At 60.2% G+C, this 56,877-nt stretch carries 53 protein-coding genes and 1 pseudogene (2 of these 54 only partly in view); 29 read left to right on the top strand and 25 right to left on the bottom strand.

All coding sequences use genetic code 11. The features are described from left to right. Positions 1-1,274, bottom strand: partial view of a glutamine synthetase family protein gene (locus tag ACA051_RS12800; RefSeq protein ID WP_497310130.1) — the 5' portion only. It extends 103 nt beyond the left edge of the window; the window shows 1,274 of its 1,377 coding nt (coding positions 1-1,274); it begins with the start codon at positions 1,272-1,274; its stop codon lies off the left edge, out of view. Positions 1,275-1,554: 280 nt separating this feature from the next. Between ACA051_RS12800 and ACA051_RS12795 the strand changes: the two genes are divergently transcribed. From ACA051_RS12795 to ACA051_RS12775, 5 genes are all read left to right on the top strand, one after another. Next, positions 1,555-2,316 (top strand): gamma-glutamyl-gamma-aminobutyrate hydrolase family protein, encoded by a 762-nt coding sequence (locus ACA051_RS12795; RefSeq protein WP_497375060.1) that lies wholly within the window; start codon positions 1,555-1,557, stop codon positions 2,314-2,316. A 346-nt stretch (positions 2,317-2,662) separates the two neighbouring features. Continuing rightward, complete coding sequence (potA, locus tag ACA051_RS12790; protein WP_497375058.1) at positions 2,663-3,805, top strand: polyamine ABC transporter ATP-binding protein; 1,143 nt, start codon at positions 2,663-2,665, stop codon at positions 3,803-3,805. A gap of 29 nt (positions 3,806-3,834) precedes the next feature. After that, positions 3,835-4,716 (top strand): ABC transporter permease subunit, encoded by an 882-nt coding sequence (locus ACA051_RS12785; protein WP_497310579.1) that lies wholly within the window; start codon positions 3,835-3,837, stop codon positions 4,714-4,716. Then, positions 4,713-5,597, top strand: coding sequence for an ABC transporter permease subunit (locus ACA051_RS12780; protein ID WP_497310127.1), 885 nt, complete (start codon positions 4,713-4,715; stop codon positions 5,595-5,597). Before ACA051_RS12785 ends, ACA051_RS12780 begins: the two co-directional genes overlap by 4 nt. Positions 5,598-5,845: 248 nt before the next feature. After that, positions 5,846-6,943 (top strand): polyamine ABC transporter substrate-binding protein, encoded by a 1,098-nt coding sequence (locus tag ACA051_RS12775; RefSeq protein WP_497310126.1) that lies wholly within the window; start codon positions 5,846-5,848, stop codon positions 6,941-6,943. Positions 6,944-7,197: 254 nt separating this feature from the next. Here ACA051_RS12775 and thpR read toward each other — a convergent pair whose 3' ends face one another. Then, positions 7,198-7,737 (bottom strand): RNA 2',3'-cyclic phosphodiesterase, encoded by a 540-nt coding sequence (gene thpR, locus ACA051_RS12770; protein ID WP_497375056.1) that lies wholly within the window; start codon positions 7,735-7,737, stop codon positions 7,198-7,200. A 60-nt stretch (positions 7,738-7,797) separates the two neighbouring features. Between thpR and ACA051_RS12765 the strand changes: the two genes are divergently transcribed. Continuing rightward, entirely contained in the window at positions 7,798-7,992 is a 195-nt protein-coding gene (locus tag ACA051_RS12765; protein ID WP_497310124.1) for a hypothetical protein, read from the top strand. Between the two features lie 14 nt (positions 7,993-8,006). Here the strand turns inward: ACA051_RS12765 and ACA051_RS12760 are convergent, their stop codons facing one another. Beyond that, the gene (locus ACA051_RS12760) at positions 8,007-8,360 is read right to left on the bottom strand and encodes a DUF1428 domain-containing protein (RefSeq protein ID WP_497310123.1); all 354 of its coding nucleotides are present in this window, start codon (positions 8,358-8,360) and stop codon (positions 8,007-8,009) included. Between the two features lie 16 nt (positions 8,361-8,376). Beyond that, the gene (locus ACA051_RS12755; protein WP_497310122.1) at positions 8,377-9,444 is read right to left on the bottom strand and encodes a hypothetical protein; all 1,068 of its coding nucleotides are present in this window, start codon (positions 9,442-9,444) and stop codon (positions 8,377-8,379) included. Between the two features lie 402 nt (positions 9,445-9,846). On the opposite strand from ACA051_RS12755, the gene ACA051_RS12750 reads away from it, so the two are divergent. Continuing rightward, positions 9,847-10,116, top strand: a complete 270-nt coding sequence (locus tag ACA051_RS12750) for a hypothetical protein (protein WP_497310121.1) — start codon at positions 9,847-9,849, stop codon at positions 10,114-10,116. Here ACA051_RS12750 and ACA051_RS12745 read toward each other — a convergent pair. The 3 genes from ACA051_RS12745 to ACA051_RS12735 form a co-directional block, all read right to left on the bottom strand. After that, on the bottom strand, positions 10,113-10,751 hold the full coding sequence (locus ACA051_RS12745) for a Vgb family protein (RefSeq protein ID WP_497310120.1): 639 nt from the start codon (positions 10,749-10,751) through the stop codon (positions 10,113-10,115). The genes ACA051_RS12750 and ACA051_RS12745 overlap by 4 nt on opposite strands. 35 nt (positions 10,752-10,786) lie before the next feature. Then, the gene (locus ACA051_RS12740; protein WP_497310119.1) at positions 10,787-12,007 is read right to left on the bottom strand and encodes a helix-turn-helix domain-containing protein; all 1,221 of its coding nucleotides are present in this window, start codon (positions 12,005-12,007) and stop codon (positions 10,787-10,789) included. 188 nt (positions 12,008-12,195) lie between these two features. Beyond that, the gene (locus ACA051_RS12735; RefSeq protein WP_497310118.1) at positions 12,196-13,026 is read right to left on the bottom strand and encodes an AraC family transcriptional regulator; all 831 of its coding nucleotides are present in this window, start codon (positions 13,024-13,026) and stop codon (positions 12,196-12,198) included. A 136-nt stretch (positions 13,027-13,162) separates the two neighbouring features. On the opposite strand from ACA051_RS12735, the gene ACA051_RS12730 reads away from it, so the two are divergent. From ACA051_RS12730 to ACA051_RS12720, 3 genes and pseudogenes are all read left to right on the top strand, one after another. Beyond that, positions 13,163-13,681, top strand: a complete 519-nt coding sequence (locus ACA051_RS12730; protein WP_497310117.1) for a carboxymuconolactone decarboxylase family protein — start codon at positions 13,163-13,165, stop codon at positions 13,679-13,681. 30 nt (positions 13,682-13,711) lie between these two features. After that, positions 13,712-13,963, top strand: coding sequence for a glutaredoxin 3 (grxC, locus tag ACA051_RS12725; protein WP_497310116.1), 252 nt, complete (start codon positions 13,712-13,714; stop codon positions 13,961-13,963). Between the two features lie 18 nt (positions 13,964-13,981). Beyond that, positions 13,982-14,113 (top strand): annotated as a pseudogene (locus ACA051_RS12720) (nuclear transport factor 2 family protein); the annotation flags it as partial. A gap of 83 nt (positions 14,114-14,196) precedes the next feature. Here ACA051_RS12720 and ACA051_RS12715 read toward each other — a convergent pair. Beyond that, the gene (locus ACA051_RS12715; RefSeq protein ID WP_497375054.1) at positions 14,197-15,402 is read right to left on the bottom strand and encodes an NAD(P)/FAD-dependent oxidoreductase; all 1,206 of its coding nucleotides are present in this window, start codon (positions 15,400-15,402) and stop codon (positions 14,197-14,199) included. Between the two features lie 257 nt (positions 15,403-15,659). Here ACA051_RS12715 and ACA051_RS12710 point away from each other — a divergent pair, with 257 nt between their 5' ends. The 4 genes from ACA051_RS12710 (at position 15,660) to ACA051_RS12695 (ending at position 17,712) form a co-directional block, all read left to right on the top strand. Next, positions 15,660-16,229: an RrF2 family transcriptional regulator gene (locus ACA051_RS12710; RefSeq protein WP_010455470.1), complete on the top strand. Its 570-nt coding sequence runs from the start codon at positions 15,660-15,662 to the stop codon at positions 16,227-16,229. Between the two features lie 33 nt (positions 16,230-16,262). Next, positions 16,263-16,664 (top strand): hypothetical protein, encoded by a 402-nt coding sequence (locus ACA051_RS12705; RefSeq protein WP_077749108.1) that lies wholly within the window; start codon positions 16,263-16,265, stop codon positions 16,662-16,664. A gap of 11 nt (positions 16,665-16,675) precedes the next feature. Continuing rightward, entirely contained in the window at positions 16,676-17,215 is a 540-nt protein-coding gene (locus ACA051_RS12700) for an HD domain-containing protein (RefSeq protein WP_497375052.1), read from the top strand. 218 nt (positions 17,216-17,433) lie between these two features. Continuing rightward, the gene (locus ACA051_RS12695) at positions 17,434-17,712 is read left to right on the top strand and encodes a DUF3303 domain-containing protein (protein ID WP_497310113.1); all 279 of its coding nucleotides are present in this window, start codon (positions 17,434-17,436) and stop codon (positions 17,710-17,712) included. Between the two features lie 104 nt (positions 17,713-17,816). On the opposite strand, the gene ACA051_RS12690 is transcribed toward ACA051_RS12695, so the two are convergent. From ACA051_RS12690 to ACA051_RS12670, 5 genes are all read right to left on the bottom strand, one after another. Continuing rightward, positions 17,817-20,246 (bottom strand): efflux RND transporter permease subunit, encoded by a 2,430-nt coding sequence (locus ACA051_RS12690; protein WP_497375544.1) that lies wholly within the window; start codon positions 20,244-20,246, stop codon positions 17,817-17,819. 27 nt (positions 20,247-20,273) lie between these two features. Then, entirely contained in the window at positions 20,274-21,350 is a 1,077-nt protein-coding gene (locus ACA051_RS12685) for a WD40/YVTN/BNR-like repeat-containing protein (RefSeq protein WP_497375050.1), read from the bottom strand. A gap of 138 nt (positions 21,351-21,488) precedes the next feature. After that, the gene (locus tag ACA051_RS12680) at positions 21,489-22,853 is read right to left on the bottom strand and encodes a DUF1329 domain-containing protein (RefSeq protein ID WP_497375048.1); all 1,365 of its coding nucleotides are present in this window, start codon (positions 22,851-22,853) and stop codon (positions 21,489-21,491) included. 31 nt (positions 22,854-22,884) lie between these two features. Continuing rightward, positions 22,885-24,714, bottom strand: coding sequence for a DUF1302 domain-containing protein (locus ACA051_RS12675; RefSeq protein WP_497375046.1), 1,830 nt, complete (start codon positions 24,712-24,714; stop codon positions 22,885-22,887). Between the two features lie 294 nt (positions 24,715-25,008). Next, positions 25,009-26,043, bottom strand: coding sequence for an AraC family transcriptional regulator (locus ACA051_RS12670; protein ID WP_497375044.1), 1,035 nt, complete (start codon positions 26,041-26,043; stop codon positions 25,009-25,011). A gap of 223 nt (positions 26,044-26,266) precedes the next feature. Here ACA051_RS12670 and ACA051_RS12665 point away from each other — a divergent pair, with 223 nt between their 5' ends. The 3 genes from ACA051_RS12665 to ACA051_RS12655 are packed head-to-tail and all read left to right on the top strand — an operon-like array spanning position 26,267 to position 29,416. Beyond that, entirely contained in the window at positions 26,267-27,928 is a 1,662-nt protein-coding gene (locus ACA051_RS12665) for a GMC family oxidoreductase (protein ID WP_497310108.1), read from the top strand. Next, entirely contained in the window at positions 27,897-28,256 is a 360-nt protein-coding gene (locus ACA051_RS12660) for a hypothetical protein (RefSeq protein WP_497310107.1), read from the top strand. Before ACA051_RS12665 ends, ACA051_RS12660 begins: the two co-directional genes overlap by 32 nt. 38 nt (positions 28,257-28,294) lie before the next feature. Next, the gene (locus tag ACA051_RS12655) at positions 28,295-29,416 is read left to right on the top strand and encodes a CaiB/BaiF CoA transferase family protein (protein WP_497375042.1); all 1,122 of its coding nucleotides are present in this window, start codon (positions 28,295-28,297) and stop codon (positions 29,414-29,416) included. A 254-nt stretch (positions 29,417-29,670) separates the two neighbouring features. Here the strand turns inward: ACA051_RS12655 and ACA051_RS12650 are convergent, their stop codons facing one another. The 5 genes from ACA051_RS12650 to ACA051_RS12630 form a co-directional block, all read right to left on the bottom strand. Next, positions 29,671-30,225 (bottom strand): DUF2889 domain-containing protein, encoded by a 555-nt coding sequence (locus ACA051_RS12650; RefSeq protein ID WP_497375040.1) that lies wholly within the window; start codon positions 30,223-30,225, stop codon positions 29,671-29,673. After that, positions 30,226-30,363, bottom strand: a complete 138-nt coding sequence (locus tag ACA051_RS12645; RefSeq protein ID WP_497375038.1) for a hypothetical protein — start codon at positions 30,361-30,363, stop codon at positions 30,226-30,228. It abuts the gene before it with no gap. Beyond that, the gene (locus ACA051_RS12640) at positions 30,336-31,997 is read right to left on the bottom strand and encodes an arylsulfatase (protein WP_497375036.1); all 1,662 of its coding nucleotides are present in this window, start codon (positions 31,995-31,997) and stop codon (positions 30,336-30,338) included. Before ACA051_RS12640 ends, ACA051_RS12645 begins: the two co-directional genes overlap by 28 nt. A gap of 133 nt (positions 31,998-32,130) precedes the next feature. Beyond that, positions 32,131-33,600: a coniferyl aldehyde dehydrogenase gene (locus tag ACA051_RS12635; RefSeq protein ID WP_497375034.1), complete on the bottom strand. Its 1,470-nt coding sequence runs from the start codon at positions 33,598-33,600 to the stop codon at positions 32,131-32,133. Between the two features lie 10 nt (positions 33,601-33,610). Beyond that, positions 33,611-35,662: an alkyl/aryl-sulfatase gene (locus ACA051_RS12630; protein ID WP_497375032.1), complete on the bottom strand. Its 2,052-nt coding sequence runs from the start codon at positions 35,660-35,662 to the stop codon at positions 33,611-33,613. A gap of 371 nt (positions 35,663-36,033) precedes the next feature. On the opposite strand from ACA051_RS12630, the gene ACA051_RS12625 reads away from it, so the two are divergent. The 5 genes from ACA051_RS12625 (at position 36,034) to ACA051_RS12605 (ending at position 41,749) form a co-directional block, all read left to right on the top strand. Beyond that, positions 36,034-36,819, top strand: coding sequence for an enoyl-CoA hydratase/isomerase family protein (locus tag ACA051_RS12625; RefSeq protein ID WP_497375030.1), 786 nt, complete (start codon positions 36,034-36,036; stop codon positions 36,817-36,819). A 35-nt stretch (positions 36,820-36,854) separates the two neighbouring features. Continuing rightward, positions 36,855-38,102, top strand: coding sequence for a thiolase family protein (locus ACA051_RS12620; RefSeq protein WP_497375028.1), 1,248 nt, complete (start codon positions 36,855-36,857; stop codon positions 38,100-38,102). Positions 38,103-38,112: 10 nt separating this feature from the next. Continuing rightward, complete coding sequence (locus ACA051_RS12615) at positions 38,113-39,270, top strand: acyl-CoA dehydrogenase family protein (protein ID WP_497375026.1); 1,158 nt, start codon at positions 38,113-38,115, stop codon at positions 39,268-39,270. Positions 39,271-39,343: 73 nt separating this feature from the next. Further along, positions 39,344-40,120 (top strand): SDR family NAD(P)-dependent oxidoreductase, encoded by a 777-nt coding sequence (locus ACA051_RS12610; protein ID WP_497310098.1) that lies wholly within the window; start codon positions 39,344-39,346, stop codon positions 40,118-40,120. Positions 40,121-40,162: 42 nt separating this feature from the next. Then, positions 40,163-41,749, top strand: a complete 1,587-nt coding sequence (locus ACA051_RS12605; protein ID WP_497310097.1) for a class I adenylate-forming enzyme family protein — start codon at positions 40,163-40,165, stop codon at positions 41,747-41,749. 52 nt (positions 41,750-41,801) lie between these two features. Here ACA051_RS12605 and ACA051_RS12600 read toward each other — a convergent pair whose 3' ends face one another. From ACA051_RS12600 to ACA051_RS12590, 3 genes are all read right to left on the bottom strand, one after another. Beyond that, positions 41,802-42,572: a transporter gene (locus ACA051_RS12600; RefSeq protein ID WP_497375542.1), complete on the bottom strand. Its 771-nt coding sequence runs from the start codon at positions 42,570-42,572 to the stop codon at positions 41,802-41,804. A gap of 62 nt (positions 42,573-42,634) precedes the next feature. Further along, on the bottom strand, positions 42,635-43,450 hold the full coding sequence (locus tag ACA051_RS12595) for a hypothetical protein (RefSeq protein ID WP_497375024.1): 816 nt from the start codon (positions 43,448-43,450) through the stop codon (positions 42,635-42,637). A gap of 16 nt (positions 43,451-43,466) precedes the next feature. Then, positions 43,467-44,285 carry a DUF2092 domain-containing protein gene (locus ACA051_RS12590; protein ID WP_497375022.1) on the bottom strand — a complete coding sequence of 273 codons (819 nt, stop codon included), beginning with the start codon at positions 44,283-44,285 and terminating at the stop codon, positions 43,467-43,469. A 314-nt stretch (positions 44,286-44,599) separates the two neighbouring features. Between ACA051_RS12590 and ACA051_RS12585 the strand changes: the two genes are divergently transcribed. The 3 genes from ACA051_RS12585 to ACA051_RS12575 all read left to right on the top strand — a co-directional run bounded on the left by ACA051_RS12585 (position 44,600) and on the right by ACA051_RS12575 (position 48,278). Further along, the gene (locus ACA051_RS12585; RefSeq protein ID WP_497310094.1) at positions 44,600-46,216 is read left to right on the top strand and encodes an arylsulfatase; all 1,617 of its coding nucleotides are present in this window, start codon (positions 44,600-44,602) and stop codon (positions 46,214-46,216) included. A 68-nt stretch (positions 46,217-46,284) separates the two neighbouring features. Next, on the top strand, positions 46,285-47,553 hold the full coding sequence (locus ACA051_RS12580; RefSeq protein ID WP_497375020.1) for an OmpP1/FadL family transporter: 1,269 nt from the start codon (positions 46,285-46,287) through the stop codon (positions 47,551-47,553). 50 nt (positions 47,554-47,603) lie between these two features. Continuing rightward, positions 47,604-48,278 carry a DUF3313 domain-containing protein gene (locus ACA051_RS12575; protein ID WP_497375018.1) on the top strand — a complete coding sequence of 225 codons (675 nt, stop codon included), beginning with the start codon at positions 47,604-47,606 and terminating at the stop codon, positions 48,276-48,278. Between the two features lie 52 nt (positions 48,279-48,330). Here the strand turns inward: ACA051_RS12575 and ligD are convergent, their stop codons facing one another. Genes ligD through ACA051_RS12560 form a run of 3 tightly spaced genes read right to left on the bottom strand, consistent with a single transcriptional unit; the run spans position 48,331 to position 53,327 of the window. Further along, the gene (gene ligD / locus ACA051_RS12570) at positions 48,331-50,943 is read right to left on the bottom strand and encodes a DNA ligase D (protein ID WP_497310091.1); all 2,613 of its coding nucleotides are present in this window, start codon (positions 50,941-50,943) and stop codon (positions 48,331-48,333) included. Next, complete coding sequence (locus tag ACA051_RS12565; RefSeq protein ID WP_497375016.1) at positions 50,940-51,932, bottom strand: methyltransferase; 993 nt, start codon at positions 51,930-51,932, stop codon at positions 50,940-50,942. Before ACA051_RS12565 ends, ligD begins: the two co-directional genes overlap by 4 nt. Positions 51,933-51,941: 9 nt before the next feature. Continuing rightward, a complete protein-coding gene (locus ACA051_RS12560) occupies positions 51,942-53,327 on the bottom strand; it encodes an iron-containing redox enzyme family protein (RefSeq protein WP_497375015.1) in 1,386 nt (461 codons plus the stop codon). A 192-nt stretch (positions 53,328-53,519) separates the two neighbouring features. Here ACA051_RS12560 and ACA051_RS12555 point away from each other — a divergent pair, with 192 nt between their 5' ends. Continuing rightward, on the top strand, positions 53,520-53,960 hold the full coding sequence (locus tag ACA051_RS12555; RefSeq protein ID WP_497310088.1) for a cupin domain-containing protein: 441 nt from the start codon (positions 53,520-53,522) through the stop codon (positions 53,958-53,960). A gap of 127 nt (positions 53,961-54,087) precedes the next feature. On the opposite strand, the gene ACA051_RS12550 is transcribed toward ACA051_RS12555, so the two are convergent. Then, positions 54,088-54,810 (bottom strand): tellurite resistance TerB family protein, encoded by a 723-nt coding sequence (locus ACA051_RS12550; protein ID WP_497310087.1) that lies wholly within the window; start codon positions 54,808-54,810, stop codon positions 54,088-54,090. 411 nt (positions 54,811-55,221) lie between these two features. Here ACA051_RS12550 and pcsA point away from each other — a divergent pair, with 411 nt between their 5' ends. From pcsA to ACA051_RS12535, 3 genes are all read left to right on the top strand, one after another. Then, complete coding sequence (gene pcsA / locus ACA051_RS12545) at positions 55,222-55,944, top strand: phosphatidylcholine synthase (RefSeq protein WP_497375013.1); 723 nt, start codon at positions 55,222-55,224, stop codon at positions 55,942-55,944. A gap of 6 nt (positions 55,945-55,950) precedes the next feature. Then, entirely contained in the window at positions 55,951-56,337 is a 387-nt protein-coding gene (locus ACA051_RS12540; protein WP_497310086.1) for a DUF488 domain-containing protein, read from the top strand. A gap of 133 nt (positions 56,338-56,470) precedes the next feature. Continuing rightward, positions 56,471-56,877, top strand: the 5' portion of a protein-coding gene (locus tag ACA051_RS12535) for a GNAT family N-acetyltransferase (RefSeq protein WP_497375011.1). 52 nt of this gene lie beyond the right edge of the window; the window shows 407 of its 459 coding nt (coding positions 1-407); its start codon is at positions 56,471-56,473; its stop codon lies beyond the right edge, outside the window.

Raw genomic sequence — 56,877 nt, 5'->3', positions numbered from 1 at the left:
GGGTCGATGTATTTGGCCATGACTTCGCTGTCGTCCAGCTCGCGCAGTGCATCGCGCAAGTTGTTCGGCAGGCTCTGCTCGTTCTGCTCGTAGCTGTTGCCTTCCACCGGTGCGCCCGGCTCGATCTGGTTGGTCAGGCCGTGGTGAATGCCAGCCAGTACAGAAGCCATCAACAGATACGGGTTGGCATCGGCGCCGGCGACGCGGTGTTCGATGCGTACCGAATCCGCGGAACCGGTCGGCACACGCACCGCCACGGTACGGTTGTCGATGCCCCAGCTCGGCGAGTTCGGTACGTAGAACTGCGCGCCGAAACGGCGATACGAGTTGACGTTCGGGCACAGGAAGGCCATCTGCGCCGGCAGGGTCTCGAGCACACCGCCGATTGCGTGTCGCAGCGCGGCGTTCTGCTCGGGATCCTCGCTGGCAAAGATGTTGTTGCCTTCTTTGTCGAGAATCGAAATGTGCACGTGCAAACCGTTACCCGCCTGGCCCGGATACGGCTTGGCCATAAACGTGGTGTCCATCTCGTGGTCGTAGGCGATGTTCTTCACCAGACGCTTGAGCAACACCGCGTAGTCGCAGGCCTTGATCGGGTCGTTGACGTGATGCAGGTTCACTTCGAACTGCGCCGGGGCGCTTTCCTTGACGATGGCGTCGGCAGGAATGCCCTGCTCTTTCGCGCCTTCGAGGATGTCTTGCAGGCAATCGACGTATTCGTCCAGGTCGTCGATCAAGTACACCTGGGTCGACACCGGACGCTTGCCCGAGACCGGCGAACGCGGCGACTGCGGACGACCGTTCACGTTGTCCTGGTCGATCAGATAAAACTCGAGTTCGAATGCCGCGCAAATGGTCAGGCCAAGTTCGTCGAACTTGCGCACCACATTGGCCAGCACTTCACGCGGGTCAGCGAAGAACGCCTCGCCTTCGAGTTCGTGCATGGTCATCAGCAACTGCGCGGTTGGACGCTTTTGCCACGGCTCAATGCTCAGAGTGCCAGGGATGGGAAAGCAGATCCGGTCAGAGTCGCCGATGTCCAGACCCAGGCCGGTGCTTTCCACCGTGGAGCCGTTGATGTCCAGAGCAAACAGAGACGCCGGCAGGTTGATGCCTTTTTCGTAAACCTTATGAAGACTGGTGCGTTCGATGCGCTTGCCGCGCACCACACCGTTCATATCCGCAATCAGAAGGTCGACGTACAAAACCTCAGGATATTTCTTAAGGAATGCGTTTGCTTCGTTGAGTTGAACGGTACGCAGAGGGACCGACATGATGCACCTATTAGCTGTTAATTATTATGTTCACTACCTTGTTGCGAGCCCAGTCAACCCGAACGGCAAAGTGAAGTCAATAGCGAACACCTGGCCTTTCCACCTATATTTTCTGGCCTTTTTGGGGGGCTTGAGTGCCAGAACGGTCTTGAGCGCCGTGTAAACCCTCAGGATCGGACGATCGGCGTTTAGAATTTTTTACATGAGAGTTGTTAATTAAAATCAACAAGGCTAAGCTCCGGAAAAGCTCGTTCAAGTGTGAAACTTCGAGGTGATAAAAATGGCATTCAAGCCATTGATCGGCGTTACAGCGTGCGTCAAACAGATTGGCCTGCACCCCTACCACATCAGCGGCGACAAGTATTTGCGTGCTGTCTGCGTTGCGGCTTTGGGGCTGCCTGTGATCATTCCATCCCTAGGCGAATTGACTGAAATCGAGGATGTGCTCGCGCATCTCGACGGTCTGCTGCTGACCGGCTCTCCCTCGAATGTGGAACCCTTCCACTATCAAGGCCCGGCCAGTGCCCCCGGCACGGATCACGATCCGGCGCGGGACGCCACCACCCTTCCTTTATTGCGTGCAGCCATTGCGGCGGGCGTGCCGGTGCTCGGCATCTGCCGCGGTTTTCAGGAAATGAACGTGGCGTTCGGCGGCAGCCTGCACCAGAAGGTGCACGAACTGCCGGGCATGCTCGATCACCGGGAAGCGGACAGCCCCGAGCTGGCGGTGCAATACGCCCCGGCGCATGCGGTGACGGTGCAACCGGGTAGCGTGTTCGAAGCGCTGGAGTTGCCGACCGAGTTCATGGTCAATTCGATTCACAGCCAGGGCATCGACCGCCTCGCGCCAGGCCTGCGCGCCGAAGCGATTGCGCCGGACGGTTTGATCGAGGCGATTTCGGTGAAGCACAGCCAGGCGTTTGCCGTCGGTGTGCAATGGCACCCGGAATGGCAGGTCCTGTCGAACCCGCCCTACTTGAGCATTTTCCAAGCGTTCGGTGATGCGTGCCGGCGACGGGCCGCGTTGCGTAAAACCCGCTGAGTCAAAACCCGTTTACTGCCCCCGCGAGTCAGGCGGGCGTGTCTTTGCGCGCCCGTGACTTGCGACAACAACACACTGCGATAACAACAAGTACCACCAGGCAGCCAGGACGGCGGCGCCGAATAAGCCCGAGCGGTATGGATCAGGCGAGCGCAATCCTTGTAGGAGCGAGGCTTGCCCGCGAAGGCGGTGTATCAGGTAACGATGATGTCGACTGACACTCCGTCTTCGCGGGCAAGCCTCGCTCTTACAGGGTTCGCGCTTCGACTGAAACTATCCGGGCTTGCAATCAACTATTAAGTCAGGCCGCGTTGGCCCGACGACTGAAACCTGTTGGGAGTTTCACATGGCAAACGCCTCCAGCATCTACAGGAAGGCTCTTGAAGGTCACCAGGCACCAAAAAAGGTGCTGGTGAAAGTCGACCGCGTCACCAAGAAGTTCGACGAAACCACCGCAGTGGATGATGTCTCGCTTGAGATCCATCAAGGTGAAATCTTCGCCCTGCTCGGTGGTTCCGGCTCCGGCAAATCGACCCTGCTGCGCATGCTCGCAGGTTTCGAGCGCCCGACCGATGGCCGGATTTTCCTCGACGGTGTCGACATCACCGACATGCCGCCGTATGAACGGCCGATCAACATGATGTTCCAGTCATACGCCTTGTTCCCGCACATGACAGTGGCGCAGAACATTGCCTTCGGCCTCAAGCAGGACCGTTTGCCCGCCAGCGAAATCGACGCCCGCGTTGAAGAGATGCTGCGCCTGGTGCACATGACCCAGTACGCCAAACGCAAACCCCATCAATTGTCCGGTGGCCAGCGTCAGCGCGTGGCCCTCGCCCGCTCCCTGGCCAAACGTCCGAAGCTGTTGTTGCTCGATGAACCGATGGGCGCACTGGATAAAAAGCTGCGTTCGCAGATGCAACTCGAGCTGGTGGAAATCATCGAGCGGGTCGGCGTGACCTGCGTGATGGTGACCCACGACCAGGAAGAGGCCATGACCATGGCCGAGCGCATCGCGATCATGCACCTGGGCTGGATCGCGCAGATCGGCAGCCCGGTCGACATTTATGAAGCACCGGTCAGCCGCATGGTCTGCGAGTTCATCGGCAACGTGAACGCCTTCGAAGGCACGGTGGTGGAAGATCTTGAAGGTCACGCGATCATTCACAGCCCAGACCTGGAACAGAAGATTTACGTCGGTCACGGCGTCAGCACCTCGGTGCAGGACAAGTCGATCACCTACGCGATCCGCCCGGAAAAAATGCTGGTCAGCACCCTCAAGCCGGACACTCGCTACAACTGGTCCCAAGGCAAGGTGCATGACATCGCCTACCTCGGCGGTCACTCGGTGTTCTACGTGGAGTTGCCTGGCGGCAAAGTCGTGCAATCGTTCATGGCCAACGCCGAACGCCGTGGCGCGCGACCGACCTGGGACGACCAAGTCTACGTGTGGTGGGAAGACGACAGCGGCGTGGTACTGCGCTCATGAAAACACTCAATCAGCAGTTCATGCGGCTGATGCCGAGTGGTCGAAAGCTCGTCATCGGGATTCCTTTCCTGTGGCTGTGCCTGTTTTTCCTGTTGCCGTTCTTCCTGGTGATGAAGATCAGCTTCTCGGAAGCGGCGCTGGCCATTCCTCCTTACTCCGAGATCTACACCTTCGCCGAGCAGAAATTCCAGCTGCTGCTGAACATCGGCAACTACTCGCTGCTGACTCAGGATGAGCTGTACATCTCGGCCTACTTCGGTTCGTTGAAGGTCGCGTTTTTAAGTACGTTGATGTGCCTGGTGATCGGTTTTCCGATGGCCTACGCCATCACCAAGGCCAGCAAGGAAACGCAAAACGTTTTGCTGTTGCTGATCATGATGCCGACCTGGACCGCGATCCTGATCCGCGTCTACGCGTGGATGGGCATCCTCAGCAACAACGGTTTGCTCAACGGTTTTTTGATGTGGACCGGGCTGACGGATCACCCGATCGAGATCCTCAACACCAACACGGCTGTTTATATCGGTGTGGTTTACGCCTACTTGCCGTTCATGGTGCTGCCGCTGTACGCCAACCTGGTCAAGCACGATCAAAGCCTGTTGGAAGCGGCGTCTGACCTGGGCTCAAGCAACTTCAACAACTTCTGGAAAATCACCGTGCCGCTGGCCAAGAACGGCATCATTGCCGGCTGCATGCTGGTGTTCATTCCGGTGGTCGGTGAGTTCGTGATTCCGGAGCTGTTGGGCGGCCCTGAGACACTGATGATCGGTCGCGTGCTGTGGCAAGAGTTCTTCAATAACCGCGACTGGCCAGTGGCATCTGCCCTGGCGGTAGTGATGCTGTTGATCCTGATTGTGCCGATTCTGCTGTTCAACCGCAGCCAGGCCAAAGAGATGGAGGCACGGGGATGAAACGTTTCGGATTTTCAAAGTTCATGCTGATTTTCGGCCTGTCGTTTATCTACCTGCCGATGTTGATTCTGGTGATCTACTCGTTCAACGCTTCCAAACTGGTCACTGTCTGGGGTGGCTGGTCGTTCAAGTGGTACGCCGGCCTGCTCGACAACACGCAACTGATGGGCTCGGTGGGGCGCTCGCTGGAAATCGCCTGCTACACGGCGATTGCGGCGGTGGCGTTGGGAACGTTGGCGGCATTCGTGCTGACTCGCGTGACGCGCTTCAAGGGTCGCACCTTGTTTGGCGGTCTGGTAACCGCGCCGTTGGTGATGCCGGAAGTCATCACCGGTCTGTCGCTGTTGCTGCTGTTCGTGGCGATGGCGCAGTTGATCGGCTGGCCGATGGAGCGCGGCATCGTCACCATCTGGATCGCCCACACCACGTTCTGTGCGGCGTATGTCGCGGTGGTGGTCTCGGCGCGTTTGCGTGAGCTGGATTTGTCCATCGAAGAAGCGGCGATGGACCTTGGGGCGAAGCCGTTCAAGGTGTTTTTCCTGATCACCATTCCGATGATCGCGCCGTCACTGGCGGCCGGCGGCATGATGTCGTTTGCCCTGTCGCTGGATGACCTGGTGCTGGCGAGCTTCGTGTCCGGACCGGGTTCGACGACGTTGCCGATGGAAGTGTTTTCGGCGGTGCGTCTGGGGGTGAAGCCTGAGATTAACGCCGTGGCCAGTCTGATTTTGTTGGCCGTATCGATCGTGACCTTCATGGTCTGGTACTTCAGCCGCCGCGCCGAAGCCTCCCGCAAACGTGCGATCCAGGAAGCGATGGACCAGACCGCGAGCGAATCGTGGCAGCAACCTGAAAAGCGAATGGTGGAAGCCACGGCGTAATGCCGTTGTTGATGAGGTAACTGAACTTCATCCTGTGGCGAGCGAGCTTGCTCGCGCTGGGCTGCGAAGCGGCCCCAAGATTTCTGGCAACCCTGCCAATTTGTGAGTGCTGCGCACTCAAGCGGGAGCAAGCTCCCTCGCCACAGGTTTTGCGTGTACTCCATAGGTTTTGTATTTGCTGCACTGGTTTTATGTTCACTGCATGTTTGCTGTGTGTTTTTGAATAAAAAGAGAATGGAGTTGTACCGATGAAAATGTTTGGCAGGACTCTGCTGACACTGTCCTTATTGGGCGCGATTGCCACCGTTGCCCAGGCCAATGACAAGGTTCTGCGCGTCTATAACTGGTCGGATTACATCGCCCCGGACACGGTCAAGAAGTTCGAAGACGAGACCGGCATCCGCGTGACCTACGATGTGTTCGACAGCAATGAAACCCTCGAAGCCCGCCTGCTCGCCGGAAAATCCGGCTACGACATCGTGGTGCCGTCCAACAGTTTCCTGGCCAAGCAGATCAAGGCCGGGGTCTATCAGGAACTGGACAAGTCGAAGCTTTCGAACTGGAAAAACCTCAATCCTGTGCTGCTGAAAAACGCTTCCGCCAGCGACCCGGACAACGGCCACGCGTTCCCGTACATGTGGGGCTCGATCGGCATTGGCTTCAACCCGGCCAAGGTCAAGGAAGTGCTCGGCGCCAATGCACCGACCAATTCCTGGGACTTGCTGTTCAAACCGGAAAATGCGGAAAAGCTGAAAGCTTGCGGCATCAGCTTCCTCGACTCGCCTACCGAGATGATCCCGGCGGCCCTGCACTACCTGGGTTACCCGGTGAACTCGCAGGACAAGGCTCAGATCGCCGAAGCCGAAGCACTGTTCATGAAGATTCGGCCGTCGGTGGCGTATTTCCATTCGTCGAAATACATCTCCGACCTGGCTAACGGCAACATCTGCGTCGCGGTCGGTTACTCCGGCGACGTGCTGCAAGCCAAGGCGCGTGCCCAGGAAGCGGGCGATAAAGTGAAGATCGATTACAGCATTCCGAAAGAAGGGGCCGGCAGCTTCTATGACATGGTCGCGATCCCGAAGGACGCGGCGAACGTGGAAAACGCCTACCTGTTCATGAACTTCCTGATGCGCCCGGACATCATCGCAGAGATCACCAACAACATCGGCTACAGCAACGCCAATGCGGCGGCCACGTCGTTGGTGGATGAGGCGATCCGGGATGATCCCGGGTCGTATCCGCCGCAAGCGGTGATGGCGACTCTGTATGCGATCCCGGATATGCCGATCGGCGTTCAGCGCGTCATGACCCGGGGCTGGACGCGGGTGAAACTCGGGAAATAATTGCGCGCGCGCCTGTAGGAGCGAGGCTTGCCCGCGAAAGCGGTGTTCCAGTCACCAACAATGTTGAATGTGACGGCCTCTTCGCGGGCAAGCCTCGCTCCTACAGGGACACAGCATTGACCCAAAATATGGGGTGATCTCTCGATTTCCGTTCACGCAGCGCCTTACCACCGCTGCACTCCTCTCTGACGAACGGCCTCACCTGGCTTCCTCGGTTAAGGTGAATTTAGGCGCCCTCCTCGGGCGCCTTTTTTTTATGCGGGGACGAGCGGCCATTCGGCCAGCGCTCGATACAGTCCTTTGTGGGACTCAAACAGGACAAAGCGATCAGCCCGCAGGAAAAATTCGGGCGGCGTCGCAGACTCAGGCACCGGCATTCGATAATCACGCATCAACGTCAGGTGCGGCCGAAACGCCTTCGGCGCCTCCTCAACGCCAAACGGCAACATCGCCTGCTCCAGCGCATACACCAGCCGCAACAACTGCGGCGGTGCCTGCTCCGGCGCCAGGACCAGCACCCCTGCCCTGCGCCAGACCTCCATTCGATCCAGCGCCAACCTCAGCGGAGTACCCGGTATGCGAACCTTTCCGGCCGCCGTGCAGATCTCGCCAATCTGCGCCACCGCCACAGCCCCCAAAAACAACAACGTCAGGTGAAAATTTTCCGCTGGCACCGGACGCCCGCTGCGCAGCTCAAGGGCGCTGCGCCACTGGGCAATGACCTTGCGTTGCGCCGGCGGGCAGTTGAGTGCGAAAAACAGCCGCTTGAACGGTTCACGGGATTCGTCAGTCATGCCTGGCAGCTCCTGACATGCACGTTATAGTTGAACCAACCGAATCAACGGGAGGGGGCCATGCGACAGATCATCAGCAAAGAGCCATGGTGGGCAATGCCACCGAAACCGGGGCAGGATGAGTCCGAGCTGGAATGGGGCTGGCTGGTTCACTATAGCGAGGGTGAGCCGCGCTTCGAATTCGTCAGGGAGCGGCCGACGGACAGCGAGATCCGCAACCGCAAAAGTTGCAGGATCACCCCGACGCCGGAGTGATCCTTTCGTCGGGATCAGGCCTTCACGATCATTTCAAAACCACCAAAGACCAGGCGCTGGCCATCGAAGGGCATCGGATTGACGTCCGGCTGCATCCGCGGATCGTTCATCATTTTGTCCATGCCCGCATTACGGGTGGCCTTGTCCGGCCAGATAATCCAGCTGAACACCACGGTTTCGTCTTCCTTGAGTTTCACCGCCATGGGAAACGACGTTACTTTGCCGTCCGGCACATCGTCACCCCAGCATTCGGTGACGCTGAGCGCGCCGCATTCCTTGAAAATAACCGCAGCGGTTTCGGCGTGTTTCTTGAATTTTTCGCGATTGACGGTGGGGACGGCAGCGAGGAAGCCATCAACGTAGGACATGGTGTTTCTCCTTCGGTTATGGAACGGTCTGCTGGGTAGTCGTTTCCATCGGGCTCCAATCGACAGCGCCGCCGCCCGAACTGACCGACGGCACGTCGGCGCTCCCCGCCAGGTTGCCCTCGATCTGCGCCGCCATGTACAGCGTCCCCGCCATAACACCGGTGGTCGGGTTCTGCACCAGTTTCATCCAGGCCTTGTCGAACGTGTTGCCCAGGCTGCTGCGAATCAACGCTTCGCTGTCCGGCCGGTCGTTGGCCTGAATGATCGCCCGAACGCCTGCTACCCCTACCGAAATCAGGGCGCCGGCCAGTTTACCGGCTACCGCGGCCACCGCACTGGCCGCCCCTCGCGGGGCCATCTCGGCCTCCATCCGCTGGCTGGCGCGCTTGGCCACCGGTGCCATCGCCGTATCGGTCGAATCAACGCCCTTGTCGCCGCCTGCCTTGTGGATTTTCTCGATCAACGCCGCGTACGCCGGCAACGTATTCAGCGGTTGGGTGTGCACGACCTGATACAACGAAGCATCGCGCGCAGGCGGCGGTCCCAGTGCAATCGCGGGGATTTTCTGGATGCGGCCATTGAGCTGGGCCATCGGCACGCCGTGGCGCTGGGAGATTCGCTGCAATTCTTCCTGAATAATGTCCACGTAGAAGGCTGTTGCCAGGCCGAGGATTGCGTCGGGATCGATCTCTACTGCGACCGGCGCCAGCACGCGCTCCTGATATTGCTCCAGCAGGTAGGCCGCCAGGCGCTTGGCCGAGGCATCCTGCTCGCCCTTGGCGCTGAGGCTGTACCAGCTGACCTTCACCGATAGCCATTCCTGGGTCCAGTAACTGCTGAACCAGGGAATGAAGTTCTCTTCGGTCAGTTGATAGACCCGCGTGCGCCAGTAATCCATGGCGCCGCGAGCGTAGATTTTGGTCTGTTCGGTGGCGGACTGCGACGCGGCGACAATCTCCTGGTCCACCTGGCGCCAGGTGCTCTCGGACACCACCACGATCGGCGCCACCACCGGGGCACGCACGGGCGTGGCGCAACCCGCCAACACCACCATCACGGCGACGATCAGCGAACGCAGGTTCAAGATCGCGGTTCCTACAGAGTTCCCCGGACGGTATGTCCGGTGTTCAAAAGCGTATTTATTTGAGTATAGGCGGCGGTAATTGTTCGCTTGGGATTGGGGGTGTTTTCAAGGGCCTCATCGCTAGCAGGCTCGCGCCTACAGTGGATCGCGGTGAACTCAACATTGTGGGAGCGAGCCTGCTCGCGATGGAGCCCTGAAGATCACCATCAACGGCGTCGATACTCACCATCGCGACGATTGCCTTCCGCTAAAAAACCGCCAAGCGCAGGATCACCCCATCCCAAGGCAAAACTTCACACAGGAGGGGAAAATCATGTTGATCCATCTACTGACCTGCCTGGCCCTGACGGGCGTAACGCTGACTGTTTTTTCCTACATCGTCCTCGCCGAGGAGCGCAGATCATGATCCACGCCATCAGCCTTTCCGTAAGCTTCCCGGTGTTCGGCAACAACTTCTATTCGCAGGCATTCGTCTCTCGCAAAGAGCTGTCACTGGTGTTCGACAAAAACTTCGAGGCGTTGCTGATACCGGCAGCCGCGAACCACTTCAATAACGAAGTGGTCGGGCTCAACGATCAGTTCCGGTTTCTCAATGACATATTGGTTGAACACCTGCTGGAGATCGAACTGGCCCAGAGCGCACCCCGGTCTTCGCGTCAGTTCACGTTTTAGGATGAGGCGGGCCGACGAACGGCCCTCACTTTCCCGCTATTGCCTCCGCCACAGAAAAACCGGTCCGCGCCATCGGATTCAAGCCCCGATACGCCGACACCGGCTGGCAGCGTGACACTTTCCAGCACCTCCCCGGTGTTCGGATCTACCCGCCGCAATTCACCTTCCTCACCTTCCCAAGTGCCGTGCCACAGCGCGCCGTCAACCCAGGTCACGCCGGTGACGAAGCGGTTGGATTCGATTGTGCGAAGAATCTTGCCGGTGTCAGGGTCGATTTGATGGATCTTGCGTTCGCGATACTGGCCCACCCAAAGCGTTCCTTCAGCCCAGGCGAGCCCTGAGTCGCCACCGCCGCCGGGCGCAGGAATGGTGCCGAGTACACGGCCATTCAAAGGATCGATCTTCTGAATGCGATCCTCGGCGATCTGGAACAGGTGCTGGCCGTCAAAGGCCGTTCCCGCATGCGCGGCGACATCGATGGAACGAGGTGTCTTACCGCTTGCCGGGTCGAGGGCGTTGAGTTTTTCTCCAGAGGCGAACCAGACGTGCTGACCGTCATAAGAAACGCCATGCACGGTGTCGACGCCCGGAAAGGGTCCGTATTCGCGGATGATCTCGGCAGATGATTGCTTCATGGTTGCATCCTCTTCATTGGGTGGTGGGATGGATCCTAGTCACCCGGCACCCAAGCTGTGAGTAACAAAGTCGTCGCGAATCCCGGCAGCGGCGGCGCCATCCAGCGCCGGGCGCGCCCACGGCCAAACGACTGCACTTTGCCCGCCGCCGCTAGCGAATCAAGGGCCCGTTGCACAGTGCGCTGACTGGCCTTCAGCGCCAGGGCGAGCGCCGAACTCGACCATGACTCGCCATCGGCCAGGAACGCGAGCAGCGCCGCCTGCGGCTCTTCGACGGGCCGCGCCAGCACCACAACGTCGTCAGCACCCTGTGGCTGCAGTGCAAACCCGCGCTTCGTCGCACTGATACCGGCCAGAGGCTTCAGCGCTGTGCGAAGCCGACCGATTTCGACGCGCAGCCTTGCTCGATGGGATTCATCGGTGAGCTTCAAGCGAAAGGCCTGGGTGATCAGTGTTTCCCTCGCCACGTCCGCGGGCCAGGCTTCGGCCAATGCCCGCACGAGGGTGAACAACACCGGGCGTTTGGACAGGGATATCGACATTCCCGCGCCGCGCACGCCGTATCGGCACGCGTCCACTACCAGTGACGGCGAACCAAGCAGCGCTTCCACCTCATCCAGCAACAGGGGTCGCTCCTTGCCACGGGCTATCAGCCGCGCAGCGGGCGTGTTGAGCACATGAACGGCGTGTGCAACCTCGGCAGTCAGCGCAGGAATGCCGGCGTCGCACGCAGCGCGTTGAGCCCTTTCGAGCGCAGACCGCGCCCTGTTTGTTTCGAGTCGCCGCACGGCGATCCCGGCCACCACCAATTCATGAACAACGCGTAATGCCGGTGGCAGCGGCGCAGGGTCGAGCTCTGCGAGCAAACTGTCGACCTCATCAAGACGCCCGATCAACAACAAACGGCGAATCTGCAAATACCGCGCATGGGCCGCATTCAGGCCGTCGCCATGCGCCTGCAAGGTCACTCGCGCCGCTTCGAGCGCCTTCACCGGCCAGCCGAGATCCCGTGAAGCCAGGGCGATTTCGGCCTCGGCCACCACGCACCGCGCCCGTGCCACCGGCGCTTTCGCACCGAAGGCGCGTGCGGCGCTGCGCACCAATGCCTTGGCCCGGACCAGATCGCCCAACTGCGCCATGGCGATGCCGCGAAGCGCCAGCGCAGGTGCATCGTCGCGCAAGGCAACCCGGTTCAACGCACCGAGGGGATCGCCCGCCGCGAGTGCGTGCGCTGCGGCGGTGATCAGTGAGTCCATTTGAATTGCGCCACAGGTGTCACTCCCACGGTCGGTGCCCGTAAATGAGTCTATCTCACCGCCACCAAACCTGTGGGAGCGAGCCTGCTCGCGAAAGCGGTGGGTCAGTCGCTATCGATGTTGGATGTACCGGCCTCTTCTCGAGCAGGCTCGCTCCCACAGGGAATGTGCTTGACCGACGGGGGTGGTCATCGCGGACGCTTGACGTCTTGCAACCACTCGCGCGGGCTGGCACCGGTTTTGCGCCGGAACGCCCGGGCCAGCGCCGAGGGGCTTTCGTAGCCGACTTCATCGGCGATCAGCGCGATGGACTTGCCTTCACGCAAGCGTTTTTGCGCCAGGCTGATCCGCCAGCTCACCAGATAGTCGACCGGCGTCTGCCCCACCACCGAGCGAAAGTAGTCGGCGAAACTGGCCCGGGACATGTTGGCCGCCGCCGACAGTTCGGCCACGGTCCAGGCCTTGCCGGGCGAATCGTGCATCAGGCTCAAGGGGCGCGCCAGGCGTGGGTCGGCGAGACCGGCCATCATCCCGGGGGTCTGGTCACGACTGGTCAGGATGTGCCGCAACAACTGAATCACCAGCAGTTCGAACAGCCGATCCATCATCGCTTCGCGACCACAAATGCCGCCGAAAGCCTCGCGGAACAGCCAGTCCAGCGTGCCGGCCAGGGTCGGGATGCTGTCGAGTTTGAGCACCATGTAATCAGGCAGTGCCGCCGCCAAGGCATTGCCCGCACCGCCGTCGAATTCCAGGGACGCGCACACCAGTTGCGTGCCCGAGGCTTCGCTGGCGAACAACCGATGACGATAAGGTCGCGGGAAAAAAATCAGCGTCGGCTCATTGAGCTGCAGGTCTTTCTCATCAGCCAGCTTGAGCGTCAGTTCGCCGGCCTGAAGCAAATGCAGGTGCCCGGTGGCCTGTTCGCCATCAAAGGACGTGACGCCGCAAAAATCCCCACTGTGAAAGGTGCCGGCACTGACACCGAAATGCGTGAGCAAGGTGGACAAGCGATCCATGGAACGACTCCCCCGGGGACAAATCTGGACGATCTGTCGCATATCCTCGACGATTTGCACCCTCAAGGCCAGCAATGATCCATAGCATGGACCCCGTACCCAGCGCACACCGCGCTTGAATCGACGGAGTCTCACCATGAGCCGCATCGCCCCCCTGAACCTTGAACATGCCACCGATACCACTCGCCCGTTGCTGGAAGGCGTGCAGAAAAAAATCGGCTTTTTGCCCAACGTCTTCAAGACGCTGGCCCATGCCCCCGCCGTACTGTCTGCTTACCTGCAACAGTCGGTGGCGCTGGGCAAAACGTCCCTGAGCGCCCCTGAAAAAGAAGCCATTTTTCTGGCCACCTCTCAGGTCAACGGCTGCGACTACTGCCTGGCGGCGCACACGCTGTTCGCCGGCAAGGCCGGGTTGTCGGCGCCAGACATTCTCAGCGCCCGGCAGGGGCAACTCAATGCATTCGCCACCCTGGCCCGACAAATCACCGAAAGTCGTGGCCACCTGAGCAACGAGCAGATTGAAGCGGCGCGTGCAGCCGGCATCACCGACGCCAAGATCATCGAGGTGGTCGCCCACATTGCGTCGCAGACGCTGACCAACTACCTCAACAATCTGGCCCTGACCGAGATCGACTTCCCTGCCATCGATGCTTGAGGCGGATGTCTGACCCGAGGAGTACACCCCATGAGTACCGTGACGCTTTACACCACTGACACCTGCCCTTATTGCCGCAATGCCAAGACGTTGCTGGCCAGCAAAGGCATCGCCACCCGGGAAATCAACGTTCAGTCGGACCCCGGAAAATTCCAGGAGATGCTCACCCGCAGCGGTCGTCGCAGCGTGCCGCAAATATTCATCGGTGACACCCATGTCGGAGGCTTCGACGACCTGGCCAAACTGGACCGCCAAGGTGCCTTACTGTCGATGCTGGCCTGAACCAGTCTCGGATGATGAGCGCGGGTTCGCCATCATTTTTCGGCACAGGCGATCAAGGGCACCGAGCGGGCCCCGACTGAAATCGACAACTTGCAGATCTGGCAAAAGAAGGCTGGCAAATGGTTGCTGGTCGGTCGGCAAGCCTTGCGCACGGGAATAAAAAATCCCGCTCAAGATGACTTGAGCGGGATTTTTTACGCAAGCAGTCTTATCGAGACAGCACTGCCAATCTCTTAGGCAACAACCGGAATCATCGGATCCGCAGCCGCCAGTGCGGTGGCACGGTCAGCGGCCGGCGGATAGATCCAGAGCGTGTTGATCTGGGTCTTGAGCGACTTGCCTTCCTGCTTGACCAGTTTGACCTGGCGATCCCAGCCCTCGGTGTAAACCGCGCCCCAGGCACCCAGATCCAGACAGGTGACGTACTTGGGCTGACTGTACGCCGTCGGGTCCACGCCCAGGATCTGCGCAGCGACGTTGTTGCCAGCGTGACGCCCCAACGAGATCGCGTGTTGGCAGGTCATCAGGGCGTAGTTGCCGATGTCATCCGTGGCGGCATAAGCCACATCGCCGGTGGCGAAAATATCGTCCTGGCCGATGACTTTCAGATGCGCATCGACGTGCAGGCGACCGAGGTGATCGCGTTCGGCCGGGATCTGCTCAGTCAGCGAGCTTGCCCGTACACCGGTGGTCCTAACCACGGTCTTGGCGTCGATGCGCTGGCCATCGGCCAGGGTCACACCGTTTTCATCGACGGCAACGACCGATGACTTCAAGCGCCATTTCACGCCCAGCTCAGTGCTGGCTTCGGCGATGGACTGGCTGATTTCGCTGCCCATGGACGCCCCGACTTTTTCACCGCGATCGACGATGATCACTTCGATGTCGGCCTCTTCACCGAGGATGGCCCGCAGACGCGCTGGCATTTCCGTCGCTGTTTCAATCCCGGTAAAGCCGCCACCGGCCACCACGACTGTGTTGCGCGCTTTGCTTTCTGGAAGGTTGACCAGGGATTTCAGATGGTTTTCCAGGCGCACGGCTTGTTCGATCTGGTCCACGTCGAACGCGTGTTTGGCCACGCCCGGGGTGTTGGGCAGCGCAAGACCACTGCCGGTGGCCAGAACGAGTTTGTCGTAGCTGCACACCTGTTCGGCACCCGATGCATCGGTGTAGCCGACTTGTTTTTGCTGCACGTCGATGGATTGCGCTGCGCCCTGAATGAACTTCACACCGACGGCCTCGAACAGATCGCCCAGGGGTGCGGCCAGTTGATGAGCATTCGGTTCGTAGAAACGCGGACGCACACGCAGCTCGGCCTGAGGTGCCAGTACCGTGACTTCCACGTCGTTTTGATTATGGATGTCCAACAGACGCGTGGCGCTCAACGCCGTCCACATGCCACCGAAACCTGCGCCGATAACCAAAATGTGCTGTTTCATTGTTTTAACTCCGAGGAAGACCAAAGATTGAACTCGCTGCCGAGCTGACAACGGCGACTATAGTGTTCCGAGTTACTAGAAGCAACGACCTTCTATCGATGGTTATCTTCACAAATACAGACACCTCGAAAATCTACACAAAAGCTTCTATATATAAGAAACACAGGACAGATAGACGATTAAGGCCATGCCGAAGGTTCGTTGCACCCCCGACCATCGGCTGGTAACATTGACGACTCATTCAGTCGGAGATAACCATGTCTCTTTACAGCGCGGGCGTTGAGTACGGCATTCACTGCCTGCTTTTTCTGGTGGGCGATTACGGCGATAGCCGTGAGGCGAGCGTGCGTGACCTCGCTGAGCTGCAAGGTGTGCCCCTGGACTACTTGGCGAAAATTTTCACCAAGCTGGCCAAGGCCAAACTGGTGGTCGCGACCGAGGGCGTGCGCGGCGGGTTCAAACTGGCGCGGCCGGCGGACGAAATCAGCGTGCTGGACATCGTCAACGCCATTGATGGCCAGAAGCTCATCTTCGATTGCCGTGATATCCGTGGGCGTTGTGCGCTGTTTGAGGGCTCCCCGCCGACGTGGGCAGTGGAAGGTCATTGCTCGGTTCACGCCGTCATGATGACCGCGCAGCAACGCATGGAAGACGCCCTCGCCCAGCAGACCATTCTCGACCTCGCCCGCAGGGTCGGACGTAAAGCCCCGGCCGAGTTCGGCGCCCAGGTGGACAACTGGATCAATGATCGTCGGGAAAGGAAAACCGTGACCGGCACTCAGCCCGATGGCGAACAGATCATCCCGGTGACCGATATTTCCGACTGACGATTCGCCTGGGGCGCTCTATGATTAAGGCCAATGACGACCTCTGCTCCGATTCGCTCACCCTGCCCGCCCGGCGCCTGCATTTGCGGGCGAGACCCGTTGCTGGAAACACCGGGCGCGGACGTGCGCATCCTGTTTCTGACCCGGCAGGAAGAAAAGCGTCTGCTCGATCGTCTGGAAAACCTGCAAAGCCTGGCTGACCTCGAACGCTTGCAAAACCGCATGTACGCACAACTGGGCATCCGCGTGGACATCGTCCCCAGCTTCAACGAAGTGCGTACCATGCGCGGCATCGGCATCACCCTCGGCGAGTTGCCGGGCTTGTGCCGCAAGACCCGCCAGTCGATCCCGGCCGCGATTCGCCGCAGTCTGGAGAAACGCCCGGAGATCGCCTTCGAGATCCTCAACGCCAATGACCTGTTGCGCGACGCCTGAGGTCCGAACCGATGAATCCCCTTCTCGAATTCCCCGTTACCGACGAAATACTGACGTCCTACGCACTGGCGATCGGTACCGATTTGTCGGGTTATCGCAATCACATTTACCGGGTGCTGAACTTCTACCGCGCGATCAGCGGCATTGAAGGCCTGCCCTCCGAAGCCGTGCAGATCGCCGGGGCGTTTCACGACCTGGGCATCTGGACCGATCAAACCATCGATTACCTGGAACCCTCGGTGCGCCTGGCCACCGACTACCTCGCCAATCGGCAACTGTCGCACTTGAGCGGCGAAGTGACGGCACTGATCCTGGAACACCACAAAGTGCGGCCCTACGGTGCCAACCATGCGCTCAGCGTCGAGCCCTTCCGGCGCGCCGATGTCATTGATGTGTCGCTCGGACTGCTGACGTTCGGCCTGCCACGGGCCTACATCAAAACGGTGAAGGCGGCGCTGCCCAATCATGGCTTTCACGGGATGCTGCTCCGGCAAACCGCACGGCAATTCCTGCGTTCGCCACTCAAGCCGCTGCCGATGTTTCGCTGGTGAAACAGGCGTTGACGGCGGCGTCGTTCAATCCTTGAAAAGGCCATTAAATAGGATCAGCGGTCATACGCGAACGACGGGGCGCTGCTATGCCTTCTCATGGGAGAAAGGGTTTTACACCAGCCAGAATAGAGCGATGGGAACAGAGGCGTAATCGTGGCCCCGGCACCAGCCAGGTGCGCGAAGACAAACAGGTGCCAATCCGTAGCAGGAGGTGGCAGATGTTATTCATAGTCAAATGGTCGATCAGTGCGGACAATCGCAACAAAGCCATCGAGCGTTTCCTCAAGACCGGGGGCGCCCCACCGGCCGGCGTCAAAATGCTCGGACGCTGGCATGCCATAGGCGGTTCGAGCGGTTTTGGCGTGGCGGAGGCGAACGATCCTATAGCGATTCAAAAGTGGGTGCTGGAGTGGAACGACCTCATGAAGATGGAAGTTCAGGCCGCACTGACCGATGAACAAATGGCGCCGCTGCTGGCAGCCGCTACCGGCAAGTAACCGTCAGGGGGCGACGAGCGCTGCTCGCCGCCCCTGGAGTGAATTCGATCAACGGCGATCATTGCCGAGGCTACTGAACTATCACTTTTAATCGATGATCCTGCCTATCGCACTTTGCGCAACAGGAAGTGCGATAGCGCCGGGATCAGCACCAATGCTCCGATCATGTTCCAGATGAACATGAACGTCAGCAGGATGCCCATGTCCGCCTGGAACTTGATTGGCGACCAGGCCCAGGTGATGACACCGGCGGCGAGGGTAATCCCGACCAACGCCACCACTTTCCCGGTGAACGCCACGGCGTTGCGGTAGGCCTCGGTCAGCGAAAAACCGGCACGTTGCTGCGCCAGTTGCACGCTCAACAGGTACAACGCGTAATCCACGCCAATCCCCACGCCGAGGGCGATCACCGGCAACGTGGCGACTTTGACGCCCATACCGAGCCAGACCATCAAGGCCTCGCAAAGTATTGAAGTCAGCATCAACGGCACCACCGCCACCACCACCGCGCGCCAGCTGCGGAAGGTGATGAAGCACAGCACAATGACAGCGCCGTACACGTACAACAGCATCGTGCGGTTGGCGTCGCGCACAACGATGTTGGTCGCCGCTTCAATCCCGGCGCTGCCGGCGGCGAGCATGAACTGACGCTCGCCGTTGCTGTGTTCACGAGCAAACGTTTCGGCCACTTGCACCACGCGGTCGAGGGTTTCAGCCTTGTGATCCGACAGATACGCCACGATCGGCATCATCGAGCAATCATTGTTGAACAGGTCCGGACTGCTGACCGACGCCTGCTGCGCGCCGTAGTTGAGCACGTCCTGGTTGCGCGCGATGGTCAACATCTTCGGGTTGCCTTCATAGGAACCCGCCGTGATCTGGCGCACCGCATTGACCAGCGACACCGTGGTTTGCACCCCCGGTTGCTGCTGCAACAGCCAGGCCAGACGATCGGCTTCCACCAGGGTTTCGTATTTCAGGCAGCCTTCACTGGGGGTCTTGAGCATGATCGCGAACTGGTCGCTGGACAGAGAATAGTTGGCCGTGATGTAAGCGTTGTCACGGTTGTAGCGCGAGTCAGAACGCAGTTCCGGGGCGCCAGGATCAAGGTCGCCGATCTTTAGATGTTGGCTGACAACAATCCCGCCCACTGCCAACAAACCCGAGATGACGACGGCAACGGTGGCCCAGCGGCGTTCGGTGAACTTGTCGAGGAAACTCCAGAGCGCCCCCATGCCTTTGCCGCGCAGTTCCTTGTTCTCTGCACGCAGACTGCGCTCGGCCGCCTTGCGGCTCACGCCCCAATACGACAGCAACACCGGCAGCAACACCAGGTTGGTGAAGATCAGCACCGCGACACCGATGCTGGCGGTAATCGCCAGGTCCTGAATCACCGGGATATCGATCAGCATCAACACGGCAAAGCCCACGGCGTCGGCCAGCAACGCGGTCAGCCCCGCCAGGAACAGACGGCGGAAGGTGTAACGTGCAGCAACCAATTGATGAGTGCCGCGACCGACGTCCTGCATGATCCCGTTCATCTTCTGCGCGCCGTGGGAGACGCCGATGGCGAACACCAGAAACGGCACCAGAATCGAGAACGGGTCCAGCGCAAAACCAAACAGTGCGACCAGGCCCAATTGCCAGACCACTGCAATCACGGAACAGAGGATCACCAGCGCCGTACTGCGCACACACCGGGTGAAGTAGAAAATGATGGCCGTGGCAATCAGCGCGGCGGCGCCAAAATACAGCATCACTTGCATCAAGCCATCGATCAGGTCGCCGACCAGTTTGGCGAAACCGATGACGCGGATCTTGATCGGGCCTTTGCCCTCCTCGCCCACAACGCGAACGCCACCTTCATACTCGTACTTGTTGCGCAGCTTTTCTTCGAGGGTTTTCGAGAACTGGTGGTAGTCGATGCCCTGCCCGGTGACCGGGTCTTTCTCCAGCAGCGGCACGAAGATCATGCTCGATTTGAAGTTGTTGCCGATCAAACTGCCGACGATGCCCGAACGGGCGATGTTCTGCCGTAACTGCTGAACGCTCTGCGCCGAACCGTCATAGGAGTCGGGCATCACCGGGCCGCCCTGAAAGCCTTGCTCGGTGACTTCGGTCCAGCGCACCGCCGGTGTCCACAGTGACTTCATCCACGCACGATCGACACCCGGGGTCACGAACAGTTCGTCGTTGATCTCTTTCAAGGCGTCCAGATAGTGCGGATCGAAAATGTCGCCATTGCTGCTTTCAACCACAACCCGCACGGCATTGCCCAGACCGCGCAAGGCCTGGCGGTTCTCCAGGTAGTTTTTAATGAAAGGCTGGCTCTGCGGGATCATCTTTTCGAAGCTGGCATTGAGCGTCAGCCGGGTCATGGCGAAAAAGCTCAGCGCCACCGTCACCATCAGGCAGGCCAGCACCACCCACAAGCGGTTGTTGAAAATCAGCCGTTCCAGGGCGTTACCAGAGCGTGCGTCGAAGCCCTTGAGCTCGCGGATGACCGGCATTGTTTCAAGTTCGTAGTGACCCATCATGGAGTTCTCTTTGTAATGCCGGGCTTATTCAAGGGGAAACTGCCGCAGGCCACGGGTGCCTGCGAGCACCAGCGAGCTGCCAGTGGCCACTTGCGCGGCGGCCACTGGGGCCAGCGAGGTGTTCGGTTTGATCTGGAAGCTTGCGCCGTCATCGACACTGACCAGCACGTGGCCGGCCTGGCTGACCAGCACAATCCGGCCATCGGCAGTGACGCTGCTGGCAGTAATGCTCAGAGGCAGACCGAGGTCGATTTTGCTCCAGCTCGCCCCACTGTCAGTGCTGCGGAAGACATTGCCACGCAGACCGAAGACCAGCGTGGCTCCCGGTTTGCCGGTAATGCCGAAAAAGCTGCCGTTGTACGGCGTAGGGGTAGCGTTGAAGCGGCCACTCGCGCGGTCCAGCTTCATCACCAGGCCTTGTTCGCCGACCACGAACAAATCGGCACCCACCGGGCGTAGGGCGTAGAGATTCAGGGCACTGGGGTTGTCGGTGTGTTCGAGCAACGGTGTCCAGCTGCGACCGCCATCGTCGGTGCGGAAAATCAGGTTGAAGGCGCCAATGATGTAACCGACCTGTTCGCTTTCGAACCAGACATCAAGGAAAGGTTTGTCGGCACCCTCCTCGACCATGCGTTGAGCGTCGCTGACCCGAGCTTGCAGGTCTGCGTTGTCGGGTTGGTTGGCCAGTTGATGCTGGTAGTAATCAAGCAGAATCGGCCCGACCTGACGCCCGTCCAGTTGTCGGCTCCAAGTCTGGCCGGCGTCGATGCTGTGCAGGACCACGCCATCGTGCCCGACTGCCCATCCTTGTCGAGGGCTTGGAAAGTGCACGGCAACCAAATCCGAACTGACCGGCACCTGTGCCTGCTGCCAGTGCTGGCCGGCATCATCGGAATATAAAATGTGCCCGCGTTGGCCCACGGCAACCAATCGCTCGCCGGCCAGGGTCAACCCGGTCAACGTCGACTGCGCGGCCAGATCGCTATGCAGTGCAGGCGTATCGAGCACACCGGCAAACTCGCCAGCGATCACCGGCCGGGTAAAAGGCACGGCCAGGGAAGCTGACAGCGCGGCAAGCAAAAACCACTTGATCATCGTCATTATTATTTTCTCAGTGCACACCACAGTTCCCTTGTGGGAGCGAGCCTGCTCGCGATGAGGCCAGTACATTCAACGCAGAGGTCGACTGTCAGACCGCTATCGCGAGCAGGCTCGCTCACACAGGGGGGATTGCAGGGTTTAACGGATGCCGGTGCCGGCCAGCGACTCGGCGGACCATTGCGCCTTGGACAGCGGATCGATGTACTTCAGGCCACCGTAAGGGCCGTAGAAACCGTTGACGTTGTAGGCGCCGGAAATCAGGTCATAGAGCATGTGGTTGATCGTGTCCGGGGCCTGCACGTCATAGCTGTAAGTCAGGTGCGAGAAGCCGCCACGGTAGAGCTGGCCACGGGCGTCATACTCGTCGGAGGCCAAAGCGATCCAGCTGTCTTCGTCGAGGTAGAACGTGCGCTTGCTGTAGATGTGGCGCTTGCCCGGTTTGAGCGTGGCTTCGACCACCCACACGCGGTGCAGCTCCCAACGCAGCAGGTCGGGGTTGACGTGATTGGCCTTCATCACATCGGCCGCGTCCTTGTGGTAGCTCAGTTTGTAGGTGTTGTACGGCACGTAGAGTTCTTTCTTGCCGACCAGTTTGAAGTCGTAACGGTCCATCGCGCCGTTGAACAGGAAGGCGTCGTCGTAAGTCGCGGCGCCGACGGTGCCGGGGTTTGGCGTGTCGTAGGCCAGGTCCGGCGCCAGCTTCACCCGACGTTGCCCCGGCAAGTATTGCCAGGCGCGACGCGGCTGAGTCAGCGGGTTGACCGAATCCATGAGCAACAGCGCTTCACCGGCACGGCGAGCCGGGCCGGAGTACGCCAGTTTGATCTTGTAGAACACTTCATCGGCCGACACTGGACCGACCGGGCGTACCGGCGAGTACAACGGGTATTCGATAAAGAAATTACCGGTGGAACTCAGGGACGCCGCGCCGGAGGAGTCAACGTTCCAGGAATCGTACTTGTTGGTCATGGCCACGCCTTGATAACGCAACAAGTGGTTCCACATCGCTTCGTTACCGTCGGCCGGGATTGGGAACGGCACACCCGGCAGGACGTTTTCCAGTGACAGGCCACCGTCGGTGGTCTTGGCGGTCACGGCATTTTTAGCGGTGTTGTCCAATACCCCTTTGGGCAGTCCAACGCTGCGATGGGTCGGGTACACGTCGAGACGATAGGACGGATAACGGCTGAGCAACGCCTGGGCCGTCGCGGTCAGTTTGTCTTTTTGCTCGGCGAGGTTCTGAGCAGTGATCACCAGGCGCGGCTTTTCCGCCGCAAACGGGTCCGGGCGGAACGAGTCGCCGGTTTTGAAATCGGCTGGAATCCTCGTCAGCCCGCCCGTGTAAGCGGGAATGCTGCCATCGGCGTTGGCGGCTTTGTCAGCCCCTACCGGCGTCAGGCTGGTGCCGAGTTTCGCAGCCTGGTCGGCGCTGACGGCCGCATGGGCGGACCCTGCGACGGCCAGCGCCAGTGCGGTAGCCAATACTGATTTGATGAAATTCATGAGTGTCTCCTGTTAACGCACAGCTCGAAGATCAGAGGGTGGTTTTAAAAGTGAAAGTGACCATGCCGCGATCCTTGAGCTGGGCCACGGTACCGGCAAACGCAGAGGTCTGGCCGGGAACGCAGTTGTATTGACCGTTGGCACCCGGAGCCGCCCCATCGCCTTGCGTACCGGCGTTGCCGGCAGAACCGCAGGTGTCGAAGTCGCCAAAGTTATCGACGTACTTGAGGTCGAAACGGTACTGGCTGCGCACATCCATGCCGACGCCGACCGAGTAGCTGCCGGTGCCTTTGTTGCCGCCCAGTTGCACGGCGGACTGGCCCGCGAGGCCGACGTTGTAGCTGACCGGCATGAACATATCGATGCCGGGGAACACCTGATACCAGGTCGGGTTGAAGTTCATGCCGAGGATGTAGTTGTCCTTGGACACCTTGTCGACACCGCGGTACCAGTCTTCGCCCTTGAACAGTTGCTTGTTCTCGGTCACGTCCAGCCAGCGGCTATAGCCGAGCTCGACCAGCAATGAAGAGGAATCCCAGAACGGGGTATCGCCGAAGGTCGTCAGGCCGTTTAAAACCGCATGCACGGTATTGCCGCGAGCCACGCCATTTTCACCATCAAAGCTGCTGATGAAACCTGGGCGCCCTGCTGCGCCCAGCGTTGGGTTGACGGTGGCCGGAACGCTGGACAGCGGCATGTTGTGGCGGTAGTTGAGGTCGAAACCGACGCTCACGCCTGCGATGCTTTTGGCCAGGCTGAAACCGTAGACGTCGATGTCGTCGACGTAGAACTGGTTGTAACTGCCAGCGTTGCCGGAAATCAGCTGAGCCGGCCCGACGGCGGTCGGTTGCAGCACCAGGTTGGGCAGGATGTCCGAGGTTTTTCGGTAGTAAACACCCAAGGTGCCATCGAGCCACGCCGGGCTCCACTTGGCCATCAGACCGAAGTCACCGTGGTTGTCAGGCGTGTACGTGTGGCCATTGGTGAGTCGCAGGAACTGATTGGCGCCCAACGGACCGGGTGTACCGAAACGAGGATTCTGCGCGGCGATCAGCGACAGGTTGTGGCCGCCGCTCTGGATCCCGTCGTTGAAGCCCAGGTACGTCCCTGACTCTGGCAACCGTGCAGCGTCCCAGTCGAGGAAATACTGCGCGGCCAAGGTCAACTCCTGGTTGACGGTGAGGCTGGTGGACAACTGGTTTCGCGGAATGAACAGCTCTTTGGCTTCAGTGCCCGGCACGGCAAGGGCCTTGGACAAATCCAGACCCGATTGGCCATAGCTGTTGCCATGAGCGAAGGCCAGCACGCTTTCACCCCAATACAGGGTGTGCTTGCCGGCCTTGCCGCTCAGCAGCGACTCGTCGCCGATCTCGGTGCTGCCGAACACGAACGCGTCGAGGATCTCCGCCGATGGACCGTTGTAGTAACGGTCGGCATAACCGCTCTGGTGCCGCGAATCGGGCTTGCCATTATTGAGCTGGTTGGTCGCCGCGTTATCGCTGCCAATATCGTCATAGGCATGGTCGTACCAGCTGTTGGCACTGACCCGAAAGCCCATCTGTTTTTTGTACACCACGTCCAGTTCCGACAGCACATCAAGACGCTGGGCTACTGGGCTGCCGGACGAGAAATTGCGATTACCGTCGTTGTTGTTCCACGAGTTGGCAAGTTTGGTATTCGGCGCTTCGACCCGCTGGGCGTAGTTGAACTTGAAGGTGTTGTCGAAACGTACCGACAGGTCCTCGTTCCCCGTGTCGAACTCGAATGCCTGCACTGGCGTCATTCCCAACCCGGCGAGAACCGCCGAGGCCAGAAGCCCGCGTCGCAGATTGGTTGGGCAGATCTTATTGTTGTTATTCATCTAGCGTGCTCGCCTTCTCTGTGGTTTCACGAAAAGTCATTCAAGAAAGTGCCGGTTCCGGGGGTGCGTTCTGCTCTATGGAACGCAGGCCGGATCGGTCGAGACTGTTGTATCGCGAGCAGTCGGGGGGGTGCCGGTCAATTGGGCCAAATCATCGGTCAGCTAAACAATTTCAGCGGTAGCGCAATTTTTGTAGCAGCTGGCGAAGCCTGCGTCCGGCTGCTACGGATCGCGTTATGACTTAGCTGATCGACGTTGCGGAGCCTGGGGAGTTTTTTGTGCAGGAAGGATGTTTCAGGGTTGCTGGCGATAATCCGTCGGCGACAACCCGGTCCAGCGTTTGAAGGCGCGGGTGAAGTTACTGGTGTCACTGAAGCCCAGCAGGAAGGTAATTTCGGTCACCGGGCGTGATGCCTGGCTCAGATAGCTGCACGCCAGTTCCTTGCGGGTGTCATCCAGCAGTTGCTGGAAATGAGTGCCTCGCTGGGAGAGCTTGAGCTGCAATTTGGTCGGGCTCATGCACAACGCGCTGGCGACCTTGTCTCGAGTGCAGTCGCCGTTGGGCAGGAATTCGATGATTTTCTGAGTGACCCCGGTGATCACATCGTTCTTGTCCAGGCGCGCCAGATAGCCAATCACGATATTGTCGTTGACCTGCGCCAATTCAGGGCAGGAGCCGGTCAGCACTTGCAGAAGGTCTGCCTTGTCGAACACCAGCAGGCTGGACGGCTGCCTGAACAACACCGGCGCACGGAACAATGCTTCATACGGGGCCGCGCCCTCATGCGGCATCGGCCGGCGCATTTCCACGCGAACGGGCTTAAACTCCTGCTTGTAGAGCAAGCGCATCACCCGGATCAGAAAGGCGAAGAACGCATCTTCCGTCTCGCCGCAGAGCTCGACCAAGTGGTCGAAACGCAGCAAGACGTGCTCGTCGGTCTGGCTGACATTGGCCTTGGCGACCTGGGACACCAACCGGAAATAGCGCTCCAGGCGTCGGCAGAAATCCATCAGGGACCCGCTGGCAGCCAGGGAATAACCCAAGGCGTGCAAGTGGGTGAGATGGATATGCTTGGCCACGGTCAGGCCAAAATACGGGTTGTTGGTCACATCGACACAGGCGCGATACAAACGCGTCATGGTAGTGGCCGGCAAGCGGGTCATCGGATCGGTGGACAGGCCCAGCGGGATGCCCGTGGCGGTGAAAATCCGTTTGCTGTCGATGCCACTGGCGTCCAGCGCCCGCGCAATAGCCACGGTATAGCTGCCGATGGTGGAGGGTTGCAGCGCGTCTTCTTGCAACGGAATTTCGGTACCGAACGTATCCATTTTCGAACCTGACATGGGCCTGACTGCTGGGGATGCGAGAACCGATACTCGCCCCCGGATCTGTATCGGTCAATCACCGGCATGGCGCTTCTGCGTGATGTTCCAATGCTTGGCGCGATAGTCACCTTTCCCAGTGACCGTTGAATTCATTCTATTGACCGGTGTCGACCCGGCGTTCTGCACACAATGCGTTGAGTTGTGCATCGAACAAAGAGAATAACGCATGAACGAGAACACGCATTTCGATTACATCGTTGTGGGCGCGGGTGCTGCCGGCTGCGTGGTCGCCAGTCGCTTGTCGGAAGATCCGAACAGTTCCGTCTGCCTGCTGGAAGCCGGTGGCCCCGACACTCATCCGCTGGTGCACATGCCGGCCGGTGTCGCGGCGATGGTGCCAACCTCGATCAACAACTGGCAATACCAGACCGTGCCGCAAACCGGCTTGAACGGCCGCACCGGTTATCAACCACGGGGCAAGACCCTGGGCGGCAGTTCTTCGATCAATGCCATGGCCTATCACCGCGGTCACCCGCAAGACTTCGACCGCTGGGCCGCCCTGGGCAATCCTGGCTGGAGCTATCGCGAGGTGCTGCCGTTCTTCAAGCGCGCCGAGCACAACGAACACTTCAAAGACGAATTGCACGGCCAGAACGGCCCGCTGAATGTGCGTTTCCACTCCTCGCCCAATCCCTTTGGCGAAACCTTTGTCGAGGCCGGCGTACAGGCGGGTTACCCGGCCTGCCCCGATCAGAACGGCGCGAGCATGGAAGGTTTCGGTCGTGTGCAGGTCATGCAAAAGGACGGACAGCGTTGCAGCGCGGCCAAGGCCTACCTGACGCCAAACCGCCACCGGGCGAACCTGCACATCGAAACCCACGCACACGCCACTCGTCTCTTGTTCGACGGCAAGCGCGCGGTGGGCGTCGAGTTCATCCAGAACGGCGTCAAGCGCACCTTGCACGCGCGTCACGAGTTGATTCTGAGTTCCGGGGCCTTCAATTCGCCGCATCTGCTGCTGTTGTCTGGCGTGGGGCCGATTGGCGAGCTGCTGAAGTTCGACATCCCGGTGGTCCATGAACTGCCGGGCGTAGGCCAGAACCTGGTGGATCACATCGATTACGTGCATTCATACCGTGTGAAATCCCGTCACCTGATCGGCCTGTCACTGGCGGGAGCCTGGGACATCGCCAAAGCGGCGATCCGTTACTGGCGGCGACGCAGCGGTCCACTGACCACCAACTTCGCCGAGGCCTGCGCCTTCGTCCAGACCTCTGCTGAGTTGCATCAGGCGGACATCGAACTGGCGCTGACCATCGCCATGTTCGCCGACCACGGTCGCACGCTGTACCGCGGTCATGGCCTGAGTATTCATGCTTGCCTGCTGCACCCGAAAAGCGTCGGACAACTCAGCCTGGCCAGCGCGGACCCCATGGTCCCGCCACTGATCGATCCGGCCTTTCTCACCCACCCGGACGACATCAAGACATTGATCAAAGGCTATCGCATCATCCAGAAGGTGATGGCGACTCCGGCCTTCAAGGCATTCAACCCAACAGATGTCATTGATGAGCCGATGTTCACCGACGCCGAAGTCGAAAGCGTCCTGCGCAACCGGTCCGACACCCTCTATCACCCGGTGGGGACTTGCAAAATGGGCAGCGACGCCATGGCTGTCGTGGATGCACGCTTGAAGGTGCACGGGCTGGAAGGCCTGCGTGTGGTCGATGCCTCGATCATGCCGACTATCATTGGTTGCAGCACCACCGCCGCCACGGTAATGATCGGCGAGCAAGCCGCCGAATTCATCCGACAGGACCGCGCAACCAGCGCCTCTCTTTCCTCAAAGGACGATCATGAATCCAGTACCCGCCCTTACCCCGCATAAGCTTCTTGTAGTTTCTGCGGTTATCGAACTGGCGACCGGCGCGGCGCTGCTGCTCACGCCGGGCCTTGTCTGCAACCTGTTGCTGGGGATGACCGCGACGGACGCGACCGACCTGGTCGCCCGCTGTTTCGGCATCGCGCTGATTGCGCTCGGCATCGCGTGTTGGCCCAAAGCGGCCAACCCGGCCGCGCTGCGTTCGATGCTGTTCTACAACGGGGCGATTGCGTTGTACCTGGCGTACATCGGCGTGTGGGTCGGCGGCGGGTTATTACTGTGGCCTGCGGTGGTGTTGCATGCCGTGATGACCGCGTTGTTTCTACGTCGTTAACCTCCCCCACCTCTAAATTCATCCAAAGGAGTACGCACATGGGCGTATTGGACGGCGTTCGTATCGTCGAAATTGCCGGCATCGGCCCGGGGCCGTTTTGCGGCATGTTGTTGGCGGACATGGGCGCCGAGGTGATCCTTGTCGAGCGCTCGGTTACCAAGGGCGCTGACATGCTCGACCTGGGCAAGCACGCCATCATCAACCGTGGCAAACAGTCGATCGCCCTGGACCTCAAGGATCCCGAAGCCATCGAGGCAGTGTTACGCCTGATCGAGGGTGCCGACGCATTGATCGAAGGCATGCGCCCCGGTGTCATGGAGCGCCTGGGTATGGGCCCCGACGTGTGCCTGGCGCGCAACCCACGGCTGGTTTACGGGCGCATGACCGGCTGGGGCCAACACGGTCCACTGGCGCAGGCCGCCGGCCACGATCTCAACTACATCGCGCTGTCCGGCGCCTTGTGGTTCAGTGGCGAGGCTGGTCAGCCACCGATGGCGCCTCCTACGTTGGTGGGCGATCTGGGTGGTGGTGCGCTGTACCTGGCGATGGGCATTCTGGCCGGGATCATCAACGCCAGCACCAACGGTGTCGGTCAGGTGGTGGATGCGGCGATTGTCGATGGCAGCGCCAACCTGATGAACCTGTTGCTGTCGGCGCACGCTGCCGGTCAGCAGCCACTGGAGCGCGGTCGCGGGCTGCTCGATGGCGCGCACTGGGCGCGTACCTATGCGTGTGCCGATGGATTGTTTGTCAGCGTGCAAGCCCTTGAACCGCAGTTCAATGCGCTGCTGTTCAGCAAGCTCGGACTGGGGGACGACCCGGACTTCAAGAGCCCCTACGATCCACGTTTGTGGGGGCCATTGCGTAAGCGACTGGAAGCCGTGTTTGCCAGCCAGCCACGCCAGCACTGGATCGATCTACTGGAAGGCACCGATGCCTGCTTCGCCCCGGTATTGACGCCGGTCGAAGCCCTGCACCATCCGCATATGGCCGAACGTGGCGTGTACTCGCGTGAGAACGGCGTGTTGCAGGCGGCACCAGCGCCACGGTTTTCAGCGACGCCTTCGGCGGTTGGCAAGGTGCCGACCCGAGGGGAACACAGCACAGGCATTCTGCGCAAAGCAGGCTTGAGTGAAGAGCAGATCCATCGACTGATCTGACCTCTGTAGCAGCTGGCGCAGCCGAACGCAGCCTTCGGCAGCTGCTACAGGTCGCGTTCACCGCCACGGGATTTTTGTCGTGCAACGCATGTGTAGCAGACATGCTTTTGTGGCGAGGGAGCTTGCTCCCGCTGGGCTGCGCAGCGGCCCTAAAAAGAGGGACTGTTACGCAGCCCTACGGGGTGATGCGGCGTTCCGACAAGCCCCCTCGCCACAAAAGCCCCTCGCCACAGGGTGTTCTTCAAAGGTTCGCCTCAGTCTTTCAGGAACACCGCCACAGGACTGTCTTCGCGTAAGGCATGACAGGTGTTGAGCAACTGGCCCCTGGCGTTGCGATACGCTTCGACGTCGGCGGGGGTGCGCGGCGCGACCAGGGAGCGGGCCATGGGGATGGTCTGAAACGCCGTCGTAGCCATCGGCAGCAACAACTCTGTCAAATGCACACAGCCACCGACCCCGCCAAACAGCTCTTTGATCCGACGCGAAAACCCCGGCCCGACCCGCTCGCCGAGCAATTTTTGATAGCCCGGCATTGCCCCGCGACATTGGCTGGTGGGAACGTCAGGCATGGCCACATTTACCTCACGCACAATAAAGTCATCGTTCAGGGTCAGACGAATCAGCATCCCATGATAGGTCTGCCCCGCCGCCACGATCTGGTCTTCCGCCAGGGCCACGGGATGAGTCTTGCTGTCGTTCAATCGCCCTTCGATATCCCACAGGCCATCCGCACGCAAATAGCCCAGGCACTCAACCTTGCGCCGATGAATCAACCGGCGCCCCCACTCGTCGACCTCGTCAATCATCATTCAAGCCGCCCTCTTGCGACGGCGATGCCATACCAACGCGCCCACCAGCAACGCGATGATCGCAACGACCGGCGGCGCGGCAGCCTTGAGCTTGGGCATGACCACGTGCTTCAAGGCATACAGCTGCCCCTGGTGCATGTAGTCATAACCCTCGGGATCGGCAGCACACCGTTGGCGCGGGCGTATTCAGCGTAGTCGGCCTGCATGCTCTGGAAGCGTTCCGGCATCTGCTGCTGCAAGTCGATCACTTCGCCGGGGTCGGTGGCGATGTTGTAAAGGTGCCATTGCTCGTTGCCCACCGGCTTCAGGCTTTTCACCAGTTTGTAATCGCCTTTGAATAGCGCTGCACTGCCGGACAGTTCATAACCAATGGCCTGATCCTCGGGATGCACGCGCTCGGCATTGCCTTGCAGCACCGGTACCAGACTGCTGCCAATCAACGGTTCGACGGCTTTACCCTGGTAATGGCCGCCGTGGGGTTGGATACCGGCCACCTCCAGCAGCGTCGGGACAATGTCGGTGACATGGGTGAAGGTTCTGGCAATGTGATTGGCCTGGATGCCAGGCACCCCTGAAACGATCAACGGGGTGCGCAACCCGCCCTCGCCCGCAAAGAATTTGTAGCCGCTCAAGGGCGAGGCCGCCGCGCTGGCCCAACTTGGACCGATGCTGGTGAAGGCGCCCTTGCTGCCCAGGCGATCAAGTTGACGGGTGTAGTTCATTTCCAGCCACAAGCGCAACGCCGGAAGGGTGTAAGGGTCGGTGGGTTCACTGCCGTTATCGGACAGGAACACAAACACAGTGTTGTCGTACTCGCCGGTGGCTTTGAGGTGAGCGATCAGGCGGCCGATCTCCCGATCCATGGTCTCGCCCATGCCGGCATAGACTTCCATGCGTCGTGCTTCGTAGCGTTTTTCCTCCTCGCTCAGAGCATCCCAGTCCGCCGTACTGGCCATCGTCTGCAGGCCGACATTCGCGGGCATCAACCCCAGTTCCACGGCGCGGTCGCGACGGGCCTTGCGCAAGGCGGTCCAGCCTTCGTCATAGCGACCGCGGTAGTTGTCGATGACGTCCTTGGGCGCCTGGACGGGAACGTGATTGGCCTGAAAGCCCAGATAGGCGAAAAACGGTTTGCCGTCCTGTCGATCCGCGGCGATGTAATCCATGGCTTTATCGACGATAAAGGTCGAGGAGTAATAGTCCTTGGGCAGGTGCGCCGGCTGCCCGTTCTCGAACCAGGCGGCCTTGTCGTAAAGCGGTGCGTAGGGTCGTTCTTCCCAGTTGTCGGAACCACTGTCGGCCTGGATGAACGAGCGATCGAAACCACGATTGCCCGGCAAGGTGTCAGGGGTTTTGCCCAAATGCCATTTGCCAGTGATGTAGGTGTGATAGCCGCCATCCCTTAGCAGGCTGGCCACGGTGATCGCATTGTCGTTGAGTACGCCGCTGTAACCGGGCTTGCCCAGGTGTTCATCGGGCATGGTTTCCGGCATGTTGCCGACGCCGTTGCGGTGGTTGTCGACGCCGGTCAACAGCATCGAGCGCGTGGGCGAACAGGAGGCCGTGACGTGAAAATCCGAGAAGCGCACACCTTCGCGGGCAAGGGTGTCGATGTTGGGCGTGGCGATTTCGCCCCCGAATGCGCCCACATCGCTGTAGCCCCAATCGTCGGCGACCAACACGACGATGTTCGGGCGTTTGGGCGATGCGAAACTTTGGGTGGCGAACGTTAGGCAACACATGGCCAGGGCGAGCGGCTTCAACGGGAGCATTCAAGGTTTCCTTGTTTTTGTGGGAGCGGGCTTGCTCGCGAAGAGGCCCTTACATTCAACATTGATGTTGGCTGACATACCGCTTTCGCGAGCAAGCCCGCACCCACATTTTTTGATCTGTGTGTGGCTCGATTCAGGGTTTCAAAAGAGCGCCGATGACCCGGCTAAACAGCCGTCCGTAGGGCGGGCGCAAAACACCCATCACGTCCCATAGCGGTGGCTTGAACACCGAGCGCTCCAGGCTGAACGCCTTGAACCCGTACCCGCCCCGGTAACGACCAAATCCCGAGTGACCACAGCCCCCAAACGGCAAATCCGTCTGGAACAGGTGCTGCATGACTTCGTTGATACACGCGCCGCCCGAATGGGTACGCTCCAGCACATGCCTGGCTTCGGCGCGGTTGTTACCGAAGTAATACAGCGCCAGGGGACGCGGGTGCGCATTGATGTAATCGAGTGCTTCGTTGATATGACGGTAGCCGCGAATCGGCAGCAACGGGCCGAAGACTTCCTCTTGCATCACCAGCGTCGTGTCCGGCGGATCAACCAGCAAAGTCGGTGCGATCTTGCGCGAAGCGCTCAAGTCTTCGCCGGCCGGATTGACCTCTATCACCCTGACGCAGTGTTCACGGGCATCTTGCAGACAGGCTTGCATGCGCCGGTATTGCCCGGGCGTCGCCATGGCCGTGTAGTCCGGATTGTTCAGCAGGGTCGGGAACAGGCGCTGCAATTCAATCTGCATGAAGCTCATCAAACGCTCGAGGTCATCTTCGTGCACCAGCACATAATCCGGCGCGATACAGGCTTGACCGCTGCTGACGCCCTTACCGCCCCAGATGCGTCTGGCGGCGTTTTCCAGGTCAGCGCCGCGACCAATGATGGTCGGCGATTTACCACCGAGTTCCAGCGTCAATGGCGTCAGGTGTTCCGCTGCAGCGCGCATCACCAGGCGCCCGACCCGAGGGCTGCCGGTAAACACCAGATGATCGAGCGGCATCGCGGAAAACGCCGCGCCCAATTCAGCACCGCCGATAAAACCGGCGACTTCGCTGTCATCGAACTGCTCCGCCAGCAGCTCGATCAGCAGGCTTGCCGTGGCCGGTGACTGGTCAGAAAACAGAAGAATCGCCCGGTTACCGGCTGCCAGTGCTTCGGCCAAGGGTCCCAGCGCGATGGCAATCGGGAAATTCCACGGAGAAATAATGCCGATCGTTCCCAATGGCTGGAAATGAATTTCAGCCCTGGCACCCAGCCAGCCGCTGCCCAGTTCGGCTTTGCGGCGCTGCGGCCGCATCCAGCGGTGAACATGGTCGCGGGCGTACTTGAGCCCCTGGACCGGCAACAGAACATCGGCCATCAAGGATTGGTCATGGCTGCGCCAAGTGAAGTCACTGGCCAGCGCCTCGCACAACTGCTGCTGATTTTTCAGCAACAGATTGATGACCCGGTTGATGCGTTCGATGCGCAACTCAGCCGACGGTGGGCCTTCGGCCAAAGACGCGACTTGCTGGCGGGCGAGAACAGCACGGACCCGCTCGGACGCATTACCGACGTGGGTGAGTGCATCGGCAGGCAGGTTGCCGTCGTGCAGCGCAGAGTGCATGTTCGGACTCCTATCGTGCGGGGTCATTGGGACCGACCAGTTCGAAGTCTGGAGAGAACTTGTCGAGCGAGCCGAGCACGTCATAGACCGCTATTTTGCTGCCGTCGATCTTCAGATCCCCTTTGAATACCGCCTCGATCGGCGACACTTTCTCCGCGAGAATGGCGTTCAGTGTCTCGCGTGTCAGGGTCAGGGTGGCGTCGGCCTTGTCGGCGTTGTAATCGGCGATATAGGTCAAGGCCGAGTTCTCCAGATTGAGCGTATAACGCGTGCCAGACGAGCCGACATCCGTGAAGTTCCAGTTGAGGACAATGTGCTTGCCCTCGACATCACGGGCCTTCAGTCGCACCCCCAGGTAATCGAAAATATTATCGAGGGTCAGCGCCCGAAGCATGTCAGGGCTGGCGGTACGCAGTGGCGAAGCGAGTTTTTTGCCACCGCTGCGATGCTCCATGGCGGCGGCCAGGTAGCTGTTGCGCTCGACCGCCGACTCCGCCTGGTAGCCCAACTGCTCCAGGGCATCGGCCGCCAACTCGCGCGCCGCCGTGTTGTTCGGTTCGGCATAGATCAAATGACTCATGGCTTGTGCCACCCAACGGTACTGACCGTTGGCAAAGTCCGTGCGAGCACGGTCCAGCACGGCTTGCGCGCCGCCGCCGTACTCGACGAATTTCTTGCCGTAATCACCGTCGGACAACGCGTCGAGATTGGCCGGATTGGCGTCATACCAGCCCATGTATTGCTGGTACACAGCCTTGGCGTTGCGCTGCACCGAACCGTAGAAACCATGGGTAAAGGTTTCGTTGGCCAGGCTTACCGGGACGTTATTGCGCATGTATTCGGCAATTTCGACGGGCTTGTAGCCCTTGTTGATCAGGCGCAACGATTGGTCGTGCAGCCACTTGTACAGGTCCCGTTGTTTGGACAAATAGTTGACCACACGCTCATGCCCAAACACCGGCCATCCATGTTGGCCCACCAGGATGTCGGAACCCGGGGCGAACCGATGCAGGGCCTCATTGAGGTATTTCGACCAAGCCAGGCCATCACGGATTGTCGCCCCACGCAGCGTCAGTAACTGATGCTGGGTCGGCAGCGCCAACTCACCGGTATCGAGCACTTTGAACTGCGGGAAATAATGGATGAACTCCGCTGGCGCCTCGGTGCCGGGAGCCAGCATGTTGACGATCTCTACGCCATCGATGGTCAGGGTTTGAATCGGCTGGCTGAGCTCGAGGGTCGGCGGGATCAGGGTGATGGTGCCGTTGGACAAGGCCTTGGCTCCGCCCAGGTCGATCTGGCCCTGGGCACTGCGGGGCAACGTCGTACCAAACTGGTATTCGGCGCGTCGGCTCATCGCGTTGCCGGCCATCACGTTTTCGGCCACCGCCGTTGCCATGAACCCCGCCGGAGCGATGATCTGCACCTTGCCGGACTTCACGTCCGCTTCATCGACGATGCCGCGAATCCCGGCGAAGTGATCGACGTGACTGTGGTTGTAGAGCACCGCCACCACCGGTTTTCTCGGGCGATGCTGGTAATAGAGCTCAAGCGAGGCACGGGCCACTTCAGTGGCCAGGTTGCAGTCGACGATGATCAGGCCGGTCTTGCCTTCGATGATGGTCATGTTGGTCAGATCAAGACCGCGCACCTGGTAAAAGCCGTCGGTGACCTTGAACAACCCGTTGGCCATGCTTTTGCGCGCCTGCTGCCACAAGCTCGGGTTAACCGTGGCTGGCGCATCGGCGCTGCCGAGAAATTCGTAGCCCTTGAGGCTGTACACCACGTGACCGTCGGCGGCGGTGGTTTCGGCGTCGGGCAGGCTGGCGATAAAACCGCGCTGGATGTCGTCTTCCACCTGCGGGTCAACGGCCGGCATGGTGCGTGCCGTGTTCGCATTGGCAGCCATGGTGGCCGCCGTCGCGGCTTTCTGGCCACCCTGCCCTGCGCTGTTGTCGACCGCTTGCAGATGAATGCCGCTTTGACCTCGCGACCATTGCAGCCCCCCGACAATGCTGGCGGTCAACACTGACACCGTCAGCACTACACGGATTTTCTTCATCGCACGATCTCTCTCTGATTGTTGTTCGAATATCGTTTCGATGGTGCAAGCAAGTGCGCCCGGGCTGCTGGTCTTCTCGATCAATTCGTCTGTCTTCACAGGGTCGGACAAGCACACATGACCCTGTGGCGAGGGAGCTTGCTCCCGCGGGGCTGCGAAGCGGCCCCCTCTTAGCCCTAAAAAAGAAAGGGACTGCTGCGCAGTCCAGCGGGAGCAAGCTCCCTCGCCACAGGTCAGCACCAGATCTGATTCATAGCCATCCCCCTGCGGACAACCGCTTTCGTTGCAATGACCTGCGACAGCGCCGCGTGCGTTCCTACTATCGGCCCATCAACGACGCCAACAGAGCGCTAACAATAAGGGGAGTTGTCATGAGTGAAGATGTCTTGCTGTATGAAATCGTCGGCCCGGTGGCGCGCCTGACGCTCAACCGGCCACGGGCGATGAATGCGCTGAACCTGGCAACACTCACCGAGCTTGAACACTGCCTCAACGACATTGCGAACAATGACGAACTGCGGGTGGTGATTCTCACCGGCAATGGCCCGGCCTTCTGCGCCGGTGCCGATCTGAAGGAAGTCCTGGACGGCGCCACGCTGCCTGCGGGCGAAGCCGACTTTCTCGACCGTGCCAATCAAGTCTTCGGGCAATTGCGCAATTTCCCCAAACCGGTGATCGCCTCGCTCAACGGCGTGACCATGGCCGGTGGCCTGGAACTGGCCATGTGTGCCGACATCGTGGTCGCGGCGCAAACCGCCACCCTCGCCGACGCCCATGCCAACTTCGGCGTCTACCCCGGTGCGGGCGGCGCGGCGGTCCTGCCGCGCCTGATCCCGCTGAACATCGCCATGTACCTGCTGATGACCGGCAAATCGCTCTCGGCCACCGAAATGAAAGGCTACGGCCTGGTGTGTGAAGTCCACGCCGACGCCGAACTCGCCGACGCCACCCTGGCCTTGGCCAGCCAGATCGCGAAAAAGAGCCCTATTGCCCTGCGCCGCATGAAAGAAGTAGCCCGCGCCTCGGCTGACAAGTCCCGCGACGACGCCTTGCAGCACGAGCAAGTGATGTTGCGCCAGCACCTGCGCACCGCCGATTTCCAGGAAGGCTTACAAGCCTTCAGCGAAAAACGCGCACCGAATTTCAAGGGCCGCTAGGCCGCCACGCCCCCCCGAACCAACAGGAACAGACAATGAACGATATCTACGTAGTGGGCGTTGGCATGACGCCGTTTGGGCGGTTGCTGGAGCGCAGCGTCTACGACATGGTCGACGAAGCGGTCGGCCTTGCGTTAAAGGATGCCGGCGCCACCACCGCTGACGTCGGCTCGGTGTATTACAGCACCATGACCAATGGCATGTTGCAGGGGCAGACCGGTATTCCGGGCCCGATCGCCATGCGCCGCATCGGCATCGAAGGCGTGCCGGTGTTTTCGGTTGAGAACGCCTGTGCGTCCGGCTCCTCGGCGTTCAACCTCGCCACGCTGGCACTGCGCGCCGGCCAGTGCGACATCGCACTCGCGGTGGGCGCCGAGAAAATGAACATCCCCGACAAGGCCAAGATGTTCGCCGTGTTTGATGGCGGCTGGGATGTATCCACCGTCGAGCAGAACAAATACATCCTGCTGGCCATGGGCGAAGGCATCGAGCCGCCGCCGGGCACCGTTTCCGAACGTCCTTACAGTGTGTTCATGGACGTGTATGCCGCGATTTGCCGCAACCACATGTTGCGTTACGGCACCACTCAGCGGCAGATCGCTGCCGTCGCGGCGAAAAACCATCAACACTCGGTACACAACCCGCTGGCACAGTTCCAGCAGGCCTTCAGCATCGACGAAGTCCTCGCCTCGCCGCCGATCTGCTACCCGCTGACCACCCTCATGTGTTCGCCGATCAGCGACGGTGCCGCCGCCGTATTGTTGTGCAACGCCGACGGTCTCAAACGTTTGAAAAACGCCGGCGACCGCGCCGTTCGCGTGCTCGCCAGCGTGGTCCAGACCGGCACCAACCGTGGCCTGGACGAACCGGAAAAAATCGTCGCCCACCTGGCCGCGAAAAAAGCCTACGCCATGGCCGGCGTCAACCCATCCGACGTTGACGTCGCGGAAGTCCATGACGCCTCGGCCATCGGTGAAATCCTCAATGCCGAATCGCTGATGCTGGTGCCCTTCGGTGAAGGTGGCCCGGCCGCCGAACGCGGTGATTTCACCGTCGGTGGCCGTATGCCGATCAACCCGTCCGGCGGCCTCGAATCCAAGGGCCATCCGATTGGCGCCACCGGTCTGGGCCAACTCCATGAACTGGTCACGCAACTGCGCGGTGAGGCCGGCAAGCGCCAGGTCGAGGGTGCCCGCATTGCCATTCAGGAAAACGGCGGTGGCCTGTTCGGCATCGAAGAAGCCGTGGTCGCCGTCAACATTCTCGCCAACAAAAACATTTAAGGAGAACCCCATGGGACACGTCATGCGCACCCCGGAACAACTCGAAGCCGTCGAGAGTTTCCGCCGTTTCCTGGCCGACAAGATCGACCCGGTGTTCAACAAGGAATACCGCGACAAATTCATGCCCAAGGAGAAAATGGCCGAGATCATGCGCCAGCTCTCCGAGTTCGGCATGGTCTCCGGCGCCGTCAGTGAAGCCAATGGCGGTTTGGGCCTGGACTGGCCGACCATGACCATGTTGTTCGAAGAAGTCGCCGCCTGTTCGGTGGACCTGTCGACGCCGGTGGTCATCAACTCCTTCGGCGCACAGATGCTGGAGAAACTCGCCCCGGATCATCTGCGCGAGCGTTACCTGCCGGGCCTGATCAGCGGCGATTCGTTCGTCAGCGTCGGCATTTCGGAACCGGATGTCGGCTCCAACGTGCTGGAAATCAAGACCCGCGCCCGTCGCGACGGTGACGACTACATCATCACCGGCGAGAAAACCTGGATCAGCAACGGCTCCTATTCGGATTTCCTGATCTGCACCTGCCGCACCGGCGAAGACCCGCGCAAGGGCCTGACGCACTTCCTGCTGGACCGCAAAGAGCATCCATACGAAGTACAGAACATCCACAAAATGGCCTGGAACAGCCAGTCCACCGCGCAGATCTTCCTCAACGACGTGCGCGTTCCGGCCAGCAACATCATCGGCGGCGAAGGCCAGGCACTGAAAAACACCCTGTCGTTCTTCGAACGCTCACGGGTATTTGTGGCGGCTCAGGGCCTGGGCATCGGCCGTCGCGCGCTGGAAGAAGCCGTGCGTTACGCCAAGGAGCGCAAGCAGCACGGCAAGGTGATTGCTGGCCACCAGTTGATCAGCGCGATGCTCGCGGAAATGGCCACCCATGTTGACGCTGCACGCCTGCTGACCTACCGCGCCGCCGAGATGATCGGTGCCGGCATCCCGGCAGAAATGGAAGCGGCCATGGCCAAGTATTTTGCCTGCGAGGCGGCGGTGACCATCGCCCGCCAGGCCGTGCAGATCCATGGTGGCGCCGGTGTCACCACCGACTTCCTGGTCGAGAAACTCGCCCGTGAAGCCATCATCGTGCCGATTCCGGAAGGCACCACACAAATCCAGCAACTGATCATTGGCCGCGCCCTGACCGGGGTCAACGCGTTCTGATCAACCGTTTGTTCGACACCCAACAATAACAACCCGGCACCCAAGGTGCCGGGCAACGAACAAGGACACTCTCATGCGTATTCAAGACAAAGTCGTTGTGATTACTGGCGGTGCATCGGGCCTGGGCCTGGCGACTGCTCATTACCTCGTGACAGAAAAAGCCGCTTGTGTGGCGATTTTCGACCTGAACATCGAGGCCGGGGAAAAAGCCGTGGCCGACATTGGCGCAGATCGGGCGATGTTTGTGCAGACCGACGTCAGCGACGAAGCCTCGGTGCAAAACGCGGTCAATGCGGTCATCGCCCGCTTCGGTGCCATTCACGTGTGCATCAATGGCGCCGCCGTACCCAACGGTTTCAAAGTGCTGGGCAAGGAAGGCAAGGCAGCGCCCCTGTCGCGCTTCGCCCTGGCCACCGCGATCAACCTCAACGGCGTGTTCAACGTCATGTCCAAGTGCGCCGAGCACATGGCCAACAACGAGGCTGAAGCCGGCGAAGAGCGCGGCGTGGTGATCAACGTATCGTCCGGTGCCGCCTATGAAGGCCAGGTCGGTCAGTGTGCTTACGCCGCGACCAAGGCCGGCGTGATAGGCATGAACATGCCTGCGGCGCGCGAGTTGGGTGAGATTGGGGTGCGCGTCAATGCCATCGCACCAGGTCTATTCCTGACCACCATGGTGGCCGGTCTCGACGAAAAAATCCTCGACTCCCTGAAGGCCCAGATGGAAGCACCCAAGCGCCTGGGTGACATGCGTGAGTTCGCCCATTGCTGCGCCTTCCTGATCGAGAACGCCTACATCAACGGCGAAACCATTCGCCTCGATGCCGCGTCGCGCATGCGTGCCCGGTAAACGCCTCGATTTATTGCGTCAGTCATACAGGGCCAACACGCCATGAAAATGAATTTCAGCCGAATCATGCGCCTGCTCGCGCTGCGTCATCGCGACCAAGAGGCGATCGTCAACGTAGAGCGCAATCGGCGTTTCACCTATGAGCAATACCATTTGCTGACCAACCGCGTGGCCGATGTGCTGCGCAACGTGCTGCAGGTTCGCACGGGCGAACGCTTCATGCTGATCCTGGAAAACGACAACCTCAGCCTGATGATGTTTCCCGTCACGTTCAAGCAGGAAGGCACAGTGGTCATGACCAACCTGCGCGATCCGCTCGACGAACATGCGCGACAGATCGATCTGGTCAGGCCGCGAGTGGTATTTCTCGAAACACGCTTGCTCGACAGCTACTACGGCATGCTGCGCAGCCGGGGTTGCGACATCGTCGTGATGGACCCGCCCACTGCCGAGCAAGCCGACCTCCCCGGCGTTCACAACTTCTGGCCAATGGTGGAAGCAGCCTCCGATCTGGACACCGACGTCACCCTGGATACCGACCAGCACATCTGCATGTTGCGCTTCACCGGTGGCACCACCGGCAAAGGCAAGTGCGCGATGTACTCCATCGACAACTGGATGGCCTGCCGCGACGCGGCGTTCATCAATACCGATCTGGGCTTGTCCAGCGCGACACGACTGCTGCACGTCTCGCCGTTGTCACACGGTACCTTGATGCTGTTCTTCCCTACGGTTTATGGCGGTGGCACCAACATCACCCTGAATCAGCTGGACATGGAAAGCTGGCGGCAGATTGTAGAAAGCGAGCGCGTCACCCATTCCTTCCTGGTACCGACCGTGCTGTATCGCTTGCTGGAGCTGCAACGGGCCGATCCGAAAGACTTCTCGTCGCTGACAACGCTGATCTATGGCGCCGCACCGATGAGTCCGGACAAGCTGGGTGAACTGGTGGAGTGTTTCGGGCAGATTTTCGTGCAGGGTTACGCCGCCACCGAGTCACCGATGATTATTGCGGCGCTGGACAAGGCTGCGCATCAACCGGGTGATGCTACCGCCCTGCGCCATCTGTCCTCGGCAGGCCGACCCACGCCTGGCGTTGAAGTGTTTATCGCCGACCCGGACGGTCAACCGCTACCCGTTGGCGAAACCGGAGAAATCCGTATCCGGTGCAAAGCCATCATCAAGGGTTATTACGAAAACCCGGAAGCCACGGCGGCGGAGTTCGACGATGGCGCGTGGAAGTCCGGTGACTTGGGCTATATCGACAGCGACGGCTTCCTGTACATCGTTGACCGGCTCAAGGACATGATCATCAGCGGTGGTTTTAATGTGTATGCAGTGGAAGTCGAGGCCGCACTGGCAGCGCACCCGTCGGTGCTGATGGCGGCAGTCGTCGGCATTCCGCACCCTGAATGGGGTGAAGCGGTGCATGCCGAAGTGATCCTGCGTCAGGGTGAATCGGTCACTGCAGAACAATTGATCGCACAAACCCGTACCCGGCTGGGTGGCTACAAGGCGCCGAAGTCGCTGGTGTTTGTCGATGAACTTCCAACCTCAGTAGTCGGCAAGGTTTTGCGGCGGCAGGTCAGGGAAAAGTACTGGCAGGGTTCGTTGCGCAAGATCAGCTGAGGTTCGGTGCAGCGCTTGTTCTGTGGAGCAGGCGCTGCACCGCGCGCAGTATTCACTTGGGGAACAAAAACGTGAGCGCCGCCCTTACGCCCCATCCCCGGGCCCCGTCTTCCGGGCTGTCGGCCCAGTAGCGTGGCCCGACCTGGATCGTAAACGGTTGCCCCGCCACTTTCAGCAGTTGGGTGACCGTCGCATTCACCGGGACAGCCCACTCCTTGGTTTGCCAGTTATAAATCGACTCGGTGTTGACCCCGAAGGTGGTGTAGGTGGCAGTGGTGTATGACAGGAACGGCTGCAGGAACGTCTGGTTGACCTTCTGTGCACCATTCGATCCTTCACCGTTCAGGCTCCAGACGTGATTGGCCAGAATACCTCGGGTCCATCCGTTCGATTGCTTCAGTGCCACCCCTGTGGGGCCAAGCCCCCATTGGCGACTGCTTAACAGACTGTCGCTGCCGCTGGGAATCAGAATCGCCGGCCCGCCCCCGAGGATCCAGCCACTGTGCGTCGGCGCCTTGGGAGAGAAGAAAAAGCTCTGAGTCACGTCGCCGATACCCGACTTGTCCGCAGCGCCATTCGGGGCCAGGCCATGCTGATCAATCACCGGCAGAATCGTGCGCGAGATCAGGTTCCATTCGCTGTTCAACTCGAAGGGCAACACTGGCTGAATGTTGGTCACGCTGTGCATGCCCTCGCCCGATGCACCCATCTTCTGGTCCCAGGTGTACTGGATCGGCAGGCTGTACATCGCCGCAATCGGGTTGAGGGCCTTTTTGGCAAGTTCGGCAGAATCTTCCGCCTGTGCCAGCCCAAAGGGTGCCATGCAGACACTGCAACAGCACAGCAAGTAATTCGGTTGCTTGATCAACATGTCTCAACTCCGGATTACGGCATCGGTACCACGGTGTAGAACACGCCATTGGCACCGTAGGCAGGCCGCACCCACGAATTACCGCACTGATAAAAAGTCCCGCCTGAGACCGCCCTCAGCCCACACCCGGAAGGAAGGCTGACGAATGTGGTTCCCATGGGCATGGTCGGCGGCGCGGAGGCCGTCATTCCCGCGTTATAGCCAGCACCGTAGGCGTTGTTGTTGGCATTCTCATTGGCCGCAGTGGCGACGGCGGCTCCAGCCACCACCCCTACAGCAGCTGCGGCAGCGGGGTTCACACCTTGGTTGTAACCGCAGTTGTAGCAACCACTGCTGGCATAAACAGCGGTCGGCGGATGGTAGTAACTGGTGCCGTAGGTCGCCGGATGGTAGACCGTCGTACCCTCTCCGCCGGCATGGTAACCACTGGCACTGGCGCCATACTCACCCTGAGCATGCCATGCACCCTCGCCCCCGGAAGCCGTGCCGCCTTCGGCTCCGGTGCCGTGCCACGAACCCTCGCCGCCGGAGGCGTTTCCACCATTCTCGTCGTGGGCGTTCCAGCTACCGCCACCGCCCGAAGCCGAGCCACCGCGATAGCCTGAGCCACTCCAACTGCCACTGCCGCCGGACGCCGTCCCGCCTCGATTACTCGATCCACTCCAACTACCACTGCCACCCGACGCCGAGCCATAGTCACCGGAGTGACTCCAGGAACCACCGCCACCGGATGAATGACCGAAGCTGGACGCGTGCGACCAGGCCGCGGCTTGATTGCACGTGAGTGCCGCAACCAACAGGCCGGCGAACTTAAAGGTCGATCTGTTCATGTTTCAGTCTCCTCGCTCAGGGTGTTGCGACCGGTGGTTTGACCCCTTGCGGGGCACGTAGGTCGGGCGGTGGAGCAAACTGAATCCTGTGCGCATCCTCGATATGCTCGGGCTTGAAAAAATCCGCAGGCAGCGACGATTCAAGTTTCCAGTCGCTGAACGCGACCTGATGCCGGGATTGAGTGGGATCATCACGAAACACCGCACGCAACAAGCGCGGCAGCTTGTCCTGCGCGCCGATCCAGGCTTGGACGAACACCACATCGTTGGCGTAAGCAATGACATCCGTCGTGGTATCGCCTACCACTGTGGACTGACCGATGTAAAACGCCAGGCGCATATCCCTTTTCAGATCCTTGTAGGGATCGGCAACGATGACATCGGTAAAAGGAAAATAGATAGCCGCACGCTGGTAGGCGGCCTCAAGGGTTGCATCGATGGTGGCAGGCGCCTGCGCTTGTGCCAGCAGTTTTTCTTTCGGCTCAAAGGCATAGGCTTGCTTGCCGTCGTAATAGAACTCGGTCGCAGGGCCATCACCCGAGGTCAACACCCGCAAGCGGTCGGGGCGCTGCACGTTAACGAGTGCCACGGTGTTGTAGGCCAAGGGTGGCCCCAGACGGCTGGGTTTCTCGTAAGTGGTGACGGCCTTGAAGCTTAAGCCTTCGGTGCCCGCTAGCCTGGCGCTCATGGACTTCAAGACCTCCAGCGCTTTGGGCTCCAGTTGCCCCTCCGGGGAATCGGCTGCCAGGGTTTGGGCCGCGTACAAGGGGGGGACGAACACGCCCATGACCAGACCGAAGTAGAACAACCGAAAAAGATGCAGGTGGTGTGACATCGCTTGCTCTCCATAGAGGTCGTGTCAGGAATTTAAGCGTAGCAACGGTGTTTGCGCTGCAACGGATTATTTTCCGTTCCTTGCGGACATCTGAGCTGAAACCCGGTGTGATGACGCGGGCACTTTCATGAATTAGATGTCACCTGCCATTCGAATAGCCGACCACGCTGTAAAGCCCATGAGACAAGTGCTTACGGTCGGCAGTTTTTTACTGGAAGTTTCCCAGTTCATACCTACTCTCTTGCGGGGGATACGCATTTAAGAAAGGTCGGGGACCTGTCTTTGATATTTACGCCAGTACGCAGGAGCTGCTCATGAACCAGACCAAATTATCTCGGTTGTTTGCTGTTTCGATGTTGTTGTCTGCAATAGGTCTACCTGGCATCACCCAAGCGGCCGACAAACCCGCTCCTAACATCGTGGTCATCATGGGCGACGATATTGGCTGGTCCAATATCGGCGTTTACAACCAGGGCATGATGGCCGGCCGGACCCCCAACCTCGACCAGCTCGCCGCTGAAGGCATGCGGTTTACCGACTACTACGCCGAAGCCAGTTGCACCGCCGGGCGTGCCAATTTCATTACCGGTGAACTGCCGATCCGCACTGGCATGACCACGGTCGGCCAGGCAGGTTCTCCGATTGGTATTCCCGCTGAAGCCGTCACCATTGCCACTGCACTCAAGGCCATGGGTTACTCCACCGGCCAGTTTGGCAAAAACCATTTGGGCGACTTGAACGAGTTCCTGCCGACCGTGCACGGGTTCGACGAGTTCTTCGGTTACCTCTATCACCTCGACGCCATGGAAGACCCGGCGCACCCCAATTATCCGCAAGAACTTCTGGCCACCGTTGGCCCGCGCAACATGGTGCACAGCTGGGCCACCGCCACCGACGACGCCACGGTGATGCCGCGCTGGGGCAAGGTCGGCAAACAGAAAATCGAAGACGCCGGCACGCTCTATCCCGAGCGGATGAAAACCGTCGACGACGAAATCCGCGACAAGGCCTTTGCCTTTCTCGACAAGGCCAAACAGGACAACAAACCGTTCTTCCTGTGGCTCAACCCGACCCGCATGCACATCGTCACGCACCTGTCCGACAAGTACGAAGCGATGCGCAATTCGCAGAATGGCTGGTCGGAGCAGGAAGCCGGCATGGCGCAGCTCGATGACATCGTCGGCGACGTCATGGCCAAGCTGAAAAAAGACGGCATGGATGACAACACCATCGTGATTTTCACCACTGATAATGGCGCGGAAAACTTCACCTGGCCGGATGGCGGCACCACACCGTTTGCCATGGGCAAGGGCACCATCATGGAAGGTGGATTCCGGGTTCCGGCTATCATCCGTTGGCCTGGCAAGGTGCCGGCCAATCAGATTGCCAACGGCATCATGTCCGGGATGGACTGGTTCCCGACCCTGGTCGCGGCGGCCGGCAACCCCAACATTACCCAGGAACTGCTCAAAGGCAAACAACTGGGCGACCGCACCTACAAGGTGCACCTGGACGGCTATGACCAGACGCCGATGATCACCGGCAAAGGTCCGTCGACCCGTAACGAAATCTTCTACTTTGGTGAGAGTGCGCTGGGCGCGGTGAGAATCGGCGACTACAAATATCGCTTTATCGACCAGCCAGGCGGGTGGATGGGCGCCAAAGTGGCGGTCGACGTGCCGATCCTGACCAATCTTCGCCTCGACCCGTTCGAGCGTATGGGCTGGCCGGAAAACCAGGCGGCTCAAGGCTCCCAACAGTACTTCGACTGGTTCAAGTACCAATTCTGGCGCTTCGTGTTCGTTCAGCAACAGGTCGCCAAACTGGCTGAAACAGCGATTGAATACCCACCGATGCAAAAAGGCGCGAGCTTCAACCTCGACTCTGTCAAAGCCAAAATCGCCGCGGCTCGGGCGGAAATGGCCAAGTAGGCCGTCGATAGACGGGTGGCCAACAGCGGCCACCCGCGTTCGTGAAGGACATTTGCCGAGGTAGCGCCATGCAGCTAAAAACAGCCACCCTGCCGACCCTCACCCTGCTTGCGCTGTGCTGCCAGCAAGCCCAGGCCGGCGGCATCATGCTCTATGAAATCGGCACAGATAACGCCGGCCTGGCCAACGCCGGTGCCGCCGCCCGGGCCCAGGGCCCCTCAACAATTGCCAGCAACCCGGCGGGCATGAGTTATCTGCCAGGTACGCAAATTACCGGCGGATTGCAGGTGCTCTATGGCGACCTGAGCTTTGATCGCGACTCAAACACCAACGGCACGGGCAGCGGCAGTGGCAACGCCCTCGACCCGATTCCCGGCGGCAGTTTTTTCATCAGCCATCAACTCGATGACCACTGGAGCGTCGGTTTTGGCAATTACGGCGACTTCGGCTTGGCGGCCAATTACGACAACGATTGGTCCGGGCGCTATTTTGCGCAGAACGTCAGCCTCGCCGGTTTGTCGTTTGTGCCCAGCGTGGCGTATCGCTTCAACGAGCAATGGTCCGTCGGCGTCGGTGTGAAAGCCATGTACGGCATGCTGCAAGCGCAAACCGCGATTGATCGCTCGCCCTTCGGATTCACCGACCGCAGCGACGGCCAGTTCAAATACAAGGACAACGATTGGGGTTTTGGCGCGAATGTGGGGGTGATCTACGCCCCTCAACCCGCCACGCGTATCGGCCTGGCCTACACCAGCAAGGTCGATCTGGACTTCGAGGACGGTCTGGATATCAAAGGCAATGGCCCGGGGCTGGATCGTCTGGACGGCCTGAACACCCAGCTCGACATGACCGTGCCACAAACCGTCACCCTGAGCCTGTTCCAGCAACTTGACCCGCAATGGGCATTGCTGGCCTCGGTCAACTGGCAGGACTGGTCTGAGTTCGGTGAAGTCGCCGTGCAGGTCGACACCACGGCAGCCGGCGCCCGATCAACCACGATCGACGCCGACTACAAAGACACCTGGCAACTCGCCTTGGGTGCCCAATACCAGGCCACTGCGCAACTGTTATGGAACGTCGGCGTGGCGTATGACAGCAGCGCCGTTTCAGACAACAACCGTACATTTTCCGCACCCATGGGCGAATCCTGGCGCATTGCGACCGGGGCCACCTATGCTCTGAACAAGGTCACCGACATTAACGTCAGTTGGGCCATGGTCTGGCTTGGCGACATGCCGGTGGACCAGACCAAGTCCACGTCGGGCGTTCGAACTTCCGGTCAGTTCGACAATGCCTGGATTCAAGCGGTGACCGGAAACATGACCTGGCGCTTTTGATGCCCTGCAATCGAAAAAAAAACGACTACATCCATGGAGTGAACACCACAATGAATCTGTCCCGGAAATTGTTCATCGGCGTTGCATTGACCAGCCTGCTACTCGGTGGCTGCACCTCGAAAGTCACCGAAAAGGACCAGTACTCAGGCTTCCTGTCCAACTACAACAACTTGCAGCAAGTCACCACCACCAGCGGCGAAACCGCGATGCGCTGGGTGAGCCCGTCGTGGAATCCGAATGCTTATGACACGGTGGCGTTCAACACGCTGGAGCTCTACCCGGCGCCACAGCCCAACGAGCGGGTCAACCAACAGACGCTGAGCGATATACAGGGCTACATGACCAGCAAGGTCAAAGGCATTCTGGGCCAGAAATACCGGGTGGTATCGAGCGAAAAATCAGCGCCTAAGGGTTCAAAAACGCTGGTCATGCGCGCGGCTATCACCGGGGTGAATGCCGAAAACGAAGGCATGAAGTGGTACGAAGTGGTTCCGGTCGCCGCCGTTGTGGGTGGTGTTTCCGCTGCCACTGGCCACCGTGATCAGGACACCACACTGTTCATCGAGGCGGAGTTAATTGACGCCAGCAACAACCAGACAGTGGCCAAGGTTGTGCGCAAAGTCTTCGGCAGCACACTGTCGAATGCTAGCCAGCAAATCACTGCCAAGGACTTCAAAGCGGCGATCGATAAACTCGGTACCGATTTGCAGGCGTTCATCAGGTAATCACCGCTCCACTGTAGGCGCTGGAGAAACCTCGGGCCGCGCTCGCCAGCGCCTACATCGACCGCTTAGCTTTCATCCCGACCCGCCGACGCATGTCGGCGGTGACGGTTTGCCGGGTTTTCTTCAGGTCCGCCCAAGGTTCATCACCCACTTCGACCAGTCGCTCGAGCACGTTGTGGATATTCCACTGATTGCCGCCCTTAAGCTGCGCCACCTCTTCCCGAAAAATCGGCACTGACACCGGCATCCCCTCGCGGGTGCGCACGGCGTAGGCGCAAATGGTCGTGGCGCCAAGGCCATTGCGCAGGTAATCGATGAAGATCCGTCCGACGCGATTCTTCGGTCCCGACACCGCCGAAAAGCGCTCCGGCAGCAACGTCGCCATGTGGCTGACAATCGCGTGACTGAAGTCCTTCACCTCGTCCCAACCGAGCTTGCGGGTCAGCGGTACCACCAGGTGAATTCCCTTGCCGCCGCTGGTCTTGAGGAAGGCCTTGAGCCCCAGTTCATCCAGCACCGACAGCGTCAGCTGAGTCGCCTCGACCATGCTTTTCCACGGCAGCGCCGGATCCGGGTCGAGGTCGAGGACGAAGCGGTCAGGTTTGTCGAGATTCTCCGTGGTGGCGTTCCAGGTGTGCAGTTCCACGGTGCTCATCTGCACGGCGCCAATCAGCGCTTCGGCGTTGTTGATGATCATCACCGGTTGGCCGGTGACATCCTTGTCCAGTGTCGTGATGCCCGGAATGGCCAGGCGCTCGGCGTTTTTCTGGAAGAACAGTTCGCCGGCGATGCCGTCCGGGGCGCGCACCAGCGCCACGGGCCGATCCTTGAGCTCGGGCAGAATCCATTCGGCGACGCTGGCGTAATATTCCGCCAGCTGCACTTTGGTGGTGCCGCTGCTCGCATCGATCACCCGGTCCGGATGGGTGATACGCACCTTGCCGTCGCCGAGGCCGATTTGTGAGGGCGCGGGCGCTGCCTTGGCCGGTTTCTTTTTCGCAACGGCGGCCGGTTTGTCCGCGGCGGCTTTCCTGCTGGTCTGGGCTTTCACGGCTTTCGGACGCTCCTCGGTGATGCCTTCAGCAGGCTTGTCATCGCGCAAGCCATGGAATACGGCATGGCGCACCGACCCGTCCTTGGTCATCTCGGCGAATGCGACTTCGGCGAGCAACACGGGTTTGAGCCAATGCACACCCTTGGCGTCGAAACCGGTCGGCGGGTTGACCACCGTTGGTTTTTTCACCTGCAAGGGTTTGAGCTGTTCGTAAATGCGCTTGAGCGTGGTCTCGTTGAAACCGGTGCCGACCTTGCCGGCGTAGCGCAACTCGCCGCTGTCGCGGTCATGCAGGCCCAACAGTAACGCGCCGAAGGCATTGCGCGCGCCTTTGGGATCGGTGAAACCGACCACGACGAATTCCTGCCGATGCTTGCACTTGAGCTTGATCCAGTCACTGCTGCGCCGGGACACGTAAGGCGACCCCAGGCGCTTGCCGATCAGCCCTTCCATCTGCATTTGGCAGGCGCTGTTGAGCAGCGCTTCCGGCTCTTCGCCGAACGCATCGGAGAACCGCAGCAGCGGGTCTTGATTGGGTTTGAGCACCGTCGCCAGCGCGACCCGCCGCTCCTCGACCGGCACCTCGCGAAGGTCCACGCCATTGAGGTAGGGCATGTCGAACAGGTAGTAAAGGATGTTGCCGCTACGGTTGGATTCAAAGGCATTTTGCAGCGCCTGAAAGTCCGGCACGCCCTGTTCGTTGGCCACCACCATTTCACCGTCGAGCCAGGCGGATTCGAGGCCCAGAGCGGCCAGCGCCTCGGTCTGTTTTGGCAGTTTGTGGGTCCAGTCGTGGCCGTTGCGGGTAAAGAGTTTCACTTCGTCGTGGTCGATGCGGGCCATGATCCGGTAGCCGTCGAACTTGATCTCATAACTCCACTCGCCCTGCGGGGCTTTTTCCACCAGCGTCGCCAGTTCCGGTTTGAGCTGGTCGGGCAGCTTGGCCTTGTGAGCGCCGGTGAGTTGCGCTGACGGCTCTTTAGCCACGACCTTGCGCACCGGCTTCTTCACCGGTTTGGGTTTGTCGGCGGTCTTCGCCTTTCTGGGGACAATGGTGCGGTCACTGAGCACGCTGTCGGGCTCGGCGGCGACCACGTCGTAATCGCTCTCCGGTTTCGCAGCGCTGTCCTGATGCTTGATCAGAAACCACTGCTCCTGCTTGCCCGGCATGTGCGTGCGCACCAGGTTCCACAAGCCGCCAAGTTTCTCGCCTTGCAGCTCGAACTTGAGCTTACCCTTGGCATAGGCCTTGGCCGGATCTTCCTGGGGGATCCACACGCCCCGGTCCCAGACAATGACGTCGCCGGCGCCGTAATGCCCTTCGGGAATGCTGCCCTCGAACGTGGCGTAATCGATCGGATGGTCTTCAACGTGGACCGCCAGGCGCTTGACCTTGGGGTCCAGCGAAGGGCCTTTCGGCACGGCCCAACTTTTCAGTGCGCCATCGAGTTCCAGGCGAAAGTCATAGTGCAACCGCGAGGCATCGTGCTTCTGGATACAGAACTGCAAGGCATGGTCTTTCGCGGTTTTCTTGCCCGAACGTTTCGCGGCGGGTTCAGAGGTCGCCGAGAAATCGCGCATGCGGTTGTAATCGTCCAGATTCTTGTTCATGGCGCACCTGCTGGCTCGACGCGTCCCCCAATGCCTGGGCCGATGCGCGTGACGATCAAGGCCACGACCGCAATCCGCTCCACCCGTTGATAGCCCGGTGTCAGCAACTCTTCACCGAACACATCCGGGTCGAGTTCGCGATAGGTCCAGCCGAACATCGGCGATTCGAGGCGCGGGGTCAGTGCCTCGAGAAACGGATCCTGGCCATCGATCATTGCCACCCCGGTGTACAGCACCAAAGAGCCACCGGGTGCCAGTCGATATAACGCTTGCTCGACAATGCGCAATGACAACTGCGCACCGAGCGCGCCGCCGCCATGGCGATAAGCACGTTCGGCGGGATCGGCCATGTAGGGTGGATTGGCGACGATCAGGTCAAAATTGCCATCGACATCCTGCAGCACATCGCTGGCCTCGACCGTGACGTTAGCAACTTCGGCAAGCGCCGCGTTGACCGCTGTCAGGCGCAATGCTGCGGGATTGATATCGACGGCCAGCACCTCGGCATCGCGGCGTGCCCGGGCAATCACAATCGCCCCGACACCCGCGCCGCAACCAATGTCGACGGCACGCCGGATCGGCGCGAAGGTTTGTTGAAGATGGGCATGGATCAGCTGCGCGAACCGGTAGCTGTCCGGCCCGAAAAACACCGCGTCAGCCGTATCGGTGGGGAACCCCGAGTGCACGAACAGCAAATCATCGAGGCTGGACCAGCGCACGCGGCTTTTCAGTCGGCCGTTGCATTCTTGCAGCACGCCCGCCTCCTGCAACTGCCGCTGTTCATCGGTCGACAGCAGATCCGGTTCAAACGAGCGGGACCAGCCGAACACATCGCGCAAGGTCCGGGCGTTTTGTCCGAAGGCGCGGTCATTGACCCGCTGGTGGGTGAGCGGCGTCGGGGTGATAAACCGGTAACCATCGGCCTGCAAACGGCGCCCCAGCTGCACCAGCGCCAGATCGGCAGCGCCCAGTTGCTCTTCCTGATTCATGCCGTGCTCCTATCGCAGGCTGGATTTGAGTTCGATGAACCGTCGCGTGGCCATCAGACCGGCCGGATGGGAATGCCGATGGGCCGACAGCCACGGGATCAGCACCGGCATCTGCTCGTGCGCGGCGAGCCCGTCCAACGCGGTTTTCAGGCTTTGGATATCCGGGTCGTTGTCGGGCACTGCCGGTTCTGTCGCGACACTTGTGCCTCGGCGAACCGCTGGGGGTGAGCGCTCAGGCGTCCAATCACCGGCAATCCAGTCATGCAGCAGCTGTTTTTCGTAGGGGCTGAACACGCCGAACATGGCGGCGCCGTCACCCTCGATCAACTGCCAGAAGCGGCTGGCTTGCGGGTCCTGATGACGTTTGATCCAGCCCTTGTTTTCCATGGCGGCGAGGAACCCTGGCAGCTGCTCCGGCGCGGACAGCCATTGGTTGACGGTCTTGCCTTCAAAACGGCAGTAGTCAGAATGCATGTGCTGGCCAAACGGGCGCTTGCGTTCAAGCATGTTGAGCAACTCGGCGTCGAGGTCGAACGACTCGATGATCGCGCGACTGCCCTGCCCCAGATCATTGAGGCGATAACCCAGCGCCACCCGGTGCAGAAAGTCTTCGCGATCGCCTTCCACCGGCAGCAGTTGCAGCACCGACTGCACGGCTTTTTGCGCATGGCCGGTGCTGGCATTGTCGATGGTGACGTGCAGGGTGAAATAGTACGGATCGATGCCCAATTCGCTGAGTTCGTAGGCGCTGATCAGCAAATGCAGCGGAAGTTGTTCGTAGCCGAGGTTGTAGCCGATCACCTCGGGCAAAAACTCGTCAGCGGATTCGCCAAGTGCCAGTTGTATCGCGCCTTGCAGGTAATGCTCGTCGGCAATCACCCCGGTGTCTTGCAGGCCATGTTCGGCGAGCAGCTTGCGGTAAATCACCACATGATTCTGCGCCGGGTTGCCGTCGCCGAGCTCTTCCAGATAGGTGCAGATCAGCCCTTCGAAACGCGGGTCGCGCCACTGACGCAACAGGCCATACAACCAGGCGCCGTCGACCAGCTTGGTCGGGGCAACGGCGTGCAGGAAAAACAGCGCGTGCGCCTTGTTGGTAAAGAACTGCCGGGGCCCGCCTTCCTTGCGTTGTCGCAGGTAGTCGGCGTATTGGCGGGCGACGTCGACGCTGTGTTGTTCGACGAACGATTGCAGGGCCGACAGGTCCGTCGGCATCTCTTGAGGCAAGTGAGTGGCGTGTTCGAGCTGCGCCTCGAGGAAGCTTCGGGCGAGTGCGCGCCGTTGCTCGGGGTCGGCGCCCAGTAGCAGGTGTTCATAGGCTTGTTTCAGGCTCCCGGCGGCCGGGATCGGGTGTTCGTGGGCGGGCCGCGATTCAAGTCGTGTCAGGGCAGTCATGGGCGCATCTCTCGGTCTGAGGCCAGTGGCAGGACGCTGAATCAACACGTCTCTACATCAGCAGAGCGATATTCGCGGAAAAAAATTCAATCGGCGTTGAAATCGCCCTGACGGACGGGCCTGTGCAGCGGCGCCCGGCTGGCGCACCAGGCATATACTCAGCGGGTGTTGACTCATCTTCGGGGAGCAATCATGCGAACGGTGCACGTCATCGAGCAATCGCCGGCGCCGGTGAACGTCGTGGGCGAGGCGATCACCATCCTCGCGGGCGGCGACCTCAGTAAGCCCTTTGAAATGCATATCCAGGAAGGCGTGCAAGGCGGTGGTCCGCCACCGCACTTTCATCCGTGGGACGAAGCGTTTTATGTGGTCGACGGCCAAGTCGAAGTGACCGTGGCGGGCAAGTCCACCACCGTCTCGGCCGGGGGTTACGTGCATATCCCCGGGGGTTCGATCCACGCCTACAAGAACATCAGCCCTACCGCGAAGATGATCGGTGTGGTGTCGGATCCACGCGGCGGGCAGTTTTTTGCGGCGGTGGATCAGCTACGGGTGCCGGAGGATTTGCCGCGGATACTGGTGATTGGCGAAGCGCACGGGGTTATTTTCCTGGTACCCAAACCTGCTGTTTGACCGCGTTATCGTTCTTCGCTAGCAGGCTAGCTCCCAAAGGGATCTAGCGCACACCGCAGACCCACTGTGGGAGCTAGCCTGCTAGCGAAGGCGGCCTGAAAGACAACCCGATGTTTGCGGGCACACGTTACGCCACGCCGCCCTTGGCCTGCTGCTCCAGATGCACTTGCAACTCAGGATCAATCTTCAGCGCCGCAGCCAGCTCATCCAGATAGCTGCGCTCGGCAACCTGCTGATCGTCTACCAGCATCACACTGGCCAGGTACATTTCCGCCGCCATCGCCGGATCCGTCGCCGATTGCGCGACATCGGCTGCATCCAGCGGCCGGTCAACTTCGGCATCCAGCCATTGTTGCAATTGCGGGTCATCGGTATGGCGGCCGATTTCGGTACTGATCATGTGTTTCTCAGCATCGTCGATCCGCCCATCGGCCTTCGCCGCAGCGATCAACGCTCGCAGCACAGCATGACTGTGGTCCTCCACTTCCGGGCCAGATAACAAGTCGACCGTGCGCGGTGCCTGTTGCGGCGCAGCTGCCTGACTGCGTTGCCACGCCTGATACGCCTGGAACGCCATCATCCCCAGTGAAGCCAGGGCCGTATAGTTGGTGCCGCCACCCGAGCGGGTCCGGGTCGAGCCGCCCATGGGTGAGCCGCCGCCGAGCAGGCCACCGAGCAAGCCACCCAATCCGCCGCCGCCCGCACTTGAGCCCGCGCCACCGCCCAACAAGCCGCCGAGCAATCCACCCAGACCGCCGCCGAGGCCTCCCTGAGCGGATGCGCCACCCTGTTGCGCCCCGGGGCCCTGGCCGGCCCGCAGGAGTTGTTCGAGCAAATCGCTGGTGTTCATGACGACATCCTCATCGATGGGAGTGACCCGGTCAGGCAACAATAGTCCTCGCCGGCAAATGCGCCACCACCGTCTGGCTTGTGGCGAGGGAGCTTGTCGTAACGCCGCACCGTCCCGCTTTAGTCCGTAGCACTCACAAAAACCGGCGTTGTTGTACATTTTTTGGGGCCGCTTCGCAGCCCAGCGGGAGCAAGCTCCCTCGCCACTAAAACGGGTGTGACTGAAGCACCGCGCCTGAGTGAACAGCACTACAGATTAATCCGAAGTATTTTTTGCCGGCCCAGCTAAGATTTACAGACGGTGAACCTTATTCCCGGATTTCCGGTCGATACCTGCAACCGAACCGCTTTGCCGCCGCCCTTGATAACGAGGGTGATGACTGGCTTGCTTCACTTTCTGGAGAACGCCCCCGTGATATCCACCCTACACATCGCCAGGCTCAAAGCATGGGGCGCCCATGCTTTTACCGCCACCGGCGTGGTCACTGCCTTCCTCGCCACCCTCGCCTTGCTGGAAAACCAGGCCACCAATTGCTTGCTGTGGCTGGGCGTGGCCCTGATCGTTGATGGCCTGGACGGTGCCCTGGCGCGCAAGGTCAATGTGCAGTCGGTGCTGCCGAGTTTCGATGGATCGATCCTCGATCTGGTGATCGACTACCTGACGTATGTGTTTATCCCCGCGCTGTTCATCTATCGCTACATCCCGTTGCCGGACTACACGCTGCTGCTGACCGTGTCGCTGATTCTGGTCTCGTCGCTGTTTTGTTTCTGCAACGTCAACATGAAAAGCAAAGACAACTACTTCCAGGGCTTCCCTGCCGCCTGGAACGTCGTGGCCCTGTGCCTGTACATCATCGCCCCGTCGCCGTGGATTACCTTCCTGACCGTCATCGGCCTGGCCTTGCTGACCGTGACCCGAATGAAGTTCCTGCACCCGTTCCGCGTGCGCAAGTTCATGCCGATCAACATCGCCGTGACCGCCATCTGGCTGCTGTGCAGCTTGTCGCTGGTGGTCAACCATCCGGTCGTCAACCCGATGGTCATGGGGCTCTGGCTGCTGATGTCGGCTTACTTCCTGGGGATCTGCATCTGGCGCACCGCCATGGAGTGGTTCGACGGATCGCGCCACAAGTAACGCGGCATGGCCATCCGTATCGTTCGACTCGGCTCGCCGCACTTGCCTGATGAAGGCTTGCGGATCGGCACGGTACGCCGCCCACCTCGCGGTGTACCGAAGGCCGAGTTCGCCCGTCGGGACTTTTATGATGTGTGGCAGCCACTGCTGTCGCCGAGCGCTGAATTGGTGGCCGAAGCCAAAGCGGCCGAGGATGACAAAGCCTGGGAGGCCTTTCGGCGCAAGTTCAAGGCGGAAATGAACCAGCCCGCAGCCAGTCAGTTGCTGGATCTGCTGGCTGCCCTCTCCCATCAAACCTCACTGGCGGTTGGGTGTTATTGCGAGGATGAAGCGCATTGCCATCGGTCTGTGTTGCGGGAGCTGTTGGCAGCACGCGGTGCCCGGATTGCCTAGTTCCCCCTGTGGGAGCGGGCTTGCTCGCGAAGGCGGCGTGTCAGTCGATAATGATGTTGACTGACACGCCGCCTTCGCGAGCAAGCCCGCTCCCACAGGGTTTTCAGGGTGTTCAAAGGACTGAGGTAGCACTATGAAACCGCAAATACGGCCCGCCACCCCGGCTGACGCGTCCGCCATCAGCCAGGTCATCATCCGGTCGCTACGCCAGTCCAATGCCCTGGACTACCCACCCGACATCATCGCGCAGGTGGAAAAAAGCTTTTCCACCGAGTCCATTCGCACATTACTGACCCAACGCCAGGTCTTCGTCGCAACAATCGACAGTCGTGTCGTGGCCACGGCCAGCCTTGATCGCGATGTTGTACGCAGCGTGTTTGTCGACCCCGCGCAACAAGGGCGCGGCCTCGGCCGGCAATTGATTGCCACGATCGAGTCCATCGCCACAGAAGCGAAAATCGAAATATTGCGTGTCCCCTCTTCCATCACCGCAGAAGCCTTCTACTTCAAGCTGGGCTTTCGAAAAGTCCGCGACGAATT

The organism is Pseudomonas sp. LBUM1669 (assembly GCF_059695705.1).
The sequence above is the reverse complement of the archived record's forward strand: the minus strand, read 5'-3'. Positions and strand labels throughout refer to the sequence as shown.

Bases quoted from the DNA above. Each gene is read 5' to 3' on its own strand.
- ACA051_RS12795 (WP_497375060.1), top strand. From the start codon at position 1,555: ATGGCATTCAAGCCATTGATCGGCGTTACAGCGTGCGTCAAACAGATT.
- potA (WP_497375058.1), top strand. From the start codon at position 2,663: ATGGCAAACGCCTCCAGCATCTACAGGAAGGCTCTTGAAGGTCACCAG.
- ACA051_RS12785 (WP_497310579.1), top strand. From the start codon at position 3,835: ATGCCGAGTGGTCGAAAGCTCGTCATCGGGATTCCTTTCCTGTGGCTG.
- ACA051_RS12780 (WP_497310127.1), top strand. From the start codon at position 4,713: ATGAAACGTTTCGGATTTTCAAAGTTCATGCTGATTTTCGGCCTGTCG.
- ACA051_RS12775 (WP_497310126.1), top strand. From the start codon at position 5,846: ATGAAAATGTTTGGCAGGACTCTGCTGACACTGTCCTTATTGGGCGCG.
- thpR (WP_497375056.1), bottom strand. From the start codon at position 7,737: ATGACTGACGAATCCCGTGAACCGTTCAAGCGGCTGTTTTTCGCACTC.
- ACA051_RS12765 (WP_497310124.1), top strand. From the start codon at position 7,798: ATGCGACAGATCATCAGCAAAGAGCCATGGTGGGCAATGCCACCGAAA.
- ACA051_RS12760 (WP_497310123.1), bottom strand. From the start codon at position 8,360: ATGTCCTACGTTGATGGCTTCCTCGCTGCCGTCCCCACCGTCAATCGC.
- ACA051_RS12750 (WP_497310121.1), top strand. From the start codon at position 9,847: ATGATCCACGCCATCAGCCTTTCCGTAAGCTTCCCGGTGTTCGGCAAC.
- ACA051_RS12745 (WP_497310120.1), bottom strand. From the start codon at position 10,751: ATGAAGCAATCATCTGCCGAGATCATCCGCGAATACGGACCCTTTCCG.
- ACA051_RS12740 (WP_497310119.1), bottom strand. From the start codon at position 12,007: ATGGACTCACTGATCACCGCCGCAGCGCACGCACTCGCGGCGGGCGAT.
- ACA051_RS12735 (WP_497310118.1), bottom strand. From the start codon at position 13,026: ATGGATCGCTTGTCCACCTTGCTCACGCATTTCGGTGTCAGTGCCGGC.
- ACA051_RS12730 (WP_497310117.1), top strand. From the start codon at position 13,163: ATGAGCCGCATCGCCCCCCTGAACCTTGAACATGCCACCGATACCACT.
- grxC (WP_497310116.1), top strand. From the start codon at position 13,712: ATGAGTACCGTGACGCTTTACACCACTGACACCTGCCCTTATTGCCGC.
- ACA051_RS12715 (WP_497375054.1), bottom strand. From the start codon at position 15,402: ATGAAACAGCACATTTTGGTTATCGGCGCAGGTTTCGGTGGCATGTGG.
- ACA051_RS12710 (WP_010455470.1), top strand. From the start codon at position 15,660: ATGTCTCTTTACAGCGCGGGCGTTGAGTACGGCATTCACTGCCTGCTT.
- ACA051_RS12705 (WP_077749108.1), top strand. From the start codon at position 16,263: ATGACGACCTCTGCTCCGATTCGCTCACCCTGCCCGCCCGGCGCCTGC.
- ACA051_RS12700 (WP_497375052.1), top strand. From the start codon at position 16,676: ATGAATCCCCTTCTCGAATTCCCCGTTACCGACGAAATACTGACGTCC.
- ACA051_RS12695 (WP_497310113.1), top strand. From the start codon at position 17,434: ATGTTATTCATAGTCAAATGGTCGATCAGTGCGGACAATCGCAACAAA.
- ACA051_RS12690 (WP_497375544.1), bottom strand. From the start codon at position 20,246: ATGGGTCACTACGAACTTGAAACAATGCCGGTCATCCGCGAGCTCAAG.
- ACA051_RS12685 (WP_497375050.1), bottom strand. From the start codon at position 21,350: ATGACGATGATCAAGTGGTTTTTGCTTGCCGCGCTGTCAGCTTCCCTG.
- ACA051_RS12680 (WP_497375048.1), bottom strand. From the start codon at position 22,853: ATGAATTTCATCAAATCAGTATTGGCTACCGCACTGGCGCTGGCCGTC.
- ACA051_RS12675 (WP_497375046.1), bottom strand. From the start codon at position 24,714: ATGAATAACAACAATAAGATCTGCCCAACCAATCTGCGACGCGGGCTT.
- ACA051_RS12670 (WP_497375044.1), bottom strand. From the start codon at position 26,043: ATGGATACGTTCGGTACCGAAATTCCGTTGCAAGAAGACGCGCTGCAA.
- ACA051_RS12665 (WP_497310108.1), top strand. From the start codon at position 26,267: ATGAACGAGAACACGCATTTCGATTACATCGTTGTGGGCGCGGGTGCT.
- ACA051_RS12660 (WP_497310107.1), top strand. From the start codon at position 27,897: ATGAATCCAGTACCCGCCCTTACCCCGCATAAGCTTCTTGTAGTTTCT.
- ACA051_RS12655 (WP_497375042.1), top strand. From the start codon at position 28,295: ATGGGCGTATTGGACGGCGTTCGTATCGTCGAAATTGCCGGCATCGGC.
- ACA051_RS12650 (WP_497375040.1), bottom strand. From the start codon at position 30,225: ATGATGATTGACGAGGTCGACGAGTGGGGGCGCCGGTTGATTCATCGG.
- ACA051_RS12645 (WP_497375038.1), bottom strand. From the start codon at position 30,363: ATGCACCAGGGGCAGCTGTATGCCTTGAAGCACGTGGTCATGCCCAAG.
- ACA051_RS12640 (WP_497375036.1), bottom strand. From the start codon at position 31,997: ATGCTCCCGTTGAAGCCGCTCGCCCTGGCCATGTGTTGCCTAACGTTC.
- ACA051_RS12635 (WP_497375034.1), bottom strand. From the start codon at position 33,600: ATGCACTCTGCGCTGCACGACGGCAACCTGCCTGCCGATGCACTCACC.
- ACA051_RS12630 (WP_497375032.1), bottom strand. From the start codon at position 35,662: ATGAAGAAAATCCGTGTAGTGCTGACGGTGTCAGTGTTGACCGCCAGC.
- ACA051_RS12625 (WP_497375030.1), top strand. From the start codon at position 36,034: ATGAGTGAAGATGTCTTGCTGTATGAAATCGTCGGCCCGGTGGCGCGC.
- ACA051_RS12620 (WP_497375028.1), top strand. From the start codon at position 36,855: ATGAACGATATCTACGTAGTGGGCGTTGGCATGACGCCGTTTGGGCGG.
- ACA051_RS12615 (WP_497375026.1), top strand. From the start codon at position 38,113: ATGGGACACGTCATGCGCACCCCGGAACAACTCGAAGCCGTCGAGAGT.
- ACA051_RS12610 (WP_497310098.1), top strand. From the start codon at position 39,344: ATGCGTATTCAAGACAAAGTCGTTGTGATTACTGGCGGTGCATCGGGC.
- ACA051_RS12605 (WP_497310097.1), top strand. From the start codon at position 40,163: ATGAAAATGAATTTCAGCCGAATCATGCGCCTGCTCGCGCTGCGTCAT.
- ACA051_RS12600 (WP_497375542.1), bottom strand. From the start codon at position 42,572: ATGGCACCCTTTGGGCTGGCACAGGCGGAAGATTCTGCCGAACTTGCC.
- ACA051_RS12595 (WP_497375024.1), bottom strand. From the start codon at position 43,450: ATGAACAGATCGACCTTTAAGTTCGCCGGCCTGTTGGTTGCGGCACTC.
- ACA051_RS12590 (WP_497375022.1), bottom strand. From the start codon at position 44,285: ATGTCACACCACCTGCATCTTTTTCGGTTGTTCTACTTCGGTCTGGTC.
- ACA051_RS12585 (WP_497310094.1), top strand. From the start codon at position 44,600: ATGAACCAGACCAAATTATCTCGGTTGTTTGCTGTTTCGATGTTGTTG.
- ACA051_RS12580 (WP_497375020.1), top strand. From the start codon at position 46,285: ATGCAGCTAAAAACAGCCACCCTGCCGACCCTCACCCTGCTTGCGCTG.
- ACA051_RS12575 (WP_497375018.1), top strand. From the start codon at position 47,604: ATGAATCTGTCCCGGAAATTGTTCATCGGCGTTGCATTGACCAGCCTG.
- ligD (WP_497310091.1), bottom strand. From the start codon at position 50,943: ATGAACAAGAATCTGGACGATTACAACCGCATGCGCGATTTCTCGGCG.
- ACA051_RS12565 (WP_497375016.1), bottom strand. From the start codon at position 51,932: ATGAATCAGGAAGAGCAACTGGGCGCTGCCGATCTGGCGCTGGTGCAG.
- ACA051_RS12560 (WP_497375015.1), bottom strand. From the start codon at position 53,327: ATGACTGCCCTGACACGACTTGAATCGCGGCCCGCCCACGAACACCCG.
- ACA051_RS12555 (WP_497310088.1), top strand. From the start codon at position 53,520: ATGCGAACGGTGCACGTCATCGAGCAATCGCCGGCGCCGGTGAACGTC.
- ACA051_RS12550 (WP_497310087.1), bottom strand. From the start codon at position 54,810: ATGAACACCAGCGATTTGCTCGAACAACTCCTGCGGGCCGGCCAGGGC.
- ACA051_RS12540 (WP_497310086.1), top strand. From the start codon at position 55,951: ATGGCCATCCGTATCGTTCGACTCGGCTCGCCGCACTTGCCTGATGAA.